This window comes from Haemophilus paracuniculus (assembly GCF_002015115.1).
Lineage (GTDB): Bacteria > Pseudomonadota > Gammaproteobacteria > Enterobacterales > Pasteurellaceae > Haemophilus_E > Haemophilus_E paracuniculus.
In genome coordinates this window covers 1-56,338 of record NZ_MUYA01000005.1, presented here as the reverse complement: position 1 = coordinate 56,338, position 56,338 = coordinate 1, and the positions used below count along the sequence as shown (strand labels likewise).

Below are 56,338 nucleotides of genomic sequence, written 5' to 3'. Positions count from 1 at the left end.
CATAAATTTGTTTCCTATACATTAAATAGTAATAGCATTTATGATTATCTTAGCATTCCAATGTTTATAAGCGTTAGTTTCGCTATTGCTGGACTTTTTCTCTATTATTTACTTTTTAAGGATCGTAAACAATTAAATGATATTACAAACGCTGAAAGTTTCTTTTCTTTATTATTTATTGCTCTTGTGTTTTTTACGCCAGCATATTTCTTTTTTGAGAAACATCGAAATAATTCGCTACCACCAGAGGAACGTTTTTATAAAAGAATCGCAATAGATATGAAGAAAAGGAATGATTTATCCGCTAAGGATATTGCGGAATTAGAGAAAATTTTTCAAGAGGGAATAACACAAACAGAAGATGGAAGAACAGAATATAGTTTAGATCCCGTTTATCTTTTTATTCTCAATAATAAGCAGAAAAAAGAGAAACCTGTCATAGAAATGAAGCCGAATAAGTATTTAATGGAAGTTAGGGATTGGCGGAAACAGAAAGAAGCGGAAGAGCAAGAGCGTATAGAGAAAGCTCGTAAAGAACTAGGGTATTCTCAACCAGAGACAGAGGTAAAAACACCGCAACCAGCCCCACCGAAATCTACATCACCTAAAAAAGTGCAGGCAAAAAATAAGGTGAAAAAGGCTGAAAATAAAAAGGCGGTGAAATCAAAGCCAGCCTCAAAACCAAAGCAAAAATCGCTACCGCGTAAAGCGGTGAATAAAACTCAAAGTAAGAGGCGGACAGGTTAAACATATAATTTACTACTAAAAGTGGAAAATATGGGAATGAAAGCTAACCTTTGTTAAGTGGAATAGGTAGCTTTTCTAAAATATTCAACAGCATCACTGATTTAAGGTTAAGTGAAAATAAATTTCTATCTAATAAGGAATTTAAAATGAAAAAACTATTGAAAATTGCATTAATCCTTTTAGGGGCCAGCATATCAATTTCGCAAGCTAGGTCTATTTCATTTGGTGAACCAGATTTAGAAACCCCTGCCTTAAAAAAAGAATTGTCTTTAAAAGTCAAAAAAATTAGGGCAGCAGAGAAGTTTTTTTATGAAAATACGGCTGCAGTTAGACGCGGGCCGACAAAATTTCTTAAACAACCTAGCGCATATTTAACAGCTAAATATCAAGAATATTTAGACTATGTAGGGAAAGTTGCTTCAGAAGCAGAAAAGGGGCGTCATAATCCAGCCCTTCTAAGGGCTCTTGAGGATGTTGGAATGAGTCTATATTATAATGCTATTCAATATCGAGAGAAGTTAGTAAACCCTATTGTTCCTGATGCACCGTATACTGCTGATGATGCTACTTATGAAGCTTATATAAAGAAAAAGCTGGCTCTTTATAGTGATTTATATAAAAGAGCTAGTGCGTTAAAACGTTTTGCTTGGGATATGCGAGAAGCTGCGAAGAGTGGATTAGAAGTATATTATGGTATTTCTAAACCACCAATAGAGCTAGCATGGTAATTAGGAACTAAGCCATAAATAAGTCTAGAGCACTAGGCTTATTTGTGATGATACTAAATTATCTTTTTTTAAATAACTCACAACAGCGGGCTTTATGCCCGCTGAAAATTTTAGATTTCACAAGAGAGCAAATCAAATTTCAGACAATTTGACTGTGTGATACCTTCCCTCATTCTATTATGCCTTATAGATAAAAATTTCCCTCAATCCCACCCCTTGCCGTTCTCGATGTTGCGTTTGTTACCCCCTTCGGCACTGCGTGCCACTTCCCCCGCAAGCGGGGGCAGATCAGATCGTTCTCACTGACGAACAAAGATCTCAAATTTCCACAGCACAAGATCTGCCCCCGCTTGCGGGGGAAGTACCGCCGTAGGCGGGGTAGGGGGGCAACAATAATTTTTTGATTCACAAAATAGAAAATAAATTTGATGCAATAAAAAGGGCGGATATAAAATTCGCCCCTACGAATGATGATTGATTTTTTGAAGAACGACAATATTTCGTAGTGGCGGACTTTATGTCCGCCAAGCGATCTTTGATGTTACAAATTTCCTAAAATCCCACCGCTTTTTGGACACAGCCACTTCCAAATCTGCTAAAATTCCCCCATTTTTCGTGGCTTAAATTATTCATTAACCAATGGCACTACTGAATTTATCCAACGCCTATTTGGGCTTTGGCGATCATCCTTTATTAGATCATACGGAATTACACATTGAAGCAGGCGAGCGAGTTTGTTTGGTCGGTCGCAACGGGGCAGGCAAATCGACCCTGATGAAAGTGTTGGCTGGCGAGGTGCAACTCGATGACGGCAAGCTGATTTTTGAAAAAGACATTGTGGTAACACGGTTAGAGCAAGATCCGCCTCGCCATATTCAAGGCTCGGTGTTTGATTATGTCGCAGAGGGGATCTCGCATCTTAGCGACTTATTGAAGCAATATCACCACATTTCGCAGCAAATGCAGACCGATTACAGCGAAACCCTAATGTCGCAACTTTCGGCGGTGCAGGCTCAACTGGAACACAATAACGGCTGGCAATTTGAGAACCGTATTCAAGATACGCTACGCCTGTTGGAACTCAATCCCGACAGCGATTTGTCGGAACTTTCGGGCGGTTGGCTACGCCGTGCGGCGTTGGCGAGGGCGTTGGTTGCCGACCCTGATATTTTGTTGCTCGATGAGCCGACCAACCACCTTGACGTTGATGCGATTGCGTGGCTGGAAAATCTGTTGCTCGACTTCAAGGGCAGTATCATTTTCATTTCGCACGACCGTGCTTTTATCCGCAAAATGGCAACCCGAATTGTCGATTTGGATCGGGGCAAATTGGTTTCCTACCCGAGCAATTACGATCTTTACCTCGAAACCAAAGCGGAAGATCTTCGGGTTGAGGCCTTGCAAAATGAGCTGTTTGATAAAAAACTCGCCCAAGAGGAAGTGTGGATTCGGCAGGGAATCAAAGCCCGCCGCACCCGTAACGAGGGGCGTGTGCGAGCCTTGAAAGCGTTGCGGGAAGAACGCAAGCAACGGCGAGAAGTGCAAGGCAGTGCAAAAATTCAGCTCGATCAGACCGCTCGCTCAGGCAAAATTGTGTTTGAAGTGGAAAACGCCAGCTACGAAGTGGGTGGCAAAACCCTGCTCAAAAATTTCAGCACCACCATTTTACGCGGCGACAAAATCGCGTTGGTGGGGGCGAACGGCTGCGGCAAAACCACCTTTATCAAATTGTTGCTAGGCGAATTACAGCCAACTTCGGGATCGATCCGTTGTGGCACTAAGTTGGAAGTTGCCTATTTCGACCAATATCGAGCCGATCTCGATCCCGAAAAAACGGTAATGGACAACGTAGCGGACGGCAAGCAAGATATTGAAGTGAACGGCGTAAAACGCCACGTTTTGGGCTATTTGCAGGATTTCCTCTTTCCACCAAAACGAGCGATGACCCCTGTTAAAGCCTTGTCGGGGGGCGAACGCAACCGCTTGTTGTTGGCGAAACTGTTGCTCAAACCGAATAATCTGCTGATTTTGGACGAACCCACCAACGACTTGGACGTGGAAACCCTCGAACTGTTGGAAGAAGTGCTGGCGGATTATCAAGGCACCCTGTTGATTGTGAGCCACGACCGCCAATTTATCGATAACACCGTGGCGGAATGTTACATTTTCGAGGGCGAGGGCGTGCTGAACAAATATATCGGCGGCTACCACGATGCCAAACAGCAACAAGCCAACTATTTTGAGGCGAAAGCCCAGCAGGAAAACGCTAACAAGCGGTCGGTTTCCGCCCAAAATATGCAAAAAAATGAAGAAATCCCACCGCTTGCTAAGCCGAAAAACGACAAAAAAATCAAACTTTCCTACAAAGAACAGCGAGAGTTAGAGGCATTGCCCGCTCAAATGGAACAGCTGGAAGCGGAAATCGACACCTTGCAAGCGGAAGTAAATGGGGCGGATTTTTTCACAAAACCTGCCGATTACACCCAAGCCCAACTGCAAAAACTCGCCGAAGCGGAAATGGCGTTAGAGCAAGCCTTTGAGCGTTGGGAAGCGTTGGAAAATATCAAGAATGGAGTAAATAAATGAGTTGTAATTTTGTAAAGAAAGCTTGGTATTGGCTTATTTCTGAAGGAAGCAAAAATAGAAAAGAAAAAACAGAAATAGAAAAATTACAGATGAGTGCAAGAGCAACGGCAAAGTGTAGATTTAATGCGGCTGCTCGGTTAAGAGGACAAAATAAATTTGCATTTTTCACTACAATTATTCTATCGCTAGGTTTGATACTCATTCCTTTAATACAAAATAGTGGGATTAAGTTATATTTCGATCCTAGAGTAATGAATATGATGTCTATATTTTTAGCTGTTGCTATACTTGTATATTCCATAGTAATTGGTACAGCACATTATGAGTTAAGAGAAGCTAATTTAAATGAGTGCGGTTACAGGCTTAAAGAATTTATTAGGGAATTGGGGCTTATTAAAGAACAATTAGATAATGGTAAAAATAATTTTGATTTATCAAGATACCATAATAAATATTCAGAAATATTGGCAAAATCACCAGAAAATCATCTAAACTGTGATTATGACTTTGCTAGATTGGATATGCATAGAGACTATATAATAACAGGGATCCCTAGATTATTACTTTGGTTGAAAGCACATATGATGAATAAAAGATCATATATATTACCTATATTTATGATGATATTAGAATTATTTTTTATATTGGATATGGTTGGTTTTACATCTATATTTACACCATATTTACAAATAAAAAGTGAAGTTATTAAATGACAAGAATTGATAATTATGAACAGCGTTTTGGGGGGATTGGACGGCTTTACCCCCCCGAGGGCTTGGCAAAATTACGCCAAGCCCACGTTTGTGTGATTGGGATTGGCGGCGTGGGATCGTGGGCGGTGGAAGCTCTTGCTCGCTCGGGGATCGGCAAATTAACCCTAATCGATATGGACGATATTTGCGTAACTAACATTAACCGCCAAATTCACGCCTACACGGGGCAGATCGGCAAGCTCAAAACCGAGGCGATGAAAGAACGGGTTGCCCTGATTAACCCTGAATGTGAGGTGCAGATTATTGATGATTTCCTCACCACCGACAACCTCGCCGACTATCTGCAACGGGGCTATGATTATGTGATCGATGCGATTGACAGCGTGCGAGTGAAAGCGGCGTTGATCGCCTATTGCAAGCGAAATAAGATCAAGCTGATCACCACAGGCGGGGCAGGCGGTCAGACCGATCCGAGCCAGATTCAGATCGCCGATCTCAGCCGCACCATTCAAGATCCGTTGGCAGCAAAAGTGCGTTCTTTGCTACGGAAAGAGTACCATTTCAGCCAAAACCCGAAACGCAAATTTGGGGTGGATTGCGTTTTTTCCACCCAACCGCTGATCTTTCCCAAAGTGGGCGAAGGCTGCGAAATTTCCGCCACAATGAACTGTGCCAACGGCTTCGGTGCCGCCACAATGATCACTGCCACATTTGGATTTTTTGCGGTCAGCCGAGTGATTGAAAAATTATTACAAAATTAAGGACCCACCCTTTGAACGAACTAATTATCTCCCTTGAACCCCAAGACAACACCCGTTTGCAATCCCTTTGTGGGGCGTTTGATGAACATCTCGCTTTGATTGAGAAAAGTTTTAACCTTGTGATTGCCCGTCAGGGGTTTAGTTTTACCATTCAATCGGCGGACGAAAATCACTATTCCGCCCATTTGATCCAAAATGCAGGCAAGCTGATTTGCCAGCTTTATAACGAAACCGCCCCGATTAAGGGCAAGATCAAAGAGTTGGATTTGGAAGATATTCATCTCGCGATTCAAGAGAGCCGAATGTTGCTACAAAGCCAATGGCAACCGAGTGGTGGCGAGATTGCGATCAAGACCAAACGTGGGGTGATCAAGCCCCGTGGCGAACATCAACAACGCTATCTTCGTAACATTTTGAGCCACGATATTAGTTTTGGGATCGGTCCTGCTGGCACGGGCAAAACCTTTTTAGCGGTGGCGGCGGCGGTGGAATCCCTCGAACGCCAAGAAATTCGGCGAATTTTGCTCACTCGCCCTGCGGTGGAAGCTGGCGAAAAACTGGGCTTTTTACCAGGGGATCTCGGGCAGAAAATCGAGCCATATTTGCGTCCCCTTTACGATGCGTTGTTTGAAATGCTGGGCTTTGAAAAGGCACAAAAATTGATGGAACGAAATGTGATTGAAATCGCACCGCTTGCCTATATGCGTGGGCGAACCCTCAACGATGCCTTTATCATTCTGGACGAAAGCCAAAACACCACCATTGAGCAGATGAAGATGTTTTTGACGCGGATTGGCTTTAATTCCAAAGCGGTGATCACGGGGGACGTTACCCAAGTCGATCTGCCTCGCCACCAAAAATCGGGGCTAAAACACGCGATTGAAGTGTTGAGCGAGGTGGAAGAATTGAGTTTTAACTACTTCGACAGCCAAGATATTGTGCGACACCCCGTGGTCGCCAAAGTGGTGCAAGCCTACGACCGTTGGGAAGCGGAAGATGAACAACGGCGAGAGCAACGCCGCCTAGAAAAAAGCCTAGAAAAAATCCAACAAAAAACGGTGGAAGCCTTAAATTTAGAACAAACCAAAATTCTGGAACAGGCGGAAAATCTTTAACAAGGGGTAGGATTCTCAAAAATTTAAAGACGATCATTTGATCGCCTTTTGCATTATTCAAATGAAATTTGTTCCGCTGTATTCGCATAAAGCACTTTTTGACGAAGTGCAGCGATTTGGATCACGGCAGGAATAGTTACTCGGTAAGCTGCCCCCGCAATATCGACCGCTGTCCAAATTCCCGTAATTGCCCAGCCAATAGGTCCTGTAAGAATACTAACGCTTCTGGTTAGTGTTGCATTTCCTGCAAGGCTTAAATCCCGTTTAAATAAAACTTGTGCAATAGCATTTACCACCATTAACGTGAGTTGATAGGATTTAAATCCCCCCATTTTAAAAATAGTGGTAAATGAACCAAGTAAAAGTTGTGCCGTAATATTCTGAGTATTCTTTAAGCCTAAACTCGTTGCCAATTCTCTAATTTCATCAGGCGACATTTTTTCCAACGCATCTTCAAGAATTTTCGAGAGTAGTGCCGTTTCAATGCGTTCTACATTGGAATTTTTATTGTAATTGACTTTCATTTTATCGCAGACATCGCACAAAACTTCTTTGTAAAGCACGCCCTTTCCACCACGCAAAATCGTGGCAAAGGTATTTGCCCCAAAACATTGCACTTCCGCCGCAATTTCTTGCCAATACATACTATGAGCAGGCGAATATCTTTTATAAGCATCAGACATCGTCAGTTCCTCGGTCAAACGAGCTGAACCGTCTTTATCGTGGGTTAAACAGTAAACGAGATCATTTAGATCTTCATCACTGCATTGTGAGAGAAAATGTAAATCAGGATCGGGACGATAAGCCATTTTGCATTCCTTATTTAAGCTATTGATGAGTAAATAAATTTGATTTTACCTCTCAATAACAATTCATTCAAGAGTAAATCTAGACAAAAATAGCTAAAAATGAGTAAGTATAGAAAAGAGTATGATTCAACTTGTCGCTGACCCGATTGATAAATTGATAGGAAAACGTATTCAGCTTAAACGCAAAGAGCTAGGCTATTCTGCTGAACGCCTTTCTGAGCATATTGGCATTTCGCAACAACAGCTCTCTCGCTATGAACGAGGGGTAAATAAAATCAACGTGTCTCACCTTGTGGCATTGGCAACTTTTATGAATACGCCGATCAATTATTTTTTTATGGATTGCCTTTCGGAAACCATTGAGCAACGCCATTCCAAATTTGATCAGCATTGGTATGAATTGTCCGATTTTCAGAAAGAAAAATTGGTGGAATTCCTCGATACCCTAAAAAAATAAACCGTTACAAGCGGTGAGATTTTCAAAAATTTAAAGGCGATCAATGATCGCCTTTTGTATTATTCAAATGAAAAAAGGACGCCAGCGTGGCATCCCTACGGTAGGGACGCGATGTTCGCGTCCCAAAAACAGGTAAAAATTACTTGGAATTATCCCGCCTTTTCAATCAACAATTTCGCCAGCGTTCTCACCCCAAGCCCCGTTGCCCCTGCTGACCAGAGGTCGTTGCCTGTTTTGCGGAAAGTAGCTGAGCAGTCGATGTGTAGCCAGTTTTGGGCGTAATCTTTGACGAAATAGGAAAGGAATGCGGTGGCAGTGCTTGCCCCTGCACCGACGGGTACTGAGCCTACGTTGGCGATGTCGGCGAAGTTGGAAGCGGTTTGATTGCGGTGAAATTCCTCAAACGGCAGTCGCCAGAAGGGTTCGTTTTCCGCTTTGGCGGCGGCGAGTAGTTCCGCAACGAGTTGCTCGTCCATTGAAAGCACCGAATGGTAGTCGTTCCCCACCGCCACTTTCGCCGCCCCCGTGAGGGTGGCACAGTCGATGAGGAACTGCGGATTTTGCTCACAGGCTTCGATTAAACCATCCGCCAGCACTAAACGCCCCTCGGCATCGGTGTTTAGCACTTCGGCACTCACGCCGTTGCGGTAGTGAATAATGTCGCCGAGCTTAAAGGCGGTGCTACTCACCATATTTTCTGCACAGCAAAGGTAGAGTTTGACCCGTTGCTTCAAGCCACGTTCGATTGCCAAGCCTAACGCCCCGACTACTAACGCCGCACCGCCCATATCCGTTCGCATTGCTTCCATAAAGTCGCTTGGTTTGAGGCTGTATCCGCCCGTGTCAAAGGTAATGCCCTTGCCGACTAAGCAAGCGAGAATAGGGGCGTTCGGGTCTTGGCTTGGGTTGAAATCGAATTGTAGTAAGGCTGGCGGATTTGCCGAACCTTTGCCGACCGTCCAAATGCCTGCATAGCCTTGTTTTTGCAACGCTTCCCCTGAAATTATTTGATAACTGACCGCTTGTTTGCCCGCTTTTTCCGTTAAAAATTCGGCGGATTTTTCCGCCAGCCGAACGGGGGTAAGGGTGTCGGACGGCTCGTTAATTAAGGCACGAGTGAAGTTGGTGCAAGCTAGGCGAGCGTTAAATTCCCCTTGCTGTTCGCCGAGATCGGGGAAGTGGATTTCCCCTTGATTTTTAACGCTGGTAAAACCTTGCTGAAACGCCCAGCATTGTTCCACGCCCCACCCCTCGCCCGTAAGGGTGGCGGTTAAAATGCCTTGATTTTTGATTTTGCGTGCCGCTTGTTGAATGGTTACAAGGGGGGTTTGATTAAGGTGGATCGTCATTCCGTCCACCGTTGCCGAAAGAATGGCTTTTTCGCCCCACGCAGCGGGGGCGGGTTGATGTGAAAGGGTAATTTGCATTTTGATTGTCCGTTGTGTGATTTACAAGCGGTACGATTCTAGCAAATTTTAGCCTTTTAGGCGAAATCTGCCGCGGCTATATCGGGTTTTCATTAGAGCTAGAATTTGTTCTTTTTCGCTACTGACTTTTTGCTGGCTCTGCTTTGCGACCGTAAGCGAGTGCTGAATCGAATGGGCGTGGGTGATCGCAATCGCGAGGGCATCGGCAGCATCGGCTTGGGGTTTGGCGGAAAGGTGCAAAATGCGTGTTACCATATCCTGCACTTGGATTTTATCCGCCGAGCCAATCCCCACCACCGTTTGCTTCACGAGGCGAGCCGCATATTCAAACACGGGCAAATCGTGATTGACCGCCGCCACAATCGCCGTACCGCGTGCCTGCCCTAATTTGAGGGCGGAATCGGCATTCTTCGCCATAAAAACCTGCTCAATCGCAAACATATCGGGCTGAAATTGAGTGATGATTTCGCTCACGCCTGCGTAAATGCGTTTGAGACGAGTGGGCAAATCTTCCACCGAGGTGCGAATCGCCCCGCTACCGAGATATTCTAGTTGTCGCCCCGTTTGGCGGATTACCCCATAGCCCGTAACCCGTGAGCCAGGGTCGATGCCTAAAATGATTGCCATTGTTTTTCCATAAAAAACAAGCGGGTAGATTAGCGAAAATTTGCGAAATCTACCCGCTTGTATAATGCGTTTAATTACTTATTGTAACGTGCGGTCGCACTTTTATTCACTTCGCAAAGTTTTGCTAAAAGTTGGTCTGATTGTTTGCCAATTTTAGCAAGATGAATTGCGGTGGTTTTTTCTGCATTTTCTAATGAGAAATCAGTATCAACATTCCAACGGTAGCCTTTTGATGCGAATGACACCACATCTGAGCTGTTTGCATCAAGCATTAAGCCGTTGATCGCTTGTTTGCCTAATTTGAGGTTTACCGCTTTTACTTGACCGTTTTCAAAAGCGTAAGTGGCGGTAACAGATTTTTTCTGTTGGCAGCTATATACCACGGTTTTGCTGGTGGTATCTAATTTGGTTGTGGTGGTTTCAACTTTACCTGCTGCGGTATCTTTTACCTTAGTTACAGTGTTAGAAACGCCATCTGCAACGCCTGTTGCTACATTTGATACACCGTTCGCCACAGAGCTTGCTGCGTTAGAAACAGCATTAGTTGCACTTGATGCAACATCAGATGCGGTTGAGCAAGCAGAAAGAGCGGTTGCTACTGCGATAGCTGAAAGAAGTTTAACGAGTTTCATTGATTACCTCCGTTGAGTGTAAATTTGTGCAACATTGCACGCTTTGATAGAAAATGTGGTGCAAATTGCACCACATTGATTGGCGTTAATTATTTAACGCTTGATTTGATCGCTTTACCTGCTTCTTTTGCAGAGTTTACTGCGTTAGTTGCAGAAGTTTTTGCGTTTGATACTTTTTGTGTGGTTTCAGCGACTTTTGAAGAAGTGCTGTTTGACGTTTCAGAACCAAGGTTCGCTACTTTTGAAATGCCGCTTTTCACGCCGTCAGTTACTGTGCCAGCTACGTTTGAAACACCGTTACCTACGGTGCTTGCTGCACTTGATACGCCGTCTTTTACTGAGCCAGCAACGTTTGAAATACCGTTACCAACGCTTGAAGCCATATCTGATGCGGTTGAACACGCTGCTAAGGTTGCTGCTACTGCTACTGCTGAGAGAAGTTTTACTAATTTCATAAAGTTTCCTTATGTGAGTTGAATTTAAGTAAAAAAACTATTGACCGAAAGTCGATTTAATCGTGCCGTAAGCCTCTTTTGCAGAGTTTACCGCACTGGTCGCTGATTGTTTCGCTTTTGAAACTTTTTCTAAGGTTTCAGCCGCTTGGGTAACGCTTTGACCATTTGTCGCAGAGCTGGTCATTGCAGAAGTTACTGAGTTGGTTACGCTCTCTTTCGCCGCAGAGATGGCACTGTTGGTCGCTTCTTTGGCAATAGTTGAAGCGGTATCGCCAGCCGTTGCACAACCTGCTAATACCGCTGCCACTGAAAGAGCTGAAAGTAATTTAACAAATTTCATTGAGTTTTCCTTACATATTAAAGAAGTGCTGCCACTTCATCGCTGATTTGACCATTGTGATAAACGTTTTGTACATCATCACAATCTTCTAACATATCGATCAGTTTTAACAATTTCGGTGCGGTTTCCGCATCCAAATCTACGGTGGTTGATGGAATCATCGTAACTTCGGCATTCTCAATTTTGAATCCTGCCGCTTCAATGCCATCACGCACCGTGCCTAAATCTTCCCACGCGGTGTAGATTTCAAAACTGCCATCTTCTTGTGGCTGAATATCATCTGCACCTGCTTCAATCGCTGCCTCGGTTAAGCTATCTTCATCAGCTTGGGCGATTAAAATTAAGCCTTTTTTGCTGAATAAATAACCTACCGAACCTTCCGTGCCTAAGTTGCCACCACATTTTGTGAAACTTGGACGCACTTGCGAAATGGTGCGGTTGGCGTTATCGCTCAAACATTCCACCATTACCGCCGTACCACCTGGACCATAACCTTCGTAGATTTTGGTTTCCATATTGGTATCATCACCGCCACCGACACCACGCTCAATCGCACGGTTGATCGTATCACGGGTCATATTGTTCGATAAGGCTTTATCGACCGCTGAACGCAAACGCGGGTTTGCACTCACATCGCCACCGCCTAATTTGGCAGCAGTAACTAATTCACGGATCAATTTGGTAAAAATTTTGCCACGTTGGGCATCTTGTGCAGCTTTGCGGTGCTTAATGTTAGCCCACTTACTATGACCTGCCATTCTCTGTTTTCCTATAATTTAAGTTGATAAAAATGACACACAAGCGGTCGCTTAGTCTCTATTTTTTACATAAAGTTCAATCGCTTGTGCATTATTCGGGGATTTAGTTAATTCAATTGCCTGTTTTTTAGGCAACCATTGAAAGGCTAAATGTTCCGTTAAGGTTGGGGTTACTTCTTCGGGTAACGCCAATAAAAACCAATGCTCGGTGCAATGGCTTATATGCGGTGCGTATTTATAGCGGAATTGCGGAAAAATCTCAAATTCCACACGATGTTTGCAATCATAAAAGGATAAATTTTGAGCAGAAATATCGATCCCCGTTTCCTCTTTCACTTCACGCACAGCGGTTTCAAACGGCGTTTCGTTCGGCTCAATCGTCCCCGTTACCGACTGCCAAAAATCGGGATCGTCCTGCCGCTGCAACATCAGCACTCGCCCTGTATTTTCAGCGTAGATCACGGTTAAAATGGAATAGGGATTTTTATAATTCATCGTTGTATTTGCTTAACATTTTCTAGTTATTCTACCGCTAATTGGCGAAATTCAGCAATATCGCACCGCTTGCAATCAAAGCTAAATCGCTACAATCGGCAAATTCTTACTTGAAATTTGCCCGATAAATGCCTATCTTAGCCACATTCTAAACGCCTTAATGTGATTTAGGGCGTTCTTTTTTTACTTTCAAAATAAGGAAAAGCTATGACTATTCAAGTAACCGATGCAACTTTTGAGCAAGAAGTGTTAAATGCCGATGTGCCTGTTTTATTAGATTTCTGGGCACCTTGGTGCGGACCTTGCCGTATGATCGCCCCAATTTTAGATGAATTAGCGGACGAGTTCGCAGGCAGAGCAAAAGTGGTAAAAGTGAATGTGGACGACAATCCAGAAACCGCCACCAAATTCGGTATCCGCAGTATCCCAACTTTGCTTGTGTTCAAAAACGGTGAAGTGGTTGCAACCCAAGTGGGCGGCGTGCCTAAATCACAATTAGCCAGCTTAATTGAGCAAGCATTATAATTCCTGAAAAGAAAGGGGCGATTTCATCGCCCTTTTGTTTTGTAAAAAATCGACAGATCCGACCGCTTGTTGCAAGAAATTTGATTTTTTACCTAGCAAAAACAGTGCCAAATCGGTACAATCGGGCGGTTTTCTTTTTGAAAAAGAAAGGAAGCAAGATCACGTTATTTTTGGAGAAAATTATGTCGTGGAACGAATCAGGCAATCAAGATCCTTGGGGCAAACCTGGGCAAAAAAAGCCTGAACAACCAGAAAATAAAGAACAACAAGGGCAAGGTTCGCCAGAGCCAAATCGCCAACAAAATAGCCAGCAGCCGCCAGATCTGGAAGAAGCATTCAGCAATTTGCTCAAAAAAATGGGCGGTGGCAATAACGGCAATCAAAACAATCAGCCAGCCCCCTCTTTGGGCAAATTCCTGCCGATTTTACTCGGTTTAGGGGCGGTGGTTTGGGCGGCTTCGGGTTTCTACACCGTGAAAGAAGCGGAACGAGGCGTGGTTACCCGTTTCGGCAAATTAACCAACGTTTCGCTACCAGGCTTGAACTGGAAGCCGACTTTTATTGATGAAGTTTACCCCGTAAACATTGAGCGTGTGTCCGAATTGAAAACGGGCGGTTCAATGCTGACCCAAGATGAAAATATGGTACAGGTGGAAATGACGGTGCAATATCGTGTGGAAGATCCTGCCAAATATCTGTTCAACGTGAAAGATCCCGATGATAGTTTGAAACAGGCGACGGACAGTGCCTTGCGTTATGTGATCGGGCATATGACGATGGACGAAATTTTAACCACAGGGCGTGCGGTGGTGCGTGAACGCACTTGGACGGCGTTGCGTGAAATCATCAAAAATTACGATATGGGCTTGCTCGTTACCGATGTGAACTTCCAATCGGCTCGTCCGCCAGAGGAAGTAAAAGCGGCGTTTGACGATGCGATTAAAGCACAGGAAGATCAGCAACGCTTAATCCGTGAGGCGGAAGCCTACGCAAGAGGGGAAGAGCCGATTGCGCGAGGTAAGGCACAGCGTATCGTGGAACAAGCGACCGCTTACAAAGAAAAAGTGGTGCTAGAAGCCAAAGGGGAAGTGGAACGTTTCCAAAAAATCCTACCTGAATATCAAGCTGCCCCTGCGGTAATGCGTGAGCGTTTGTATATTCAAACAATGGAAAAAGTGATGAAAAACACCCCGAAAGTGGTAATGGACAGCAACGGCAACAATTTAAGCGTGCTACCATTAGATAAAATTTTGACCAAACCGACCGCTAGTCCGAGCAACGTAGCTGCCCCAACCCTCAAAGCCCCAGAGCCGAGAGTGGTGCAACCAGCCAGCGTGCCAGCTCAACCTCAAATGAGCGAGCCAGCGGAAGAAAACGGCGAACGTAAAGGGAGATTTTAACAATGCGTAAATTATTATTACCCCTCGTTGCGGCGTTAGCGTTGGTGGTGGTTTCGTGCTTAACCATTGTGCCAGAAGGCTACCGTGGCATTATGTTACGCTTCAACAAGGTGCAACGTGATGACGCAGGAAAAGTGGTGGTTTATTCCCCTGGTTTGCACTTCAAAGCCCCATTCATTGACAGCTTGAAAGTGTTAGACGCTCGCATTCAAATTCTCGGCGATCAAGAAGACCGCTTCGTTACCGTTGAGAAAAAAGATTTGTTGGTGGATTCCTATGTGAAATGGCGAATCAGCGATTTCGGGCAATTCTACACCGCCACAGGTGGCGACTATCAAAAAGCGTCCGACCTATTACGCCGTAAAGTGGGCGACCGTTTGCGTTCAGAAATCGGTTCTCGCACCATTAAAGACATCGTGTCAGGCTCGCGTGGCGAGTTAATGGCAGGAGCGCAAAAAGCCCTCAACGCTGGCGAAGACGGTGCAGAAAAATTGGGGATTGAAGTGGTGGACGTACGCGTGAAGCAAATCAACCTACCGAACGAAGTGTCGTCCTCAATCTATCAGCGTATGCGTGCCGAACGTGATGCGGTGGCGCGTGAACATCGCTCACAAGGGCAAGAAAAAGCGGAAATGATCCGTGCCGAAGTGGATAAAAAAGTGGTCTTAATTGAAGCCAACGCCACCAAAACCGCCGAAGAACTACGCGGTGCAGGCGATGCGGAAGCGGCGAAAATCTATGCGGACGCATTCAGCAAAGATCCCGAATTTTACAGCTTTGTGCGTAGCTTAAAGGCTTACGAGGCAAGTTTCAGCCAAGATCAAAACAATATGATGTTATTGAAGCCAGACAGCGAATTTTTCCGCTTTATGAAAGCACCGACAAAATAGTTGTATCCAAAGACCCGAGTTTTCGGGTCTTTTTACGTTAAAAAATAGTGAAAAAGGTTTTTTATCTTTAACCGAGTTACGATAATTCCTCCCCCCGCTTGCGGGGGGAGGTTAGGTGGGGGGGAAATCATAATCCCCCCTCCCTAGCCCTCCCCCGCAAGCGGGGGAGGGAATGTCAATTTTCATTATTTTCGTTAAACAAGCGGTAGGATTTGCAAAAATTTCCGCCAATCCGACCGCTTACCAAGTTAATTAACCAACCGAGAGGCATTGAATTATGGGAAAAAGTGTAGCAATCTTAGGCGCACAATGGGGCGATGAGGGCAAGGGTAAAATTGTCGATCTCTTGACCGACCGTGTGAAATATGTGGTGCGTTATCAAGGCGGACACAACGCAGGGCATACGCTCATCATCAACGGAGAAAAAACCATTTTACGCCTGATTCCATCGGGCATTTTGCGTGAGAATGTTACCTGCTTAATCGGCAACGGCGTGGTGCTTTCGCCTGCGGCGTTATTGCAAGAAATGGGCGAGTTGGAAGCTCGTGGCATTAACGTACGTGAACGCCTCAAAATTTCGGAAGCCTGTCCGTTGATTTTGCCTTACCACGTGGCAATGGATCAGGCTCGTGAAGCGGCACTCGGCAAAAACAAAATCGGCACCACAGGGCGTGGCATCGGTCCAGCCTACGAAGATAAAGTGGCTCGCCGTGGCTTGCGTGTGAGCGACCTTTTCAATCGTGAAGCCTTTGCCGAAAAGCTCAAAACCATTTTGGAATACTACAACTTCCAACTGGTGCATTACTACAAAGTTGAACCCGTTAATTACCAAAAAACCTTAGACGAAGTGTTTGCTGTGGCGGATATTTTGACAGGAATGGTTGCCGACATCACTACCTTGCTACACGAAGCGAGAGCGAACGGCGACAATATCCTGTTTGAAGGCGCACAAGGCACAATGCTCGACATCGACCACGGCACTTATCCGTTCGTCACCAGCTCAAACACCACCGCTGGCGGCGTGGCGACTGGCTCTGGCTTCGGGCCTCGCAACCTAGACTATGTGTTAGGTATCATCAAAGCCTATTGCACCCGAGTGGGAAGCGGCCCGTTTACCACCGAATTATTCGATGAAGTGGGGGCGGAAATCGCTCGCAAAGGGAACGAATTCGGCTCGGTAACAGGACGTGCGAGACGTTGCGGTTGGTTCGATGCGGTGGCGGTTCGCCGTGCGGTGCAAATCAACTCAATTTCGGGCTTCTGTATGACCAAATTGGACGTGCTTGACGGCTTTGATGAACTCAAAATCTGCGTTGGCTACAAAATGCCAAATGGCAAAATCGTGGAATACGCCCCAATGGCAGCCGCCGACTGGGAAGGCGTTGAGCCGATTTACGAAACCTTACCAGGTTGGTCGGAAAACACTTTCCGCGTAACCAAATGGGAAGATCTACCACAAAATGCGATCAACTACATCAAACGCATTGAAGAAGTGGTCGGCGTGCCTGTGGATATTCTCTCGACAGGCCCAGATCGTGTGGAAACAATGATCTTGCGTGATCCGTTCGCGGCTTAAATTTCCGTAGCCCCCTTCGGTTTCGCTTCGCTCAACCACTTCCCCCGCAAGCGGGGGCAGATCTCGTTTTGTGTGGTATTAAGATCTTCCCCCGTTTACGGGGGAAGTACCGCCGTTAGGCGGGGTAGGGGGAAATTCAAGCGGTATGATTGTTGAAAATACCGCAAAAAACAAACCGCTTGCAGGGCAACCTACAAGCGGTCTTTTTATCGAAAATATCGGGGCTATTTCAACTGTTCCTCAATTACCCCACCACCAAGGCAGATTTCACCTTGATAGAACACCGCTGACTGCCCAGGGGTAACGGCGATTTGTGGTTCGTCAAAGATCACTCGAATCGTATCTTCATCAATAGGTTGGATTTCGCAGGCGATATCCGTTTGACGATAGCGAGTTTTGACGGTGCAACGCAGATTTTGCGTAATCGGCTGGCGATCCACCCAGTGCAACTGTTTAGCGATCAAGCCTGTTGAAAGCAGGGCGGAATTGTCGTGGCCTTGTGCCACAATCAGTACGTTGTTGATCAGATCTTTTTCCACCACATAGAACGGATCTTCGCTCAACCCTTTCACGCCACCGATACCCAGCCCTTTACGCTGCCCGAGGGTGTGGTACATCAAGCCATCGTGGCGACCGACCACTTGCCCCTCAGTCGTGATAATATCCCCTGGTTGAGCAGGCAGATAGCGAGCGAGGAAATCTTTAAATTTGCGTTCACCGATAAAACAGATCCCCGTCGAATCCTTTTTCTTGGCAGTGGCAAGACCGAGATCGTCAGCAATCTGGCGGACAATCGGTTTTTCAATATCGCCGACAGGGAACAGGCTTTGTGCCACTTGATCCTTGCTCAATGTGTAGAGGAAGTAGCTTTGATCCTTGTTGCTGTCCAAGCCACGTAGCAGTTGCGATTGACCGCCCACATCACGGCGGCGAACATAATGCCCCGTGGCGATATAATCCGCCCCCAAATCTTCGGCGGCATATTCCAAAAAGGCTTTGAACTTGATCTCTTTGTTGCACAAAATATCGGGGTTTGGGGTGCGACCTGCTTTATATTCGCTCAAAAAATGCTCGAATACGTTGTCCCAGTATTCCGCCGCAAAGTTGATTTTGTGCAGTTTGATCCCGAGTTTGTCGCACACCGCTTGGGCGTCCGCCAAATCGGCGGCGGCGGTGCAGTAATCGGTGTCGTCATCTTCTTCCCAATTCTTCATAAACAAGCCCTCAACTTGGTAGCCTTGTTGTTGAAGAATAAAGGCGGAAACGGACGAATCCACCCCGCCCGACATTCCGCAAATCACTTTTTTCTTGCCGTTTTCAGCAAGCTGTTCTGCGGTGAGTTTCGGAAAATGATTTTCGTAAGTGATTGATTTCATTATTTTACTTCGTAGAATTGAGGTTCTTTGTTAAAACGTGCCATTTCCGCTTTCGCCTGCTCATCGCCCTGTGCCACTTTCTCTTTGAGATTGTCGCACGGCTCTTCGCAATCGCACATTTTCTTCATTCCCAGTGCAGTAATCCCACCGCAACTGCCTTTAATGGTTTTGCCTTTGATGATAAACCCGATAGACATCGCGAAAATCACCGCAATAAAAAAGCCGAAAGTTAATAAAATGGTTTCCATTGTTGATCCTGTTTTGGTTGGTAAAAATTAGAGGGAATCTGACCGCTTGTACCGCCTAGCACAGCAAGCCGTACTAGGTTATAAATTTTCAGGGTCGTTGTCCCTGTTATCCCCGCTATTTTGAGTTAAGCGGTTTCTTAAACTTCTCGCGGAAAGGACGCCAGCGTGGCGTCCCTACGTAGGGTCGCGATGCTCGCGACCCAAACAGACTATTTATTTTCCAACAGCTTCTCAAACTCACTCGACATTTTGGTCTCAAAACCCTTATCAGTTTTGATGATGAGGAACACAGCGAGTTTTTCGCGTTCAGCCACTTCGAGGGCTTTTTCTGTGCCGAGGACGAATAAGCCCGTGGATAAGCCGTCAGCGGTCATCGTGGTTGGGGCGAGAACCGTGATCGAGGCGAGGTTGTGGCTAATTGGGCGGCGTTGTTTTGGGTCGATAATGTGGGAAAGGCGGTTGCCTTGTTCGTCCTCAAAATAGTTGCGGTAGTTGCCCGAAGTCGCCATTGCGAGGTTGTTGAGGGTAACGGTTACTTGGCTACCCTGTCCCTGTGCCATTTCAGGTTTTTCGATCCCGATTTGCCAGCCTTTGCCCGCAAGGTTTTTGCCTTTACCACGCAATTCGCCACCGATTTCCACGAGGTAGTTTTCTAAGCCTAAACTTTCCAACTGTTCCGCCAATTTATCCACCCCGAAGCCTTTGGCGATTGCCGAGAGGTCGAGGTAAAGTTCTGGGGCGGTTTTGGCGAGGGTGGAAGCGGTTTGATCTAGCACTAATTTATCAATCCCCACCGATTGCGAACGCTCGGCGATTTGCTCTTCGCTCGGCACTTTGTTGAGGCGTTTATCAGGGCCGAATCCCCATAAATTGACTAATTGACCAACGGTAACGTCCAACGCCCCCTCGGTTACACCGTTCAAACGGATCGCTTCCGCCACCACTTTGGCGAAATCTGGGGCGATTTGCACCGCTTTGTTCGCCTCTTTCATTTGATTGAATTGGGAAATTTGCGAATCTTTTTGGTAGGTGGACATCTGGTTGTTCACTTCTTTGAGTAAGGTTTCCAACTGGGCTTTCACTTCCTCGGGCTTCGGCAGGTTCGCCACTTTGCCATCGTCAATATATTTAACGTGGTAGGTTGTTCCCATTGTTTTGCCGTCAAACGCAACTTGTTGAGGCTCTTTTTGGCAGGCACTTAAAAACAGTGCCGTGGCAAGCAACGCAAGGGTTTTCGCCCCCAAAGCTAGGGATTTGATTAAGGATTTTCTTTGCACAAGCAACTCCGTCAATAAAAATAAAAAACTCCGAATTTTAGCTTAAATTGGGGATTTTTTCTAGTAAGGCAGGACGAGGATAAAAAACAAGCGGTCAGATTCTGCAAAATTTTGCGAAATCTGACCGCTTGGTTGGGTTAGCTGAAATTAGCCACCGAAGTCATCGAGTAAGATGTTTTCATCTTCAACGCCGAGGCTCTTCAACATCGCGATAACCGATTTGTTCATAATCGGTGGGCCGCACATATAGTATTCACAATCCTCTGGGGCTTCGTGGTTTTTGAGGTAGTTCTCGTAAAGCACGTTGTGAATAAAGCCACGATAGTAATCTTCGTTATCGCCTGGTAGTGGATCAGAGAGTGCCACATACCATTTGAAGTTGTCGTTTTCCGCTTGTAAGCCGTTGAAATCTTCTACGTAGAACATTTCACGTTCTGAACGAGCACCGTACCAGAAAGTCATTTTACGTTTTGATTTCAAGCGTTTAAGCTGGTCGAAGATGTGTGAACGCATTGGTGCCATACCTGCACCACCACCGATAAACACCATTTCCGCATCGGTATCTTTGGCGAAGAATTCACCAAATGGACCAGAAATCGTTACTTTGTCGCCCGCTTTTAATGACCAAATGTAAGATGACATTTGTCCCGGTGGGGCATCTGGGTTATTTGGTGGCGGGGTGGCAATACGCACATTAAGCATAATGATGCCTTTCTCTTCTGGGTATGAAGCCATTGAGTAAGCACGAATGATATGCTCGTCCACTTTTGACACATAACGCCAGAGGTCGAATTTGTTCCAGTCCTCGTGGTATTCTTCTGGAATATCGAAATCTTTGTAATTAACCGTATGCGGTTCTGCTTCGATTTGGATATAACCACCTGCACGGAATGGCACTTCTTCGCCTTCTGGAATCGCCAATTTAAGCTCTTTGATGAAGGTCGCTTTGTTATCGTTAGAGATAACGGTACATTGCCATTTTTTCACGCCGAAAATTTCTTCTGGCAATTCGATGTCCATTGAGCTTTTCACGTTCACTTGGCAAGAGAGACGGTAGCCCTCTTTCGCTTCACGTTTGGTGATGTGTGAAAGTTCGGTTGGTAGAATTTCGCCACCACCGCTTTTCACTTTCACGATACATTGACCACAAGAGCCGCCACCACCGCACGCCGATGAAACGAAGATCCCTTTGCTCGCTAATGCACCAAGTAATTTTCCGCCTGCTGGCAAGGTGATCGCTTTTTCTGGATCATCGTTGATTGAGATTGTGATGTCGCCTGAATCGACTAATTTTGACTTAGCGAACAGGATCAACACCGCAAGCACTAATACAAGGGCGGTAAATGCCACAATACCGAAAATAAAATTATCCATTCGATACGCTCCTTATAATTGAATGCCTGAGAATGACATAAAGCCGAGTGCCATTAAGCCCACGGTGATGAAGGTGATCCCTAAACCACGCAAGCCTGCTGGTACGTCAGAGTATTTCATTTTCTCGGTTAAGCCTGCGAGGGCAACGATCGCTAACATCCAACCAGTACCTGCACCGATACCGTAAACCACCGATTCGGCGAAGTTGTATTCGCGTTGTACCATAAAGGATACGCCACCGAAGATCGCACAGTTTACCGTGATAAGCGGTAGGAAGATCCCTAATGCACTGTAAAGGGCTGGGAAGAATTTATCGAGGATCATTTCTAACACTTGAACGAGTGCTGCGATCACGCCGATAAAGGTGATGAAGTTAAGGAAGGTCAGATCCACGCCCTCAACTAATGCACCCTCTTTTAATACATAGGTAAACACGAGCTGGTTTACCGGTACAGCGATACCGAGTACCACGATCACGGCGATCCCTAAACCGAATGCCGTTGAAACTTTCTTAGACACCGCAAGGAATGTACACATACCAAGGAAGAAAGAAAGTGCCATATTTTCAATAAATACGGACTTAACAAATAGACTAAGATAATGTTCCATCTTATTTCTCCACTTGCTCTGGTTTCCAAGTTCTTAATCCCCAGATGAGGAATCCGATGATGAAGAACGCACTTGGTGCTAATAGGAAAAGACCGTTTGCTTGATACCAGCCACCGTTTTGAATGGTTTCAAACACGGTTACGCCAAACACTTTGCCTGAACCGATAAGCTCACGCAAGAACGCCACGATCACAAGAATTGCACCGTAACCTAAGCCGTTTCCTAAGCCGTCCACAAAACTTTCAGCAGGGGCTGATTTCATTGCAAAGGCTTCCGCACGCCCCATTACGATACAGTTCGTGATGATCAAGCCTACGAATACCGAGAGCTGTTTGGATAAGTCGTAAGCGTAGGCACGCAATACTTGGTCCACAAGGATTACAAGCGATGCGATGATTGCCATTTGCACGATAATACGAATGCTGTTTGGAATGTAGTTGCGAATGCAAGAGATAAAGAAACTTGAAAACGCAGTAACCAAACTTACCGCTACCGCCATTACCACAGCGGTTTTGAGCTGTGTTGTTACCGCAAGAGCAGAACAGATACCTAAGATCTGCAATGCAATCGGGTTGTTATCTACCACAGGCGATAACAACAATTTTTTGAGGTTGTTACTAGCCATTAGTTATTCCCCGCTTTGAATTTGGTTAAGAATGGTTCAAAACCATTTTTACCGAACCAGTATTTGAACGAGCCATCAACACCGTTTGAGGTGAGGGTTGCACCTGAAAGACCATCAATGCCGTGATCTTTATTGGCAGAAGCCCCTTTTCCTACGGTTAAAGCCACGTTGCCTTGGGCGTCATATAATTTCTTACCGACAAAGTTTTTCTGCCAGTTTGGATTGGCAATTTCGCCACCCAAACCTGCGGTTTCGCCTTGTTCATAGTAAGTAATGCCGTTGAGGGTATCACCGTCTGGTTGTACTGAAACGAAACCGTACATTACAGACCACAAACCGTTACCATACATTGGCAACACCACTTGGGTGGTTTTTCCCTCAGCATTTTTTACTAGATATACTTCCGCATATTTAGCACGCACTTTGATGTTGGCTTTGTCGTCAGCTGGGTTGATCGCAATGCTTTGTGCTGGATCTTTTGCTGCTGCTTTCGCATCAAAGTTTGTTACGCCTTCAACATAATCACCAGTGGCTAAATCCACGATACGCGGTTCGATGAATTTTGCATAGGTTTCACGAATATTAGTATTTTCGTTTAATAACCCTGCCACGCTTAAAATGTTTTTCTGTTTATCAAGGACTTTCTGTTCGTCTTGGGTTGGTTTAAGCATTACCGCCGCACCTGCCACGATTAACGAGCAGATTAAACTTAATAACACAACGACAGTTAATGTGCCGCCAACGCTATCTTTATTAAATTTAGCCATTGCGTGCCTTCCTACGTTTGATGTTAGCTTGAACCACGAGGTAGTCGAAGATCGGTGCAAACAAGTTAGCAAAAAGGATCGCTAACATCATACCCTCTGGGTATGCTGGGTTTGCTACACGGATAATCACACACATCGCACCGATTAACGCACCGTACCACCATTTACCTGTGTTGGTAAAGGCTGCCGATACTGGGTCGGTTGCCATAAAGAACATACCTAATGCAAAACCACCTAACACTAAGTGCCAGTGCCACGGCATATTGAACATTGGGTTGGTGTCTGAACCGATAAGGTTGAACAAGGTTGCCGTTGCCGCCATACCGATCATTACACCCGCAATGATTCGCCAAGAAGCGATACGGGCAAACACGATAATCACCGCACCGATTGCCAACATTAAGGTTGAAACTTCACCGATAGAGCCTGGAATGTTCCCTAAGAACGCATCCATCCAAGTGATCTCTTGACCCGTTGCAACGTGTTTTAATGCCGCTTGACCACCTGCTGACCATTGTGAAAGTGCCGTTGCACCTGAGAAACCGTCAGCCGCTGTCCAAACAAGGTCGCCTGAGATTTGAGCTGGGTAAGCGAAGAACAAGAATGCACGACCCGCCAACGCAGGGTTCATAAAGTTTTTACCTACGCCACCAAACACTTCTTTTGCGACAACCACACCGAAAGTTGTTGCAAGTGCTGCTTGCCACAATGGTAAGGTTGGCGGAACGATTAACGCCAAAAGAATTGAGGTAACGAAGAAACCTTCATTGATTTCGTGCTTACGCACCATTGCAAATACCACTTCCCAGAAACCACCGACCGCAAAAATCGTCAAGTAAATTGGTAGGAAGAAAATTGCACCGATCCCCATTTTGCTGAATACGCCCGCATCTTGGGAAAGGAAACCGAACGCATTAGCAAGGGCAAAATGCCAGTTATTTGCCACGTTGGTTTGAACGTTTTGAGCAAAATCACCCACGCCCAACGCTAATAAAGATTGAGCCCCCACGTTGTACATACCGTAGAACATTGCTGGGAACAATGCCAACCACACGATCAACATCATACGTTTAGAATCTAACGCATCACGCACGTGGGCATCTTTACGGGTTACTGTACCTGGTGAATAGAAAATGGTGTAAGCCGCTTCAAACAGCGTGTACCATTTTTCATATTTTCCACCTTGGTGGAAATGGGGTTCCATTTTTTCAAAAAGATTTTTTAAACCCATTTTTAACCTTCCTTCTCGATCTTCTCTAAGGCTGCACGCAGCATCGGACCGTAGTTGTTTTTACCTGGGCAAACAAAGGTACAAAGTGCTAAATCTTCTTCATCTAGCTCTAAGCAGCCTAATGCTTGTGCCGAATCGGTATCGCCTACGGCTAAATCACGCAACAATAAGGTTGGGATAATATCCAACGGCATTACACGCTCATAAGCACCGATTGGCACCATTGCACGCTCACTGCCGTGCACCGCTGTGGTGAAGTTAAATAATTTCTTCGCAAAGTGTCCAAGGGTGGTACGCGTAATCGAATATTTATCCGAATAAGGTGCGATCATACCGAAGAACACTTTCTCACGACCTTCCGCCAACACAGAAACTTGCAACGCATAGCGACCTAAATAATCCACAGGACCTACTGCCGTTGCACCGCTTAACACCGAACCCGAAATCACACGGTTTTCGCCGTCTTTCAATTCGTTCGCGGTTAATTGAGAAAGGTTCGCCCCTAAACGGGTACGCACTAAGCGAGGATTTTTCACTTGCGGACCTGCAAGCGAAACCACACGATCGGTGAATAATTCGCCCGTGGTAAATAATTTACCAATCGCGATCACATCTTGATAGTTGATATACCAAACGGATTTGGTCGCACTCACAGGATCGATAAAGTGGATATGGGTGCCACTTAATCCTGCTGGGTGAACACCGCTGAAAGATTTGATTTCCAATGAAGGAATGTTGGCACTTGAAGGCACTTGACCGTCTGCTTCACGGCAGAGGTAAACAGGTTTCTTACCTTCAAATAAACGGGTAATCACGGTTAAACCATTGGTAAAGTCCGCTTCAAACTCTTTTAAAACTACTTGTGGATCAGCCGCTAACGGGTTGGTATCCATTGCGTTCACAAAGATTGATGACGGATTGCCATCTAACGCAGGCACTTTACTAAACGGACGGGTACGGAATGCAGTCCATAAGCCTGATTCCACCAAGTTTTGTTTCACTTGCTCTGCCGTCAATGACGCAAGATTTGACGCTTCATAGCGAGTAAAGGTAATTTGCTCACCACTTTCTTGCTCATTATCCTCAACTTTGATCACGACAGATTGAAGAACACGTTTTTCGCCACGATTGATTGCCACAATCGTACCGCTTGCAGGTGCAGTGAAAAGCACGCCAGGGTTCTTTTTATCTTCAAAAAGCACCTGACCTTTTTTCACTTGATCGCCCTCACGCACTTTCATCGAAGGACGCATACCCACATATTCTTCGCCAAGCATAGCAACTTCATTCACAACGTTACCGTTGTGGATTACTTGCTCAGGTTTTCCTGCAATCGGAAGATCTAAGCCTTGTTTAATTGTAATCATATTGTTTACTACTTTGTTGGGTTAAAAAATATGATTGCGGAAACCGCAACCGCTTTATTGAGCCGCAGCAAAATGAAAAGTAAAGAGTTCCCCCACCTACTTAACACCGCCACATTAAGTTCTCAAATCGGATTTCGCCTATTCCTTTAATAGACAAAATAAAACACCGTATTCTACCTAAAAAAGCCCCCTCAATTCCACAAAAAAACGCCTGATTGTTGCAAAAGTGTTGCTAAATTTGAAGTAAATCAAGAAAAAATCGCCAAAACCCACCCCTTGCAAGGGGTAGGATTTTTGAAAATTTCGAGATATTGTTTAACATTTATGCAAACTGATTTGGCACTAGCCAAACGGCGAGAGTAGGCGTAGAATAGCGACAATTTTTGATCTAAATCTAATTTTCGGACTTTTATGGAACAACCAATCAACATCTCCATTTCAGACGCAGCACAAGCCCATTTCCGCAAATTGCTCGAACAGCAAGAAGCAGGCACCAATATCCGCATTTTCGTGGTAAACCCCGGTACACCAAGTGCCGAATGTGGCGTTTCCTACTGCCCACCCAACGCTGTGGAAGCGAGCGACACCGAATTTAAATTCAACCAATTTTCCGCTTTCGTGGACGATTTAAGTTTACCGTTTTTGGACGAAGCCGAAATCGACTACGTTACCGAACAAATGGGCTCACAGCTTACCCTTAAAGCCCCGAACGCCAAAATGCGAAAAGTGGCGGACGACGCCCCTTTCATCGAACGCTTAGATTATGTAATCCAAACCCAAATCAACCCACAACTGGCAGGGCACGGCGGACGTGTAATCCTCATCGAAGTAACGGAAGACAAATACGCCATTCTACAATTCGGCGGCGGCTGCAACGGCTGTTCAATGGTGGACGTAACCCTCAAAGAGGGCATCGAAAAACAACTCTTATTACAATTCCCAGACGAATTAGTCGGCGTGAAAGATGTTACCGAACACCAACACGGCGAACATTCTTACTACTAATTTTGCCTAACAAAAAACCTCAACAAGTGTTGAGGTTTTTTGTTTTTATTGTTATGTATAAAAAGTAGCTAAAAGATATGATACTTCTGATAATTTCTATTACTGAAATTTTCCTTACTAAAAAGCCCATTTAAAAACATTCCCTAGAACCTTTTTAAATGGGCTTTCGCCTCGGTCGTAACCCCCTTTGCGGTGTTTGGCGTTGCGTTGGTAACTGCCTTTTCCTTTGCGGTTGCGTTCTACCCGTTGGCGGAACAGTGGGTCGTGGACGAGGGCTTTGATCGCACTCTGTTGAATTTCGCCACGCTGGTGGGCGTAGGCTATCTGATTGTTTTTCTTCATTTTTTTCCTCTTTGGATCATTAAGCCGAAATTGGCGAGGGGCATTTTGCCAAAAATATATAAGATTGGCAAAATTTTATGTATAATTCCGACCATTTACCGCCTACAAGCGGTCAGATTTTCGATAATTTTTGCAGAGAGGTTTTTTATGAAAAAAGAAGAAGTTGGACACAATTTCTTGGCGCGTCTAGGCAAAACACGCTTACGCCCAGGCGGTAAATTAGCGACTGATTGGCTGCTTGCCAATGGCGATTTTCATAAAAGCAAAAAGGTGCTGGAAGTTGCCTGCAATATGGGGACGACCTCCATTCAAATCGCCAAGCAATATGGCTGTCAGGTGGTGGGGATTGATCTTGATGAAGACGCCCTCGAAAAAGCCCGCAAAAATATCGCCGAAAACGGCGTGAGCGAATTGGTGCAGGTGCAACGAGCCAACGCCACCAAATTGCCGTTTGAGGACAACAGTTTTGACATTGTGATCAACGAAGCAATGCTCACAATGTTGCCGCAAGAGGCGAAAGAGAAAGCGATCCGTGAGTATTTTCGCGTGCTGAAACCGAACGGCTTTTTGCTCACCCACGATGTAATGCTCAACACCGAAGACGCCCAACGCGTGATTGATGAATTGCGTGAAGCGATCCATTTAACCGTCAGCCCCCTCTCAAAAGCGGATTGGAAAGAGACGTTCCAACGTTGCGGCTTCCGCAATGTGGATACCTATTCGGGCGAGATGACCTTACTTTCGCCGAAAGGCTTGCTCTACGATGAAGGCGTTCTCGGCACGATGAAAATCGTTAGCAACGCCCTCAAAGCAGAAAATCGCCAAACGGCGAAAAAAATGTTCCAAACCTTCAACGGGGCGGAAGACAAAATGGGCTTTATTGCGGTGTGCAGTCAAAAATAAGCGAGGACGCAATGTTAGAGATGATCCAAAACTGGTACAGACAGAAATTTAACGATCCCCAAACAGTGGCATTGTTGGGGATTTTGTTGATCGGCTTTGGGATCATCTATTTTTTCAGCGATCTGCTAATGCCGTTGCTGGTGGCGATTGTGTTCGCTTACCTGCTGGAAGTGCCGATCCGCTTGCTCACTCAACATCTGAAACTGCCTCGTACATTGAGCCTCGTGCTAGTGCTGGGCGGTTTTATTTCGGTGCTTGCCTTTTTGTTTGTGGTGCTGTTGCCGAATTTGTGGAATCAAACCCTCACTTTTATTCGTGATCTGCCCTCAATGTTCAACCTGCTTAATGCGTGGCTACAAGCCCTGCCCGAGCATTACCCCGAGCTGGTCGATTACGCAATGCTCGACAGTATGATGACCACCGTCCGCAGTAAAATTTTGGGCTACGGCGAGTCACTGTTGGCGATTTCGATTAACTCGATCATCAGCCTTGTGGGCTTGGGGATTTATGCCTTCCTCGTGCCGTTAATGGTGTTTTTCTTGCTCAAAGATAAAACCCTGTTTATCAATTCGTTGAGCCGTTTTCTGCCCGAAAATCGCCGTTTAGCCACCAAAGTATGGTCGGAAATGCAGCAACAGATCGCCAACTACATTCGCGGAAAATTCCTCGAAATTTTGATCGTGGGCGTGGTTACTTACATTATTTTTATCTTCTTCGGCTTGCGTTATCCGTTGCTGTTGTCGGTGGCGGTGGGCTTGTCGGTGCTTGTGCCTTATATCGGGGCGGTGTTGGTAACGATCCCTGTGGCGTTGATTGCCCTGTTCCAATTCGGTTTATCCCCTGATTTTTACTATCTGCTACTGGCGTTTGTGATCTCACAACTGCTAGACGGCAACCTTGTCGTGCCGTTTCTGTTTTCCGAAGCGGTGAACTTGCACCCACTTACGATTATTGTCGCCGTGATTATTTTTGGCGGATTATGGGGCTTCTGGGGCGTGTTTTTTGCGATCCCCCTCGCCACCCTCGTCAAAGCGGTGATTAACGCTCTGCCAAATGGTTCAGCCAATAGTTCAACTACGGCATAACAAGCGGTCAGATTTTCCCAAATTTTTACCAGATGAATAAGTCGATCCCAACCCCTCGCCACCCAAATTTACAGCAGCTCAATCAAGTTGTTGCCCTCGGTGGTGGGCACGGTCTGGGGCGGTTGCTCTCGTCCCTCGCCTTTTTGAAAGAGCGTTTAACGGGGATTGTCGCTACCACCGACAACGGCGGTTCAACGGGGCGAATCCGCTCGCAGCACGGTGGCATTGCGTGGGGCGATCTGCGAAATTGCCTCAACCAAATCATCACTAAACCGACCGTGGCGTCCGCCCTGTTTGAATATCGTTTTGGCGGCTCGGGCGAGTTGAGCGGACACAATCTCGGCAATTTGATTTTGAAAGCGTTAGAAAATATGCAAATCCGACCGCTTGAAGGGATCAACCTTGTGCGAGAACTGTTGCACGTTCGCGCCAGCTTGATTCCGATGTCGGAATCCCCCGTCCATTTGGCGGCGGTGTTGCCGTCCGACAAAATGGTGGTGGGCGAGGTGTCGGTCGATGCCCTCGATAAATTGCCGACCGATCTGCTGTTGATCCCCCAAGTTTCCGCCACGCCCGAAGCGGTGGACGCACTACGCCACGCCGATTTGATTTTGCTCGGGCCTGGCAGCTTCTTCACTAGCATTATGCCGAATTTGTTGCTCTCGCAACTGAGTTCAGCGATTACCGAAAGCCGTGCCAAGGTGATTTTTATCGATAATATCGGCAAGGAACACGGCGTGGCTGGTTCGCTTTCGCTGGCGGATCGGGTGGCTTGGATCGAAAAATTTATCGGATCGCACCGCTTGAATGGCATAATTACCACCCCAGCCGAAACCGCCGATCTTCCCCCTCACATCAAGGTCGTTCGCCAAGCTCTCTCGGCGGACGATGTTTATTATCGCCACGACCGCTTGAAACTCAGTCAAGCGATTGACCATATTTTAACTCTCTGATTTTTAAGGAAAAATTTTGTTAGTTTCCGATTTTCATTTTGATTTACCCGATGAATTGATCGCTCGTTACCCGACCGCCCAACGCACCGCCAGCCGATTGCTTTACCTCAACGGCGAAACGGGCGAATTTGCCGATCAACAGTTTCCCGACTTGCTCTCGCACATCAACGAGGGCGATTTGCTGATTTTCAACAACACCCGCGTAATTCCTGCTCGCCTTTACGGTCGCAAAGCCAGTGGCGGCAAGCTCGAAGTGCTGGTGGAACGGGTGCTAGACGAAAAACGCTGTTTGGCTCACGTTCGAGCCTCAAAAGCCCCAAAAGAGGGGGCAGAATTGATTTTGGGCGAGGACAAACTCGGCGAGGGCAACGGCTTGAAAGCAATAATGGTAGCTCGCCACGAAGCCTTATTTGAACTGCATTTTGAAGCCGACAAATCGCTATTTGAACTGTTGCAACAGGCAGGGCATATGCCGTTACCACCTTACATCGACCGCCCCGATGAAGATGCCGACCAAGAACGCTATCAAACCGTGTATAGCAAGGTGTTAGGGGCAGTTGCCGCCCCGACCGCAGGGCTTCATTTTGACAAGGATATGCTACAAAAATTGGCGGATAAAGGCGTGCAAACCGCTTTTGTAACCCTACATGTTGGGGCAGGGACTTTCCAACCTGTAAGGGTCGAAACCATTGAAGATCACAAAATGCACGCCGAATATGCGGAAGTCAGTCAAGAAGTGGTGGACAAAATCCTCGCCACCAAAGCCAACGGCAAACGCGTGATCTGCGTTGGCACAACCTCGGTGCGTTCGATTGAAAGTGCCGCCCAAGCCGCCGAAAAATCAGGCAAACTCATCGCCCCATTCTGCTCAGACACCGCCATTTTCCTCTACCCTGGCAAAACCTTCCGCATCGTGGACGCCCTCGTTACCAACTTCCACCTGCCCGAATCCACCCTGATTATGCTCGTGTCCGCCTTCGCAGGCTACCGCCACTGTATGCAAGCCTACGCTCACGCCGTCGAGCAAAAATACCGCTTTTTCAGCTACGGCGATGCGATGTTTATCACCAAAAACTCGCAAGCGTTGAAAGATCTGCCGTAATTGCAAGCGGTGGGATTTTGTGGAATTTTACAAAATCCTACCACTTGTTTATACCATTTGGTGAAGGGACTGCCTAGTATTCATCAAATAAATAACTATCGTTAAACAGATTTTCTAAGAAGAACTCGATTTCTTTCCGCCCATTTTTTCCGAAACCGAAGACAGATAATCCGCTCATTGAGGGGGATTGTCTGACTCGGACAATCGCATTAGGATATTCTTGTTTCAGCTTTTCTTCGACAATCGCGATTGCTTTGAGAAATTGTGGTTCTTTGATGCTTTGTGGTTTGAGTAAAGCGAGATCGATACTTTGTTGCATAATGTTTACCTCATTGGATACTGGAATTAAAAACAGTATCCAATAAAGCAAAGAAACTGTCAATAAAAATAGTGTATTTTTATCTAGTTATTTTGTGCTGAGGCGGTAAACATTCTGATCAAACCATTGCTCGCCGATTTGTTCCGCTTGGGGTAAACATTGCTCAAACTGGAAACCGCATCGTTGGGCGACTTGGTTGCTTTTGAGATTATGCACCGCACATTTGAGTAGGTAGTGGTCAAAGTGCAATTTGGTCGCTTGAATCAAGATGGCAATCGCTTGGCTGACGATGCCTTTGCCTTGGGCTTCGGGTGATAGCCAGTAGCCGAAGCAGGCGGTGCGGTTTTGCCAATCAATTGGGGCGTTGAAGGAAATCGTGCCGACCGCTTGTTGTTGGTAGAAAATCGTCCAGACGAAGGCTTTGCCCTCGGCGATGCCTTGTTCGCAGCGTTGCAAAAAATCTTCCGTGTCTTTTGGGCTTTGGGTAAAGCGAGACCATTGCACATAGTGGTTGAGATAATCTCGGTGGCGGTCGATTTGAGTAAAGAGGGCAGGGGCGTGCTGAATGGCGACTTTTTCGAGGGTGATTTCAGGGGAAATGGTTAAGGTGTGGGGTAGGGTTTGCATAATGGTTTCCTCAGCTTAGAATTTGAACAGAGAGTAGAGGATTATTTTCCACAATGCAAGGGGGCAATATAAAAGGACGCCAGCGTGGCGTCCCTACGGTAGGGACGCGATGCTCGCGTCCCAAGCCAAGACAAGCGGTTAGGAAAAAAGCGTACAAGCGTTTCATTTGGTTTAGGGACACGATGTTCGTGTCCCTAAACAAGCGGTAAGATTTCCCAAAATTTCGGGAAACTAACCCGCCCGTTTCGCTTCGATCACATCATCTAATTGAGCCAAGCGCGCCAGTAGTTTGTTGAGCATTTCTACGTTGTTTAGCTCGATTTCCATTTCAATGGTGGCGAGTCCGCGTTTGGTGTCGGTGCGGCTGGAAACGGCGAGGACGTTCACTTTTTCGTTCGCCATTATGCCGCTCACATCTCGCAGTAAGCCGTTGCGGTCGTTGGCGATTACACGAATAGCGAGGCTGAATCCGCTTGCATAGCGGTTGCCCCATTGAGCCAGCACCACCCGTTCAGGGTTGATACTTTGCAATTCAAACAGTTGCTCGCAATCGGCTTTGTGAATGGAAATGCCACGTCCTTGCGTAATGTAGCCCACGATTTCATCGCCAGGGATCGGCTGGCAGCAACGGGCGATAGAGTGCATTAAATTCCCCACCCCCTCAATCACGATATGCCCATTTTTACTGCTTTTTGGCGGTTGGTTATTTTTGTTGGCGATCTGTTTGAGTACCGCCTCATCTTCTTGCTCGGCGGTCGGTTTAATCAGTTTGCTTTGCAAGAAATGGCTGAGTTGGTGCAGGCGAATATCGCCGCTGCCGATTGCCGCGTAGAGATCATCAAACTGTTTGAGATTGTAGCGAGGCAAGGCATATTGCTCGATCTGTTTGAGGGTTAGCCCCAAGCGGTTGATTTCCGCCTCTAACGCCTCTTTGCCGAGCGGGATATTTTTCTCACGGTCGAGCTTTTTGAACCACGCCACAATTTTGGCACGGGCTTTCGGGGTGTTTACGAACCCCTGATTTGGATTGAGCCAATCTCGGCTTGGGTTGGGCGTTTTTTGGGTGATGATTTCCACCTGATCGCCCATTTGTAGCTGATAGGTAAACGGCACGATTTTGCCCGCCACTTTTGCCCCAATGCAACGATGCCCGATTTCGCTATGGATCGCATAGGCAAAATCCAGAGGGGTAGCGTTTTTGGCGAGATCCACCACTTCCCCTTTCGGGGTAAAGACGTAAACACGGTCGTCAAACACCTGCGAACGCATTTCTGCCACCACCTCGCCAGAATCGGCAAGGTCGTTTTGCCACGCCAAAAGTTTGCGTAACCAGACGATTTTTTCTTCATAGCCCGAACGCCCAGCTCCTGCCCCCTCTTTGTATTTCCAGTGGGCGGCAACGCCGAGTTCCGCATCGTTGTGCATTTGGCGGGTGCGAATTTGCACCTCAATTGCTTTATCCTGTTTGCCTAGTACCACCGTGTGGATCGATTGATAGCCGTTCGGTTTCGGGTTGGCGATGTAGTCGTCAAAATGTTCGGGCAGATGTTTGTAGTGGGTATGCACAATGCCAAGGGCGGTGTAGCAATCCGCCAAATTTGGCACGATGATCCGCACCGCTCGAATATCGAACAGTTGCTCAAAACGCAGATTTTTCTTCTGCATTTTTTTCCAAATGCTGTAAATATGTTTTGGGCGACCGTAAACCTCAACATCTTCAATTTCTTCACTCAAACAAGCGGTCAGATCCGCCACAAAATCGGCGATGTATTTTTCCCGATCTAAACGGCGTTCGCCGAGATCATATTTGGCGATTTGGCGGTAGGTTTGCGGGTGCAAGGCTCGGAAGCAGTAATCTTCCAGTTCCCATTTCAGTTGCCCGATGCCCAAACGATTGGCGAGTGGGGCGTAAATTTGCGAACACTCTTTGGCGGCAAGCACCAAATCTTCTTCGCTGTGGCGATCTTTTTCTCGCAGGTAGGTGATCCGCTCGGCGAGTTTGATCACCACGCAACGGAAATCGTCCACCATCGCCAGCAACATTCGGCGGATATTGTCGATTTGCAGATCGGAAGCGTTATTGGCACTCAGTTGGCGGATGTTGTCCATTTCCAACACGCCTTTGACGAGGTTTTTGACTTGATTGCTGAAATCTTCTTTGACTTGGGCGAGGTCGATGATCTGATGTTTGACGAGGGGAAACAGCAACGCTGCCACGAGGGAATCATCGTCCATATTGAGACTATGCAGAATCTCGACCATTTCGATGCCGTCCCACATTAGGTGGTAGCTGTCGGTGTCGAGCTTTTCGTGGGCATAACGCCACGCAACTTGCAACTGCTCAAAGGTTTTTGGCGACATCTGCAAACTCGTACTCCAACTGGCTAATTCAAAATTACTTGGATCGAGTTCGTGCGAATGGCGAATGGCTACCATAAAACCTCCTAAAAATATGGAAAATCAGACCGCTTGCAGGGCGAAATTGTAAGCAAAATTGGGCGGTTAAACAATCTCGCTCGGCACAAAAAAGTAGGCGATTTCTCGCTCGGCGGATTGCGGGGAATCCGAGCCGTGTACCGAATTTTCTCGGTAGCTTAACGCAAATTGATCCCGTAATGTGCCAGCCTTGCGAACGGTAGGATCTGTTGCCCCCATTAGCTCGCGGTAATTGGTTACGGCATTTTCGCCCTCTAACACAGCAACCACAATCGGGGCGGAAATCATAAAATCGACTAAGGACTCGAAAAATGGCTTGCCTTGATGTTCCGCGTAAAATCCTTCCGCTTGTTCGCGGCTTAAATGCAGTTTTTTCAAGGCTTTGATCGTTAAACCTGCCGCCTCAATTTCGGCTAAAATTTTGCCGATTAACTGGCGTTTGGTGGCATCGGGTTTGATAATGGCGAGGGTTTGTTGAAGCATTTTTCCTCTTAGATGATTTGTTCAAAAAATTCGGCAAATTCTAGCATAACTGACCGCTTGTTATAAGCAAGGCAACACTTTATTTCAGCATTTAGGCGAAAAAAAAGTGAGGCATTTGCCTCACTTTGAAATTATTTGACCTGCATTCCTGCCTGCACGCCCTCATCGGCGTTGAGTAGGAACAGATCCGCACCGCCAGAGCCTGCCGAGAGGATCATTCCTTCCGATAGCCCGAACGACATTTTACGCGGGGCGAGGTTGGCGATCACCACCACAAAACGCCCGACCAGTTCCTCTGGGTTTGGGTAGGCGGCTTTGATGCCCGAGAACACTTGACGTTGATGATCGCCTAGATCGAGCTGGAATTTGAGCATTTTGTCTGATTTCGGCACGGCTTCGCAGCTGATCACTTTGGCTACACGCAAATCTAATTTGGCGAAATCGTCAATCGTGATTTCAGGGGCGATTGGCTCGATTTTACGCTCATTTTCCGCCTTGCAAGCGGTCGGATTTTCGCTATTTTTTGCTTTGGGTTCAGCAGCTTGACTTTGGGCGAATAAGGCTTTGGTTTCCTCAATCACGGCGGTGATCTGTTTTTCCTCTAAGCGAGCAAATAACGCCTTGAATGGGGCAATGGTATGCCCGAGTAGTGGGGTAGCGATGTTATCCCACCGCAATTCGGTCTGTAAAAAGGCTTCGGCTCGTTCGGCGAGTTTTGGTAACACAGGTTTGAGGTAGCTCATCAACACACGGAACAGCTCAATTCCCATTGAACAGACCGCTTGTAATTCCGCCTCTTTGCCTTCCTCTTTGGCGATCACCCACGGGGCTTTGTCGTCAATGTATTTGTTCGCTTTGTCGGCGAGTTGCATAATTTCACGGATCGCTTTGTTAAATTCACGGTTTTCGTAATAAGTGGCGATCTGTTCTGATTGTGCAACAAATTCGTCAAACAGGGCTTGATCTTCCAATTTTTCGGCGAGTTTGCCCTCAAAACGTTTTTGGATAAAACCTGCATTGCGAGAGGCGAGATTGACGAATTTGTTCACAATATCGCTGTTCACTCGTTGCACAAAATCGCTCAGGCTCAAATCCAAATCTTCAATGCGGTCGTTTAATTTTGCTGCGTAGTAGTAACGCAAACATTCTGGATCGAGGTGTTTGAGATAGGTGCTGGCTTGAATGAATGTGCCACGCGATTTCGACATTTTCACGCCGTCCACCGTTACATAGCCGTGGGCGAACACGTTGGTCGGTTTGCGAAGTCCGCAGCCGTCTAGCATCGCTGGCCAGAATAGACTATGGAAGTAAACAATATCCTTGCCGATAAAATGGTAGAGTTCGGCGGCGGAATCTTTTTGCCAAAATTCATCAAAATTCAAGCCCGTGCGGTCGCACAAGTTTTTGAAAGAAGCCATATAGCCGATTGGGGCATCGAGCCACACATAGAAGAATTTATTTTCCGCATCGGGAATTTCAAAGCCAAAATAAGGGGCGTCGCGGCTAATATCCCACTGTTGCAAACCGCTCTCAAACCACTCTTGCATTTTGTTGGCGATTTCTGGTTGCAACGAGCCAGAACGGGTCCATTCTTGCAACATCGCTTCAAAACTTGGCAAATCAAAGAAGAAATGTTCCGATTCTTTCACAATCGGCGTTGCCCCCGACACCGCCGAGCGAGGATTGATCAAATCCATCGGGCTGTAAGTGGATGCACACACCTCGCAGTTATCGCCATACTGATCTTCCGCTTTACATTTCGGGCAAGAGCCTTTCACAAAACGGTCGGGCAGGAACATTCCCTTTTCAGGGTCGTAAAGCTGCGAAATCACTTTGCTCTTGATAAAGCCGTTCGCTTTGAGTTTTTGATACATTTCCGCCGTGAGCTGACGGTTTTCCTCGCTATGGGTGGAATGATAATTATCGAAACTGATGTTAAAGCCCGCAAAATCAGCGGTGTGATCCGCCTTGGCTTTTTCAATTAACTGCTCAGGCGTAATGCCGAGCTTATCGGCGTTGAGCATAATCGGCGTGCCGTGGGCATCGTCCGCACACACAAAATGCACCTTATGCCCACGCATCCGCTGGAAACGCACCCAAATATCCGCTTGAATATGTTCAAGCATATGCCCCAAATGGATCGCCCCATTCGCATAAGGCAAGGCACAAGTTACCAACATTTTTCGATTCTGATTTGACATTGACTTTCTCTCTCTAAACTAAGCAAAAATTGCCCCGAATTGTAACGGAAAAGGGGGTTTTTGTGAAATGAGGATTTATATCATTGCAACTATGCTATTTTTTCTAATAGTAAAAAATTTGATCTAAGCCACAATTTTCACTTCTCTAAATTGCTAAAATGGCCCACTTTTTCTTGTCATTGAACATTATGAAACCCATTTTCATCGCTACGCTGTTTTTATCCGCTACAACATTTGCCCTCGATCCCGCCCGCACAATGCCGAAAAATGGGATTGATAAGCCGTTAATGGGGCAGATTTTATTTTTCGACAAAACCCTCTCAATGCACGGCAATCAGAATTGTGCCAGTTGCCACAGCCCCGACACAGCGTTTGTCGATTTACGGGAAAATAGTGCGGAAAAAATGGTGTCGCAGGGCGATGATCCGAATAAATTCGGCAACCGCAACGCCCCGACAATGCTTTACGCCAAATATATTCCCGATTTTCATTTCGATCCTAAAACGCAGGAATATGTGGGCGGTCAATTTTGGGACGGGCGAGCCAATAATCTCGCCGAGCAAGCAGGAATGCCACCCCTTGACCCAAATGAAATGGGCTTACCCGACAAGCGAACCCTCGCCGAACGCCTTTATTTCAACCCGATGTACCGCCAGCTTTTCAGCCAATTTTACGGCGAGCAGGTGTGGCAGAGTGTCGATAGCGTCTATGCGGCAATGGAAGACGCCCTTGCCGTGTTTCAGCGAGAGAAAAAATTGCTCGCCCCGTTCGATTCCAACTACGACAAATTTTTGCAAGGAAACTACCGCTTGACAGAGGCAGAAGAACGAGGACGAGCCTTGTTTTTTGATAAAAATCGCACAAATTGTAGCCAGTGCCACCAGTCGCAAGGGGAAAATTCCCGCGAAGAAACGTTCAGCGATTACCGCTACTACAATCTCGGCGTGCCAAGCAACCGCAAGTTGATCGCACATAATAAATTGGCGGACGATTTTGTCGATTACGGCTTATTCCAAAACCCTGCGGTCAAGAGCGATAAACAGCAAAAGGGCAAATTCCGCACCCCAACCTTACGCAACGTTGCCGTAACCGCCCCTTATTTCCACAACGGCGTATTCAAAGAATTGCGAACGGTATTGCTATTTTTGGACAGCTACAACAACCCAAAACGTACCCTCAACCCTGAAACCAACAAGCGGTGGGATCAGGCGGAATTTTCCCCCACCATAGCCCACCCCAAACTCAAAGCTAAACCCCTCACCGATCAAGAAATTGATGATTTAGAGGCGTTTTTAAAAACCTTGACAGATGAAAGGTATTTGCCGTTGTTACAGAAATAAAAGTTCTGCAATTTCTGTGAATGTTAAGGTGTAGGGTTCTAATAAATCCTACCGCTTGCCTAACCCTTAACGGTTCAGTAAAATGAACCGTTTTTTATTTATAAGAGGAAATCCAAATGTTCGGAAAAGGCGGTTTGGGCGGTTTAATGAAACAAGCCCAACAAATGCAAGAACGTATGCAAAAAATGCAAGAAGAGATCGCACAGCTTGAAGTTACAGGCGAATCAGGTGCAGGTTTAGTCAAAATCACGATTAACGGGGCTCACAACTGCCGCCGTATTGAAATCGATCCGTCTCTAATGGAAGATGATAAAGAGATGTTGGAAGACTTAATCGCCGCCGCATTTAACGATGCCGTCCGCCGTGCCGAAGAAATGCAAAAAGAGAAAATGGCAAGCGTAACCGCAGGCTTAAATCTTCCTGCTGGAATGAAATTCCCATTCTAATTTCAATTTTATCCCACTTAAAGCCCCAACTAATAGGGGCTTTTATTAGTCTCTAAGATTTTTTCAGCTTAATCCTAAACCTTAACACAAGCCACCAAATGCTCACTATCCCCCACTAGCGGTGGTTTTTGTTCAGCACATTGCGAATCGGCGAGGGGGCAACGGGTGCGGAATACGCAGCCTGAGGGTGGGTTGATGGGCGAGGGGAGGTCGCCTTCTAACAGTTGAATGGTTTTGTTGCGTTCCAGATTCGGGTCAGGGATTGGCACGGCGGACATCAACGCTTTGGTGTAAGGGTGTTTGGTGTGGTTGTAAACTTGCTCGTCCGAGCCGAGTTCCACTGCATTGCCGAGATACATCACGAGTACGCGGTCAGAAATATGTTTTACCACCGCTAAATCGTGGGCGATAAAAATCAGCGACAAGCCCATCTCTTTTTGCAGGGATTTGAGCAAATTGACCACTTGGGCTTGGATCGACACGTCCAACGCCGACACGGGTTCATCGCAGATAATCATCTTCGGCTCAACAATCAACGCCCTCGCAATCCCGATCCGCTGGCATTGTCCGCCCGAAAATTCGTGGGGATAGCGGTTAATCAAGTTCGGCAACAAGCCCACTTTCATCATCATCGCTTGCACTTTTTCTTTCACTTTATGATCGGAAAGCTGCGGTTGGTAAATGCGTAACGGCTCGGCGATAATTTCGCCGATCGTCATTCGTGGGTTGAGCGAGGCAAGCGGATCTTGGAAGATCATTTGAATCTCTTTGCGAGTCGCTTTCCATTCCGCATTGGATTGACGGCTCAAATCCTTACCCAGCCACACAATCTGACCGCTTGACGATTTGACTAAGCCGATAATCGCACGGGCGAGGGTCGATTTTCCACAGCCCGATTCGCCCACCACGCCCAGCGTTTCGCCCTCGTAGAGCTTGAACGAAACATCATTCACCGCTTTTAGGCTTTGCGGTTTGGCGAAAAACAGGGCTTTTTTGTCTTTGATTTTGAAATTGACGTGCAGATTGCTCACTTCGAGCAGTAATTTTTTTTCACTCATAGGGCGAACCTCTCAGCAGGAATCCAGCAGTTGCGTAGGCGATTATCCGCCAATTTGGTGAGACTTGGGGCGGTTTGGCATTGCTCGCTCGCATATTGGCAACGAGGCGAGAACGGGCAACCAGACGGCAGTTGCAGTAAATTCGGCGGATTGCCCGCAATCGTAACCAACTCGTCCGCTTCGCTGTCAAGGCGAGGGATTGCGTCCATTAAGCCAATCGAATAAGGGTGGGTTGGCTGGTAGAAAATCTGATCCGCCGTGCCGTATTCCATTGTTCGCCCTGCGTACATTACCAACACCTTGTCGCAAATGCCAGCCACCACGCCGAGATCGTGGGTGATCATAATAATCGCCGTGTTAAATTCCCGTTTCAACTCGTTAAGCAGGGTCATAATTTGGGCTTGCACCGTTACGTCAAGGGCGGTGGTTGGCTCGTCCGCAATCAGCAATTTCGGACGACACAACAACGCCATTGCAATCATCACACGTTGCCGCATACCGCCCGAAAATTCGTGGGGATACATTCCCATTCGCTTGGTCGCTTCGGGCATTTTGGCCGCGTCCAACATTTTAACCGATTCATTGAAAGCGGTCTGTTTGTCGTAGCCTTTATGCAACATCAGCACTTCCATTAACTGCTCGCCCACTTTCATATAAGGGTTGAGCGAAGTCATCGGATCTTGGAAAATCATTGCAATTTCATTGGCACGGATTTTATTCAATTCACGGATCGGCAAATTGACTAGCTCTTTGCCGTTAAATTTTGCCGAGCCTGATAATTCGCCGTTCGGGGCGAGCAAGCCCATTAACGCAAACGCCGTTTGCGACTTGCCCGATCCCGATTCGCCCACAATCCCCAAGGTTTCGCCCGCATTCAAGCTAAAATTAAGATCATTAACGGCGGTAACGATACCGTCTGGGGTTTTAAAATTGACGCGTAAATGTTGCACGTCAAGTAAGGTTGTTTCACTCATCACTCTTTCCCTTTTAAAATTTTTTGAAATCTGACCGCTTGTTTGTATCGTTTTTAACGATCTTTTGGATCTAACGCATCACGCAAACCATCGCCGATAAAGTTAAAGCAAAAGAGGGTTAGGCAGAGGAAAAACGCGGGGAAGAACAGCAACCACGGCGAGACTTCCATTTGAGTCGCCCCATCGCTTAACAACGCCCCCCAACTGCTCATCGGCTCTTGTGTGCCTAAGCCTAAAAAGCTGAGGAAAGATTCAAACAAAATCAAAGACGGCACTTCAAGCGAGGCGTAAACCACCACAATCCCCATTACGTTTGGGATAATGTGGCGTAGGATAATTTGGTGGCGTGGCACGCCGCATACAATCGCCGCCTCAATAAACTCTTTGTTTTTGAGGCTGAGGGTTTGCCCTCGCACAATCCGTGCCAAGCTGAGCCACGCAATCATTCCAATTGCCACGAAAATCAGCAAAATGTTCTGCCCGAAAAAGGTAACGAGCAAAATCACGAAGAACATAAAGGGAAACGAAGCGAGAATTTCGATAATCCGCATCATTACGCTATCGACTTTACCGCCGAGATAGCCAGCCACCGCCCCGTAAATTGTGCCAATAATCACTGCAATCAATGCCCCTGCGATGCCGACCAGCAGGGAAACCCGTCCGCCGATAGCGACACGCACCATCAGATCTCGCCCCGAAGAATCGGTGCCGAAATAGTGCATTGATTCAAAATCGGGTGGCATACTCATCATATTCCAGTCGGTATCTTCATAGCTAAACGGCATTAGCATCGGCACAAAAGTGATAAACAGGATAATCAAGCCGAGCGTGATTAAACTTGCCACCGCCGCTTTGTTCTGCCAGAAACGGCGGCGAGCGTCCTGCCAGAGGCTACGCCCTTGCAGGGCGAGATTTTCATCTGCCATTTTTTCGGCAAATTGTTGATTTTTTTGATTCAGCATTTTGCCCCCCTAGCTGTAACGAATTTTCGGATCGATCACGGCGTAGAGAATGTCCGCAATCATATTAAACAGAATGGTGAGCGTGCCGACCAAAATCGTGAGGCTCAACACCAACGAATAATCACGGTTTAACGCCCCATTCACAAACAGTTGCCCGATCCCTGGTAAGCCAAATACGCTTTCGATCACCAGCGATCCCGTGATAATTCCCACAAAGGCGTTGGCGAGGTAGCTTACCACGGGCAACAAAGCAGGGCGAAGGGCGTGTTTGAGCAGAATACGAGAAGTCGGCAAGCCTTTGGCTTTGGCGGTGCGGATATAGTTGGAATGTAGCACCTCAATCATTGAGCCACGGGTAATCCGTGCAATGCCCGCCACATAGCCAATCGTCAGCGACAGCACGGGCAACACCATATAGTAAAGCTGTCCGCCGTTCCAACCGCCTGCGGGCAACCATTGCAGATGAATGGCGAAAAATAGCACCAACAACGGGGCAAATACGAAACTCGGCATAATAATCCCTGTCATCGCAAAGCTCATCAGCAGATAATCCAGCCAGCTATTTTGCCGAAGTGCCGCAATCGTACCGACCGATAATCCAATCAACACAGCCGCCACAAATGCCGCCACGCCCAATTTCACGGAAACAGGAAAGGCACTCGCCAGCAGATCATTCACCGTTTGATCCTTATATTTGAACGAAGGACCAAAATCCCCTTGGGCGAGGTTTTTCAGATAAATCAAATACTGCTCGCCCACAGGTTTATCAAGGTTATATTTCGCCTCAATGTTCGCCATTACCTCAGGCGGATAGGCTTTTTCCGAAGTAAACGGACTCCCAGGGGCAAGCCGCATTAAGAAAAAGGAAAAGGTAATCAACACAAACAGGGTTGGGATTGCCTCTAAAATACGTTTAAGAATAAATTTGAGCATATTACTTACGATGATTATTTTTTAACCTAAAATTCTCGCAAATCTAAATTCTTGCTCGAACAAATTTCCCCGTCATTTTGCGTTGAGCGGTTTCGTCAATTTCAAGGGCGATTTGTACTGTTTGAGCTTGCGTAGCAAGCGAGTTTACAAATCGACCGTAGAAATTAGAAACAAGCGAAACAAAGCAAAATGCTCGGGGTCGCCTTTCTTTTGCTACTTTTCTTTGGCGAAGCAAAGAAAAGTAGATCAAACAAGCGGTAGGATTTGTGAAAATTTCCTCAAATCCCACCGCTTGCCAAGCCTTACTGCTTAATCAAATAAAGATTTCTCAACAAGATGTTATCCTGCGGATCTTTGCCCTCGTAGCCTTTCACATAAGGTTTCACCAAACGGGTGTTTACATAGAAGTAAACAGGCACAATCGGGGCATCTTGGGCGAGGATCGCTTCCGCTTTGGCGTAGGCTTTCGCTCTGCCCTCGGCATCGGTGGCGGCGTAAGATTCCGCTACTGCTTCATCATAGGCTTTGCTTTGGTAGAAAGCGGTGTTGTTGCTTGAATTTGAGAGGAAGTAGTTCACATAGGTGGTGGCTTGGTTGTAATCTGCCGCCCAACCTGCACGAGCCACTTCCGATTTACCCTCACGGCGGGTGTTCAAGTAGGTTTTCCACTCTTGGTTTTCCAGTTTCACATCGACTAAGCCGTCCGTGTTCGCTTTCCACAAGGAAGAAGCCGCCAAAGCAATTTTCTTGTGGTTTTCGTTGGTGTTATAGAGCAGGGTAAATTTGAGCGGATTGGTTTTGCTAAACCCTGCTTCTTCCAGCAATTTTTTCGCTTTCACTTTACGCTCTGCCATTGGCTCGCTGGCGTAAGCTGGGTTGGCAATTAAATTCCCTTCGGTAATGTAAGGTGGGGTAAACACATAGGCTGGGGTTTGACCTTGCCCTAACACTTTGTCGGTGATCACATTGCGGTCAAGGGCGAGGTTTAACGCTTGACGCACACGCACATCATTGAATGGGGCTTTTTTGTTGTTGAGTTCGTAAATGTAGGTGGAAAGTGTTTTGACGGTAAACACTTCATTTGGGATCTCTTTTTTGAGTTTTTGGTAAATTTCTGGCGGTAAACCGTAATTGGTCATATCTTCATCGCCGGCACGGTAGCGAGCCACATCGGTGTTTAAGCTCTCAATCGCAAGGAAAGTTGCTTTATTGATCACCGTTTCTTTGTCGTTCCAGTAATTTGGATTTCGCTCAAATACAATTTTCTCATTGATCACGTGATCGACTAATTTATAAGCACCATTGCCGACAAAATTCTCTTTTTTGACCCACGCATCGCCAAATTTTTCCACCACATTTTTATTCACTGGGAAGAGCGAAGTGTGCGTGGTTAAGCCAATCGCATACGGCACGGGGGCGGAAAGTTTGACCTCAAAGGTGTAATCATCAACGGCTTTCACGCCTAATTCCGCAGGTTGTTTTTTGCCGTCAATGATGTCTTGGGCGTTTTCCACTTGTAGATAAGTTAAGAAACTCGCATAAGGGGCGGCGGTTTTCGGATTGACTAAACGTTGCCAAGAATAAACGAAATCGTGGGCGGTAACAGGATCGCCGTTCGACCATTTCGCATCTTTACGCAGTTTGAACGTCCACGTTTTGTAATCGGGCGAGCTTTGCCACGATTCCGCTACCCCAGGTTGATCTTTGCCGTCGCTATCGACTGTAACCAACCCTTCAAAAAGTTGATAGGCGATTTGGCTCTCAGGCACGCCCTCGGTTTTGTGCGGATCGAAACTTGACGGCTCCGCCCCGTTGTTGATCACGATTTCTTGCTTCTCGGCAAGCACCGTGCCTTCTGGCACTTTCGCTGCAAACGCCGTTGCCGACACGCCAAACGCCACCAAAGAGGCAAGTAAAGTACGAGTAAAGGTTTTCATCACAATTCTCCTAAGTTTTTTATGGAAAGACTAACCATAGATACCCGAAAACCTACCCTTTGTAAAGCATTTTCAATTTTGTAAGTGCAAATTTTGTTAAAAATGTTAAATTTAGGTTAATTCAAACGGCACTTTTCGCTGTTCCGTTGCCGAATTGCCTGCGAATTGTTGCAATAATAATTCCACCGCCCATCGCCCTGCTTGCGGATAGCCAAAATCTAGGGTCAACAAATCAGGGGCGAACGATTGCAATAAACTGTTCTGCCCAATGCAAGCAAGGGGTAGGATTTTTTGATTTTTTTGCAGATATTTCAACGCCCCCACCGCAAGACTACTACTGGCACACACAATCGCCGAAGTGGGCTTTTCCAGCAACAGTGGGCAAAGCTGATAACCGCTCTCAAAGCTCAAATCGCCCTGCACATAATTGGGCGTTAAAGCGTGCCGTTGGCAGAATTGCAGATAGCTTTCCGTGCGTTGTCGCCCCGTGGTTTCATCTTGATCTTGCACGCCCAGATAGCCAATTTGGCGGTGTCCCTGTTGATAAAGTCGATCAAGCAACGCTGTGATCGCATTGTGATCATCATAATAAACGCAAGAAAGATCGGGATATTGACGAGCCACCAGCACCAAATGTCCTTGCCATTGTTGAATAATATTCAAGGGCAGTTGCGAAAAGCCGAATAAAATCACGCCGTTAATTTGGCGTTGGCGGAACAGTTCGAGCTGATGTTGCACCGTTTCAGGCTGAAACTGACTTTCCACAATCAACGGCGTGATTTGATGGGAGTAAAGCTCGCTCAAAATCGCACTCAATGTCTGCGATTCCGCTGTTGAATTGAGGCGAGTTACAATCACGCCCACCACAGGCTCAACGGAACCTCGCATCGCCCTTGCACTGCGATTGGGCTGAAAGCCGAGTTCCGCAATCATCGCCTGCACCTTTTCACGGGTGGCGGGGCTGACTTTGGGATCGTTATTCAACACCCTCGATACGGTGGATTTCCCCACCTGACAACGCTCAGCAATATCTTTAATCGTTAATTTCATCGCTCAATTTGACCTAAATAAAATGGGCGAAATTTTAGCATAAAATACCGCTTGCAAGATTTTGATTGACAACGCTTTTTAATTGTACAAAATAACGTACAACTTAATTTCAGGAAAAACCCAATGGAAACCATTACCTATTCAGAAGCTCGCCAAAATTTGGCTCAAACAATGCTTCGCACTACGCAAAACCAAGAGCCGATTATGATTACTCGCCAAAACGGGCAAAATTGCGTGCTGATTTCCCTTGAACATTACCGTTCTTTGGAAGAAACCGCCTATTTGCTACGGTCGCCGAAAAATGCTCAACGCCTGATTGAATCAATCCGCCAGCTCAATGCCAATCAAGGACAAACAAGGGAATTGATCGAATGAACATTACCTTTTCTGACCACGCTTGGGATGATTATCTCTATTGGCAGCAAACGGATAAAAAAATGCTGAAAAGGATCAATGAGTTGATTAAAGCGATTACTAGCTCACCCTTTGAGGGAATTGGCAAGCCTGAACCGCTGAAACATAATTTAGCGGGATTTTGGTCTCGCCGAATCAATGAAGAACATCGGCTTGTTTACACGATCAAAGATCAAGCGATTTTGATTGCCGCTTGCCGTTATCATTACGAATAAAAAACCCCACATCACTGTGGGGTTTGGATTATTTAAGGTAAACGAATTACGCTTGACCTTTCACTTCTTTTAAACCGTTGAATGGTGCTTTATCGCCCAAAGCTTCTTCGATACGGATAAGTTGGTTGTATTTCGCCACACGGTCTGAACGGCTCATTGAACCCGTTTTGATTTGACCTGCTGCTGTACCAACTGCTAAATCCGCAATGGTCGCATCTTCGGTTTCGCCTGAACGGTGAGAAATAACCGCGGTGTAACCTGCATCTTTCGCCATCTTAATCGCCGCTAAGGTTTCAGTTAATGAACCGATTTGGTTGAATTTGATTAAGATTGAGTTGGCGATACCGTTTTCGATACCACGGCTTAAAATTTTGGTGTTGGTCACGAATAAATCGTCGCCCACTAATTGCACTTTGTCGCCCAATACTTTGGTTTGGTATGCGAAACCTTCCCAGTCAGATTCATCTTGACCATCTTCGATAGACACGATTGGGTACTCTTTGCATAAACCTTCAAGGTAGTGAGTGAACTCTTGTGAAGTAAAGGTTTTGCCTTCGCCTTTTAACTCGTAGTTGCCGGTTTCTTTGTTGTAGAACTCAGAAGAAGCACAGTCCATCGCCAAGGTAACATCTTTACCTAACACATAACCTGCTTTTTCCACCGCTTCTTTGATACAAGCTAATGCATCTGCGTTAGAAGCTAAGTTTGGTGCGAAACCACCTTCATCGCCCACTGCGGTGTTCAAGCCTTTTGATTTCAATACTTTCGCAAGATTGTGGAACACTTCCGCACCGATACGAAGTGCTTCTTTTAAGGTTTTCGCACCAACAGGTTGAATCATAAATTCTTGAATGTCCACGTTGTTGTCTGCGTGCTCACCACCGTTGATGATGTTCATCATTGGAAGTGGCATAGAGTAAACGCCTGGGGTGCCGTTTAATTCAGCGATGTGCGCGTAAAGTGGTAAACCTTTTGACGCCGCCGCTGCTTTCGCGTTCGCTAATGAAACCGCTAAGATCGCGTTCGCACCGAATTTTGATTTGTTTTCAGTGCCGTCCAAGTCGATCATAATTTGGTCGATTTCAGCTTGGTTGCAAGCATCTTTACCTAAAATCGCGTTCGCAATTTCGTTGTTTACCGCAGAAACTGCTTTGAGAACGCCTTTACCTAAGAAACGCGCTTTGTCGCCATCACGCAACTCTAACGCTTCACGCGAACCCGTTGATGCACCAGACGGGGCTGCTGCAAGACCTACGAAGCCACCTTCTAAGTGTACTTCTGCTTCAACGGTTGGGTTACCACGAGAGTCGATGATTTCACGACCAATTACTTTAACAATTTTAGCCATTGTTGATGTTCCTCTATTGAGATTTAATGAAAAAAGATGGGCGATATAGTAAAGGGATTTTGCGATTTTGTCTTGTAAAAAGTGATGTAGTTCACATTTTTTTGGCAAAATCTTGATCTACTTCGGGCAAGCGGCAAAACAAGGGGTAGGATTATCGAAAATTTCGACAATCTTACCCCTTGTTTAGTGTTAATTAACCTTGAATTTCGCCTCTTTTCAATCGCTCGAAGTAGCTTTTGGTTTCTTCGATCACGATATGGCGTAAGCTGACGAGGGCGATCAGGTTTGGGAATGCCATTAAGCCGTTGACGATGTCGGCGATCGTCCAAATGGTGCAGAGTTTGATGAACGGGGCGACCGCAATCAGTAGGATAAAGGTGAAGCGGTAGAATTTGATCCCTTTGGTGCGTCCACCTGTGAGATAGACGAAGCAACGTTCGCCATAGTAGCACCAGCCGAGAATGGTGGTGAACGCAAAGAAGACTAAGCCTACGGTTACGATCACCGCCCCGATTGAGCTGGTGAGACCTTGCGAAAACGCCAAGTTAGTGAGTGCCGCCCCTTCCGCTGGACCTTTCCACACGCCCGTGAGGACGATCACTAAGCCTGTCATTGTGCAGACGATGATGGTGTCTAAGAATGTGCCGGTCATTGAGATCAAGCCTTGACGCACAGGTTCTTTGGTTTGAGCCGCCGCCGCTGCGATTGGGGCTGAACCTAAGCCCGATTCATTTGAGAAAATACCGCGTGCCACGCCCGATTGGATCGCTTGCATTACGGTAAAGCCAACCACGCCGCCGATTGCCGATTGCGGATTGAACGCACATTCCACGATAAAGGCGATAGTGGCAGGTAGTTTATCCACGTTGAGGGCTAAAATCAGCACGGACGTTCCCACATAGGCGACCGCCATAAACGGCACGACCACGCTGGCAATTTTGGAAATGCGTTTCACCCCACCTAAAATAATCATTGCGACCACCAACGTTAGCACCGCACCACTCGCAAACACTGGCACGTTAAAGGTGTCGTGCAATGAAGATGTGATCCCGTTGATTTGTGGGAATGTGCCGATCCCGAATAGGGCGACCATTACCCCAAAAATCGCAAACAGTTTCGCCAACCATTTCCATTTTTTGCCCATACCGAGTTCGATATAGTACATCGGGCCGCCCGCCACGAAGCCGTCTCGATCACGCCCACGGAATTTCAACGCAAGCAAACATTCGGCATATTTGGTCGCCATTCCGAATAGAGCGATCAGCCACATCCAAAATAACGCCCCTGGCCCCCCTGCGTGAATTGCCGTAGCCACCCCCACAATATTACCCGTGCCGATAGTCGCCGCTAATGCGGTCGAAAGGGCGGCAAAGGCGGAAATATCCCCCGTCTGCCCTGCCCCTTTTTCGGGCTTGAACATATAAACGAAAGCACGTGGCAACTGGAAAAGTTGCACTAATTTGAGTTTAAAAGTGAAATAAACGCCCACGCCCGAAAGCAACGCCAACAACGGCACGCCCCAAACGAGACTATTGATTGTGTTAAGAATGGTGTCGATAGACATTTGATAATTCCTCGTAAAAACTGCTTACAAGGAAAGAAAAAGAACAGACAAGCGGTCGGATTTGCAAAAATTTTGCGAAATTGCACCGCTTGCGAAACCTTTTCTCCCCTGTCCTTTTGCCTGAGCGTTTCACGCAGATAAGGCTATCTGCATTTTCGCCTTCGGCGTCCATTTTCTGCGATTTAGCAAATTTACGCAGAGTGGATCTCTCCAAGGGTTCGTCCAGTAACTGTCCTCACAAACTACGTTTGCACCTGAAAGATTTTACCTCGTCGGTATGGGTTGCCCCATTCTCCAGCTACCTTCGTCCGAACGTCCCAAATGGGACGAGTGCTATTCTAGCAAAATTTTTAGAGATGTTAAGAATAAATTTAATAAATGAAATGAAAAAATCCGCCGTTCATTACTGTTCGGCGGATTTTTTATTCTAGGTTCAAGCAGTTATTTTTCCATTTTCTCGTGTGGTAACACTAAGTTCAACACCAACGCCAGCACCGAGCCGACGGTGATGCCTGAGCCGAACACTTCTTTGAAGAAAGAAGGTAATTTGTCGAGCAGTTCTGGGCGGGTGGTTACGGCTAAGCCGCAGCCGATTGAGATCGCGATGATTAAGCCGTTGCGTTTGCTGCGTTCGACTTTGTCGAGCATTTGAATCCCTGCGGCGATGATCATTGCAAACATCATTAAGCCTGCACCGCCAAGCACTGGGCTTGGGATTGAGACGATTAACGCCCCGAACACAGGGAATACGCCCGCCAACACCAATAACACGCCCATTAGGGTTACCACATAACGGCTTGCTACGCCCGTGAGGGAAATCACGCCGATATTTTGTGAGAAAGATGAGAATGGGGTGGTGGACATAATCGCCGCTAACGCCGAACCTAAGCCGTCGCACAACACACCGCCACGCAAGTGTTTGCCCGTGATTTCCGTTTGGGTGGCGTTGCCGAGGGCGAGGAAGTTACCGCTTGATTCCACAATGGTTACGAGGTAGGCGATGCTCATTCCGATAATGCCTGAAATTGGGAACGAAAGCCCGAAGTAAAGGGGGTGTGGCAAGGCGAATAATTCGGCGTTTTTCACGCTGTCGAAGTTGATCCAACCTAAGCAGAGAGCGACCACATAGCCGACCATCATTCCGATCACAATCGCCGCTGCTGAGAAGATCCCTTTGCCCCATTGCACGAGGATCACCACGAGGATCAACACGAAAGTTGCCATTGCGAGGTTGGCAGGATCAGCATATTGCGGATCGCCTTTTTGACCGCCTGCGAACCAGTCCACCGCCACGGGGATCAAGCTCAAACCGATCATCATCACGACCACGCCTGTTACGACTGGCGGGAACAATTTACGCACATAAGGCATAAAGAAGCTGCCGATAATCATCACGAGCGAGCCAACGAGGGAAGCCCCCAAAATGCCCGACACGCCGTATTCGCTAAACCCAATCGCAAGGGCGGCGGCAACAAAAGTAAAGCTCGTCCCCATTACGCTCGGCAAACGCAAGCCGATTGGTCCGATACCTTGACATTGAATAATGGTAACAATCCCCGATACGAGTAACGCCGCATTCACCAGCACGATAGTATCAGCGGTGGGCAATTTCAGCACGTTACCGATCACTAATGGCACAGCAATGATCCCACCGAGGGCGGCGAGTAAATGCTGTGCGGCGAGAAGAAGGCTTAATCCAAACGGTGGTTTGGAATCAACAGGATAAAGCAATTTTTGCATAGTAAGACCCGAAAAGTTGAGAGATAAAAAATGGCGTGCATTATACGGATTTTTTACGATTCCGCAAACGGTTGCGTAGCAGAAATTTTGTAAGAAAAACCCGCTTGCAAGCGGGTAGATTGTGGAAAATTTTACACTTCCGGCGGTAAATGCCAGTTGATTGGCTCAATGCCTTTCGATTGCAAAAAATCGTTGGTCTTAGAAAAATGGCGGCAGCCGAAAAAGCCACGGTGTGCCGACAACGGCGAGGGGTGTGGTGCGGTTAAAACACAATGGCGTTGGCGATCAATAAATTGCCCTTTGCGTTGGGCGTGGCTTCCCCAAAGCAGGAAAACCAGATTTTCACGGTGCTGATTGAGTTGAGCCACCACTTTATCGGTAAAGGTTTCCCAACCAAAATTGGCGTGGGAATGGGCTTTGCCGTGTTCCACCGTCAAAACTGTGTTGAGTAGCAGCACGCCTTGCTTTGCCCAATCGATCAAATAGCCGTGGCGAGGAATTTGAAAACCCGCAATATCTTGGCTCAACTCTTTGTAAATGTTGATGAGCGAGGGCGGCGGTGCAATGCTTGGTTTCACCGAAAACGCCAAGCCGTGAGCTTGATTGAATCCGTGATAGGGATCTTGCCCTAAAATTACCACTTTTACCTGATCAAATTCGGTTAAGGCAAAGGCACTAAACACTTCATTGGCGGGGGGATAAACGGTTTTGCCTGCCATTCGTTCCGCCTGAACTCGCTGTAAAATTTGTTGGAAATAGGGTTTGGATTTTTCTTCGCCGATGGCGTCTGTCCAGCTTTTCATTTGGTTTTCCTTATTTAAATTCAAAAAATTTTATAAATTAGTCTATTTTTTATGCAACAAACGGTCTTTTTTGTAAAAATTTTTGAAAATAGTCGCTTTTTTCTACATCTCTGCTAAAATGCGTTTCAAATTTTGTTGAAAAATTAAAATTTTTTTATAGTTTTCCCTTTTTACTTCTTTTTATGAGGAATTTATTATGATCAAAGGCGTTCAAATTACTGAATCAACCAACCGTAACCTACTTAACTCTTTCTGGTTGCTTGATGAAAGCACCAACCAAGCTCGCTGCTTAGTGGCAAAAGGCGACTATCAAGAAGACCAAGTGGTTGCATTAAGCGAATTAGGCGAAATTGCATACCGTGAAGTGCCAGTAAACGTTGCCCCAACCATTAAAGTGGAAGGTGGTCAGCACTTAAACGTAAACGTGTTACGCCGTGAAACCTTAGAAGATGCGGTTAAAAACCCAGAGAAATATCCGCAATTAACCATTCGTGTTTCAGGCTATGCGGTGCGTTTCAACTCACTCACCCCAGAGCAACAACGTGATGTAATTACTCGTACATTCACTGAAAGCCTCTAATTCTAGGCATTCTAACTGGTTTTCACAAACCCTTTTGGGATCTTCCCGAAAGGGTTTTTTAATGGGCGATCCGAAATTACTGTAAAAATATCCAAAAAAGATCGCAAACAGTATTGACCACTGTATTTTTTATCACTAGAATAACCTGTATTAAAACACAGTTATTTAGAGGATCTTGCAATGGCTACCTTATTTCGTGATACCCGTGAATTACCACGCCAATTTGTGCCAACTTACCGTGATTATAATGCAAATGTGGCGATCAAGTTAGATCTTAATTCCCTTTGCATTAGACGACCGAAAGAAACCTTTTTTATCCAAGTGAAAAACGCCCATCTGATTGCGTGGGGGATCGATCAAAATGATGTTGTAGTAGTGGAAAAAGGCGAAGATTATTTAGTTAATGATCTGCTCGTGCTTGAAAAAAATGGCGAGTATCGTTTTTACCAATTCTTCAACGAAATTGAAAATGCCCAAGGCGAAAAAGAGAAAGTGCTGTTTTCTCTTGATGTACGTGAGCCAAATTTGAAAATTCGTGAATGGAATGAAGTGAAAATCGCAGGGATTATTACCAATGTGGTGCATCAAATGCGAGACCGCACACCGTTTTTAGAAAAACGCTATGCGGCTTAATGCTTCATTACATCACGCGGCGAGATTGAGTGTAGTTTTTCGACCAGTAACGATTTGACAGTGAGCTGGTGGTTACGCCCGTACTTGAACCCGAGTGAACAAACTTGCCGTTGCCGACATAAACCCCAACGTGTTTATTATTGCGGAAAAAGACTAAATCGCCTGCTTTGAGGGAAGATTTTGGAATGGCTTTGCCTACGGTTTTTTGCCCGACCGTTGCACGCGGTAAATTTTTATTCAAGGCTTTATTCATTACCACTTGCACAAAAGCGGAACAGTCAATCCCCGATTTACTCGTTCCCCCTAAACGATAGCGAGTGCCAGCCCAGTTGCGGTAAACATTGTTAATTTTTTGGCTTACCGATGCAGTGCTTTTTTCGGCTTTGGCAGATTGAGCTTGAATTTGAGAGCGAGTCGCAGCTTGACTGCTGAGGCTTGCGTAACTTGCGTGGGAAAATAAGGCGACCATCACGCCTACGAGTAAGGTTTTTACAGGTTTGAAAGAAAATGTTTTCATAATGATTGTTTCGCCAGAACGAATGAAGCGGTCTGTTCCTATTAAAAAATGAATGATAAAAATAAGCTATCGAAACGATAGCTTACTCAATGCGACAATGTCAAATCAATTTAGTTCCAAAGATCGCAAAAATTTTATTTCATCTGCCCAAATTTCAGGCGAAATGGTCTCTAAAATCAGCGGAATGTTGTCAAATTGAGGCTGGTTCATAATAAATTGAAACACTTCCGTGCCGATTGTGCCTTCTCGCAAAGTATGGTGGCGATCTACTCGGCTTGCCAACGCTGTTTTTGATCCGTTGAGGTGCATACCTCGCAAATAACTATTCCCCACCACTTGATCAAATTCGGCAAACACTTTTTCGCTACTTTGGTAAGAACTGATATCGTAGCCCGCCGAAAAAAGGTGGCAGGTATCCAAACAAACGCCCACCCGTTGTTTATTTTCCACTTGCTCAATAATTTTGGCTAAATGCTCAAACCGCCAGCCCAAATTTGAGCCTTGCCCTGCGGTGTTTTCGATCACAGCAACCACATTTGGCACTTTTTCCACCGCAAGGTTGATCGATTCCGCAATACGAGCCAAACAATCTTTCTCGCTGATTTTATTCAAATGGCTACCAGGGTGGAAATTAAGCAATTTCAAACCGAGCTGATTGGCTCGATCCATTTCATCAATGAAGGCTTCGCGGGATTTCGCCAGCCCCTCGCTATCAGGGCTACCCAAATTAATTAAATAACTATCGTGAGGCAGGATATGATCGGGCGAAAACTGATGCACCTGACAAAAACGCTTAAATTTCTCAATCGTATCCGCCTTTAACGCTGGGGCTTTCCACTGCCGTTGATTTTTTGTGAATAACGCAAAGGCATTCGCCCCAATTTCCACCGAACGCAACACCGCATTTTCCACCCCACCCGAGGCACTGACGTGAGCACCAATATATTTCATCTTACAATCCTCTCGTTTATAATCGCCATTTTTCAGCTTATTTGATTACAATGAATACAACCATTAACGATTTTTCACTACTCTGCCGTTTATTCGGCAACTTTTTTTACCGCTCTCCAACCGACCCGATTCTCGCTGGCACTTTTGCGTGGCTCTCCCAAGGGCAACTTCGCCAACAATGGGCATTAGCCACCGACAGCCAAAGCGAGCAAGCTCTAACTTGCCTTGAAAAAAATGCTAACCCTACGGAATTAGCCCCTTTTTATCAAGCACTTTTTGCGGAAAATGGCTCAGTTTCCACCACTATTTCTGCTTACGGCGGCTCGGTGGCGGATTTTGTCGCCTTCCGCCAAGCCCGAGCAATGCCCGAATTGCCCGCCCCCGATCACATCGGCTTGCTACTCTTAACCGCCTCGTGGATTGAAGACAACCTCGATTCCACCCAAGCCCAGCAAGACTTTTTTGAACAATTTGTGCTACCGATAATGGGGAAATTCTTAGGACAAGTCGAAGCCTTTGACCAAGGTTTCTACAAAGCCCTCGCCCAACTCACCCGTGATGCCCTCGGTGCAATGGCGGACGAGTTGGAAGAAAGTGAACAAAGCGAAAGCTAACAAGCGGACTGATTTCCCTTTTCGGCTGTGAATTTCTGCTCGTCCAAGCCTTACGCAACCTCTGCTTACTCACCCTTACTCACCATACCCCCGCACGCAAATGGCTCGCCCTCCAAGCGTTAGGGTGGTAGCCGAACTAATGTAATGCGGATTTCAAATTTTCGGCTGATCCCTTAATGTAGGTTGGCGGATCAGCGAAAAGCAAATTTTGAGGGGAATTTTTTGAAAAAAGCCGTTTGAGTGATGATTTTTTAGACGAAGTTGATCATTTTTTATTTTACAAGGGGTGAGATTTTTTAAAATTTCATCGATTTTTGAATAAATCCCCGTAGGGACGCGAGGCTCGCGTCCCTAAATTTTTATTCAGAAATCTGAGGGAATTTATGGGGACGCCAGCGTGGCGTCCCTACGGGGTAGGGGAAAATGCAAAATCGAGAACGGCAAGAGGTGGGATTTTGGGAAATTTGTGAAATCAAAGATCGCTTGTCGGACATAAAGTCCGCCGCTACGAAACATTATCGATCTTCAAAAAATTAATTACCATTCGTAGGGGCGGATTTTATATCCGCCCTTTGTATTAGATTTAATTTCATTTTTGTAAATCTAAGATCGCTGTTGCCCCCTTGTATATTAAAACCCTGCTAAACTTCCCTACATAATGCAGGATTTAGTTATCCACAGCTTGTAGCCCCCTAGGGAAGAACCCCGTTCCGTAGCGAAGGCGTGGATAACCTTTCATCAGCAAAACCGAACAGTTGATTTAGTCTTTTAGTCTTCACATTGAAAAACTCGCATACAAGGCAGGTTATTGATGAACACCCCGATTTATTGCGGCATTGATGTCGCCAAACGTAGCTTGGTGGTTGGCTTGTCCAATCAGAAGAAAAC

At 46.4% G+C, this 56,338-nt stretch carries 58 protein-coding genes and 1 riboswitch (1 of these 59 cut by a window edge); of the genes, 23 read left to right on the top strand and 35 right to left on the bottom strand.

Annotation, left to right across the window (positions count from 1 at the left end):
• The 6 genes from B0187_RS04655 to B0187_RS04630 form a co-directional block, all read left to right on the top strand.
• Positions 1–747, top strand: the 3' portion of a protein-coding gene (locus B0187_RS04655; RefSeq protein ID WP_078236702.1) for a hypothetical protein. It extends 18 nt beyond the left edge of the window; the window shows 747 of its 765 coding nt (coding positions 19–765); its start codon lies beyond the left edge, outside the window; its stop codon occupies positions 745–747.
• Positions 748–893: 146 nt separating this feature from the next.
• Entirely contained in the window at positions 894–1,475 is a 582-nt protein-coding gene (locus B0187_RS04650; RefSeq protein ID WP_078236701.1) for a hypothetical protein, read from the top strand.
• A gap of 639 nt (positions 1,476–2,114) precedes the next feature.
• Positions 2,115–4,061, top strand: a complete 1,947-nt coding sequence (locus B0187_RS04645; RefSeq protein ID WP_078236700.1) for an ABC transporter ATP-binding protein — start codon at positions 2,115–2,117, stop codon at positions 4,059–4,061.
• On the top strand, positions 4,058–4,774 hold the full coding sequence (locus B0187_RS04640) for an SLATT domain-containing protein (protein WP_078236699.1): 717 nt from the start codon (positions 4,058–4,060) through the stop codon (positions 4,772–4,774). Before B0187_RS04645 ends, B0187_RS04640 begins: the two co-directional genes overlap by 4 nt.
• Positions 4,771–5,535: a tRNA cyclic N6-threonylcarbamoyladenosine(37) synthase TcdA gene (gene tcdA, locus B0187_RS04635; protein ID WP_078236698.1), complete on the top strand. Its 765-nt coding sequence runs from the start codon at positions 4,771–4,773 to the stop codon at positions 5,533–5,535. Before B0187_RS04640 ends, tcdA begins: the two co-directional genes overlap by 4 nt.
• Before the next feature lie 11 nt (positions 5,536–5,546).
• Positions 5,547–6,650, top strand: a complete 1,104-nt coding sequence (locus B0187_RS04630; protein ID WP_078236697.1) for a PhoH family protein — start codon at positions 5,547–5,549, stop codon at positions 6,648–6,650.
• A 53-nt stretch (positions 6,651–6,703) separates the two neighbouring features.
• On the opposite strand, the gene B0187_RS04625 is transcribed toward B0187_RS04630, so the two are convergent.
• Positions 6,704–7,459, bottom strand: a complete 756-nt coding sequence (locus tag B0187_RS04625; RefSeq protein ID WP_078236696.1) for a YaaW family protein — start codon at positions 7,457–7,459, stop codon at positions 6,704–6,706.
• 121 nt (positions 7,460–7,580) lie between these two features.
• On the opposite strand from B0187_RS04625, the gene B0187_RS04620 reads away from it, so the two are divergent.
• The gene (locus B0187_RS04620; protein ID WP_078236695.1) at positions 7,581–7,916 is read left to right on the top strand and encodes a helix-turn-helix domain-containing protein; all 336 of its coding nucleotides are present in this window, start codon (positions 7,581–7,583) and stop codon (positions 7,914–7,916) included.
• Between the two features lie 149 nt (positions 7,917–8,065).
• Here the strand turns inward: B0187_RS04620 and pepB are convergent, their stop codons facing one another.
• The 7 genes from pepB to nudB all read right to left on the bottom strand — a co-directional run bounded on the left by pepB (position 8,066) and on the right by nudB (position 12,650).
• The gene (gene pepB, locus B0187_RS04615; RefSeq protein WP_078236694.1) at positions 8,066–9,343 is read right to left on the bottom strand and encodes an aminopeptidase PepB; all 1,278 of its coding nucleotides are present in this window, start codon (positions 9,341–9,343) and stop codon (positions 8,066–8,068) included.
• Positions 9,344–9,391: 48 nt separating this feature from the next.
• Positions 9,392–9,970 carry a crossover junction endodeoxyribonuclease RuvC gene (gene ruvC / locus B0187_RS04610; protein WP_078236693.1) on the bottom strand — a complete coding sequence of 193 codons (579 nt, stop codon included), beginning with the start codon at positions 9,968–9,970 and terminating at the stop codon, positions 9,392–9,394.
• A gap of 74 nt (positions 9,971–10,044) precedes the next feature.
• Positions 10,045–10,602 carry an ACP-like domain-containing protein gene (locus B0187_RS04605; protein WP_078236692.1) on the bottom strand — a complete coding sequence of 186 codons (558 nt, stop codon included), beginning with the start codon at positions 10,600–10,602 and terminating at the stop codon, positions 10,045–10,047.
• An 89-nt stretch (positions 10,603–10,691) separates the two neighbouring features.
• On the bottom strand, positions 10,692–11,057 hold the full coding sequence (locus B0187_RS10365; protein ID WP_078236691.1) for a hypothetical protein: 366 nt from the start codon (positions 11,055–11,057) through the stop codon (positions 10,692–10,694).
• Between the two features lie 37 nt (positions 11,058–11,094).
• Positions 11,095–11,397, bottom strand: coding sequence for a hypothetical protein (locus tag B0187_RS04595; protein WP_078236690.1), 303 nt, complete (start codon positions 11,395–11,397; stop codon positions 11,095–11,097).
• 17 nt (positions 11,398–11,414) lie between these two features.
• A complete protein-coding gene (locus B0187_RS04590; protein ID WP_078236689.1) occupies positions 11,415–12,155 on the bottom strand; it encodes a YebC/PmpR family DNA-binding transcriptional regulator in 741 nt (246 codons plus the stop codon).
• Between the two features lie 51 nt (positions 12,156–12,206).
• Positions 12,207–12,650 carry a dihydroneopterin triphosphate diphosphatase gene (gene nudB, locus B0187_RS04585; RefSeq protein WP_078236688.1) on the bottom strand — a complete coding sequence of 148 codons (444 nt, stop codon included), beginning with the start codon at positions 12,648–12,650 and terminating at the stop codon, positions 12,207–12,209.
• Positions 12,651–12,857: 207 nt separating this feature from the next.
• On the opposite strand from nudB, the gene trxA reads away from it, so the two are divergent.
• The 4 genes from trxA (at position 12,858) to B0187_RS04565 (ending at position 17,041) form a co-directional block, all read left to right on the top strand.
• The gene (gene trxA / locus B0187_RS04580) at positions 12,858–13,175 is read left to right on the top strand and encodes a thioredoxin TrxA (RefSeq protein WP_078236687.1); all 318 of its coding nucleotides are present in this window, start codon (positions 12,858–12,860) and stop codon (positions 13,173–13,175) included.
• Positions 13,176–13,357: 182 nt separating this feature from the next.
• Positions 13,358–14,575, top strand: coding sequence for an FtsH protease activity modulator HflK (gene hflK / locus B0187_RS04575; RefSeq protein WP_078236686.1), 1,218 nt, complete (start codon positions 13,358–13,360; stop codon positions 14,573–14,575).
• Positions 14,576–14,577: 2 nt separating this feature from the next.
• Positions 14,578–15,465, top strand: a complete 888-nt coding sequence (gene hflC / locus B0187_RS04570) for a protease modulator HflC (RefSeq protein ID WP_078236685.1) — start codon at positions 14,578–14,580, stop codon at positions 15,463–15,465.
• 277 nt (positions 15,466–15,742) lie between these two features.
• On the top strand, positions 15,743–17,041 hold the full coding sequence (locus B0187_RS04565) for an adenylosuccinate synthase (RefSeq protein ID WP_078236684.1): 1,299 nt from the start codon (positions 15,743–15,745) through the stop codon (positions 17,039–17,041).
• A gap of 224 nt (positions 17,042–17,265) precedes the next feature.
• Here B0187_RS04565 and mnmA read toward each other — a convergent pair whose 3' ends face one another.
• The 9 genes from mnmA to B0187_RS04520 form a co-directional block, all read right to left on the bottom strand.
• Positions 17,266–18,417 carry a tRNA 2-thiouridine(34) synthase MnmA gene (gene mnmA / locus B0187_RS04560; protein WP_078236683.1) on the bottom strand — a complete coding sequence of 384 codons (1,152 nt, stop codon included), beginning with the start codon at positions 18,415–18,417 and terminating at the stop codon, positions 17,266–17,268.
• Positions 18,417–18,665 carry a (Na+)-NQR maturation NqrM gene (gene nqrM, locus B0187_RS04555; RefSeq protein WP_078236682.1) on the bottom strand — a complete coding sequence of 83 codons (249 nt, stop codon included), beginning with the start codon at positions 18,663–18,665 and terminating at the stop codon, positions 18,417–18,419. The genes mnmA and nqrM overlap by 1 nt, the downstream gene beginning before the upstream one ends.
• A 209-nt stretch (positions 18,666–18,874) precedes the next feature.
• Positions 18,875–19,909, bottom strand: coding sequence for an FAD:protein FMN transferase (locus B0187_RS04550; protein WP_143413759.1), 1,035 nt, complete (start codon positions 19,907–19,909; stop codon positions 18,875–18,877).
• A gap of 180 nt (positions 19,910–20,089) precedes the next feature.
• Complete coding sequence (gene nqrF, locus B0187_RS04545) at positions 20,090–21,316, bottom strand: NADH:ubiquinone reductase (Na(+)-transporting) subunit F (RefSeq protein WP_078236681.1); 1,227 nt, start codon at positions 21,314–21,316, stop codon at positions 20,090–20,092.
• Between the two features lie 12 nt (positions 21,317–21,328).
• Entirely contained in the window at positions 21,329–21,925 is a 597-nt protein-coding gene (gene nqrE, locus B0187_RS04540; protein WP_078236680.1) for an NADH:ubiquinone reductase (Na(+)-transporting) subunit E, read from the bottom strand.
• Between the two features lies 1 nt (position 21,926).
• Complete coding sequence (locus B0187_RS04535; RefSeq protein WP_078236679.1) at positions 21,927–22,550, bottom strand: NADH:ubiquinone reductase (Na(+)-transporting) subunit D; 624 nt, start codon at positions 22,548–22,550, stop codon at positions 21,927–21,929.
• Entirely contained in the window at positions 22,550–23,317 is a 768-nt protein-coding gene (locus tag B0187_RS04530; RefSeq protein WP_078236678.1) for a Na(+)-translocating NADH-quinone reductase subunit C, read from the bottom strand. The genes B0187_RS04535 and B0187_RS04530 overlap by 1 nt, the downstream gene beginning before the upstream one ends.
• The gene (locus tag B0187_RS04525; protein WP_078236677.1) at positions 23,310–24,548 is read right to left on the bottom strand and encodes an NADH:ubiquinone reductase (Na(+)-transporting) subunit B; all 1,239 of its coding nucleotides are present in this window, start codon (positions 24,546–24,548) and stop codon (positions 23,310–23,312) included. Before B0187_RS04525 ends, B0187_RS04530 begins: the two co-directional genes overlap by 8 nt.
• A gap of 2 nt (positions 24,549–24,550) precedes the next feature.
• Positions 24,551–25,915 carry a Na(+)-translocating NADH-quinone reductase subunit A gene (locus tag B0187_RS04520; protein ID WP_078236676.1) on the bottom strand — a complete coding sequence of 455 codons (1,365 nt, stop codon included), beginning with the start codon at positions 25,913–25,915 and terminating at the stop codon, positions 24,551–24,553.
• A 411-nt stretch (positions 25,916–26,326) separates the two neighbouring features.
• On the opposite strand from B0187_RS04520, the gene nfuA reads away from it, so the two are divergent.
• Positions 26,327–26,920: a Fe-S biogenesis protein NfuA gene (nfuA, locus tag B0187_RS04515; protein ID WP_078236675.1), complete on the top strand. Its 594-nt coding sequence runs from the start codon at positions 26,327–26,329 to the stop codon at positions 26,918–26,920.
• A gap of 117 nt (positions 26,921–27,037) precedes the next feature.
• Here nfuA and B0187_RS04510 read toward each other — a convergent pair whose 3' ends face one another.
• Positions 27,038–27,262 (bottom strand): alternative ribosome-rescue factor A, encoded by a 225-nt coding sequence (locus B0187_RS04510; RefSeq protein ID WP_078236674.1) that lies wholly within the window; start codon positions 27,260–27,262, stop codon positions 27,038–27,040.
• A gap of 147 nt (positions 27,263–27,409) precedes the next feature.
• Between B0187_RS04510 and B0187_RS04505 the strand changes: the two genes are divergently transcribed.
• From B0187_RS04505 to queA, 4 genes are read left to right on the top strand one after another with little or no spacing between them, the layout of a single operon-like run.
• A complete protein-coding gene (locus tag B0187_RS04505; protein ID WP_078236673.1) occupies positions 27,410–28,165 on the top strand; it encodes a class I SAM-dependent methyltransferase in 756 nt (251 codons plus the stop codon).
• A gap of 11 nt (positions 28,166–28,176) precedes the next feature.
• Positions 28,177–29,250 (top strand): AI-2E family transporter, encoded by a 1,074-nt coding sequence (locus B0187_RS04500; protein ID WP_078236672.1) that lies wholly within the window; start codon positions 28,177–28,179, stop codon positions 29,248–29,250.
• Positions 29,251–29,282: 32 nt separating this feature from the next.
• Positions 29,283–30,203, top strand: a complete 921-nt coding sequence (locus tag B0187_RS04495) for a gluconeogenesis factor YvcK family protein (protein WP_078236671.1) — start codon at positions 29,283–29,285, stop codon at positions 30,201–30,203.
• A gap of 16 nt (positions 30,204–30,219) precedes the next feature.
• Positions 30,220–31,305, top strand: a complete 1,086-nt coding sequence (gene queA, locus B0187_RS04490; protein ID WP_078236670.1) for a tRNA preQ1(34) S-adenosylmethionine ribosyltransferase-isomerase QueA — start codon at positions 30,220–30,222, stop codon at positions 31,303–31,305.
• A 73-nt stretch (positions 31,306–31,378) separates the two neighbouring features.
• Here queA and B0187_RS04485 read toward each other — a convergent pair whose 3' ends face one another.
• The 5 genes from B0187_RS04485 to metG form a co-directional block, all read right to left on the bottom strand.
• On the bottom strand, positions 31,379–31,624 hold the full coding sequence (locus B0187_RS04485; protein WP_078236669.1) for a DinI-like family protein: 246 nt from the start codon (positions 31,622–31,624) through the stop codon (positions 31,379–31,381).
• 87 nt (positions 31,625–31,711) lie between these two features.
• Positions 31,712–32,251, bottom strand: a complete 540-nt coding sequence (locus B0187_RS04480) for a GNAT family N-acetyltransferase (RefSeq protein ID WP_078236668.1) — start codon at positions 32,249–32,251, stop codon at positions 31,712–31,714.
• Between the two features lie 231 nt (positions 32,252–32,482).
• On the bottom strand, positions 32,483–34,687 hold the full coding sequence (gene relA, locus B0187_RS04475; protein WP_078236667.1) for a GTP diphosphokinase: 2,205 nt from the start codon (positions 34,685–34,687) through the stop codon (positions 32,483–32,485).
• Positions 34,688–34,753: 66 nt separating this feature from the next.
• The gene (gene ndk / locus B0187_RS04470) at positions 34,754–35,170 is read right to left on the bottom strand and encodes a nucleoside-diphosphate kinase (RefSeq protein ID WP_078236666.1); all 417 of its coding nucleotides are present in this window, start codon (positions 35,168–35,170) and stop codon (positions 34,754–34,756) included.
• Between the two features lie 131 nt (positions 35,171–35,301).
• A complete protein-coding gene (gene metG, locus B0187_RS04465; protein WP_425432437.1) occupies positions 35,302–37,350 on the bottom strand; it encodes a methionine--tRNA ligase in 2,049 nt (682 codons plus the stop codon).
• 209 nt (positions 37,351–37,559) lie between these two features.
• Between metG and B0187_RS04460 the strand changes: the two genes are divergently transcribed.
• Complete coding sequence (locus B0187_RS04460; protein ID WP_078236664.1) at positions 37,560–38,711, top strand: cytochrome-c peroxidase; 1,152 nt, start codon at positions 37,560–37,562, stop codon at positions 38,709–38,711.
• A 116-nt stretch (positions 38,712–38,827) separates the two neighbouring features.
• Entirely contained in the window at positions 38,828–39,157 is a 330-nt protein-coding gene (locus B0187_RS04455) for a YbaB/EbfC family nucleoid-associated protein (RefSeq protein WP_078236663.1), read from the top strand.
• A 74-nt stretch (positions 39,158–39,231) separates the two neighbouring features.
• Here B0187_RS04455 and oppF read toward each other — a convergent pair whose 3' ends face one another.
• The 6 genes from oppF to B0187_RS04425 all read right to left on the bottom strand — a co-directional run bounded on the left by oppF (position 39,232) and on the right by B0187_RS04425 (position 46,071).
• Positions 39,232–40,215: a murein tripeptide/oligopeptide ABC transporter ATP binding protein OppF gene (oppF, locus tag B0187_RS04450; RefSeq protein ID WP_078236662.1), complete on the bottom strand. Its 984-nt coding sequence runs from the start codon at positions 40,213–40,215 to the stop codon at positions 39,232–39,234.
• Complete coding sequence (locus tag B0187_RS04445) at positions 40,212–41,189, bottom strand: ABC transporter ATP-binding protein (protein ID WP_078236661.1); 978 nt, start codon at positions 41,187–41,189, stop codon at positions 40,212–40,214. Before B0187_RS04445 ends, oppF begins: the two co-directional genes overlap by 4 nt.
• Before the next feature lie 53 nt (positions 41,190–41,242).
• Entirely contained in the window at positions 41,243–42,151 is a 909-nt protein-coding gene (gene oppC / locus B0187_RS04440; RefSeq protein WP_078236660.1) for an oligopeptide ABC transporter permease OppC, read from the bottom strand.
• A gap of 9 nt (positions 42,152–42,160) precedes the next feature.
• The gene (gene oppB, locus B0187_RS04435) at positions 42,161–43,084 is read right to left on the bottom strand and encodes an oligopeptide ABC transporter permease OppB (RefSeq protein WP_078236659.1); all 924 of its coding nucleotides are present in this window, start codon (positions 43,082–43,084) and stop codon (positions 42,161–42,163) included.
• 302 nt (positions 43,085–43,386) lie between these two features.
• Positions 43,387–45,021, bottom strand: a complete 1,635-nt coding sequence (locus tag B0187_RS04430; RefSeq protein WP_078236658.1) for an ABC transporter substrate-binding protein — start codon at positions 45,019–45,021, stop codon at positions 43,387–43,389.
• Between the two features lie 111 nt (positions 45,022–45,132).
• The gene (locus B0187_RS04425) at positions 45,133–46,071 is read right to left on the bottom strand and encodes a LacI family DNA-binding transcriptional regulator (RefSeq protein ID WP_078236657.1); all 939 of its coding nucleotides are present in this window, start codon (positions 46,069–46,071) and stop codon (positions 45,133–45,135) included.
• A 123-nt stretch (positions 46,072–46,194) separates the two neighbouring features.
• On the opposite strand from B0187_RS04425, the gene yefM reads away from it, so the two are divergent.
• A complete protein-coding gene (yefM, locus tag B0187_RS04420) occupies positions 46,195–46,446 on the top strand; it encodes a YoeB-YefM toxin-antitoxin system antitoxin YefM (protein ID WP_078236656.1) in 252 nt (83 codons plus the stop codon).
• The gene (locus tag B0187_RS04415) at positions 46,443–46,700 is read left to right on the top strand and encodes a Txe/YoeB family addiction module toxin (protein WP_078236655.1); all 258 of its coding nucleotides are present in this window, start codon (positions 46,443–46,445) and stop codon (positions 46,698–46,700) included. Before yefM ends, B0187_RS04415 begins: the two co-directional genes overlap by 4 nt.
• Before the next feature lie 46 nt (positions 46,701–46,746).
• On the opposite strand, the gene eno is transcribed toward B0187_RS04415, so the two are convergent.
• From eno to ung, 4 genes are all read right to left on the bottom strand, one after another.
• Entirely contained in the window at positions 46,747–48,048 is a 1,302-nt protein-coding gene (gene eno, locus B0187_RS04410; RefSeq protein WP_078236654.1) for a phosphopyruvate hydratase, read from the bottom strand.
• A gap of 193 nt (positions 48,049–48,241) precedes the next feature.
• Positions 48,242–49,612 (bottom strand): alanine/glycine:cation symporter family protein, encoded by a 1,371-nt coding sequence (locus B0187_RS04405; protein WP_078236653.1) that lies wholly within the window; start codon positions 49,610–49,612, stop codon positions 48,242–48,244.
• Positions 49,613–49,710: 98 nt separating this feature from the next.
• Positions 49,711–49,836: riboswitch (glycine riboswitch) on the bottom strand.
• A gap of 217 nt (positions 49,837–50,053) precedes the next feature.
• Positions 50,054–51,352, bottom strand: coding sequence for a nucleobase:cation symporter-2 family protein (locus tag B0187_RS04400; protein ID WP_078236652.1), 1,299 nt, complete (start codon positions 51,350–51,352; stop codon positions 50,054–50,056).
• Positions 51,353–51,483: 131 nt separating this feature from the next.
• Positions 51,484–52,155 (bottom strand): uracil-DNA glycosylase, encoded by a 672-nt coding sequence (gene ung, locus B0187_RS04395; RefSeq protein ID WP_078236651.1) that lies wholly within the window; start codon positions 52,153–52,155, stop codon positions 51,484–51,486.
• Between the two features lie 196 nt (positions 52,156–52,351).
• Between ung and grcA the strand changes: the two genes are divergently transcribed.
• Together grcA and B0187_RS04385 are read left to right on the top strand one after the other, a co-directional pair.
• Positions 52,352–52,735, top strand: a complete 384-nt coding sequence (gene grcA / locus B0187_RS04390; RefSeq protein WP_078236650.1) for an autonomous glycyl radical cofactor GrcA — start codon at positions 52,352–52,354, stop codon at positions 52,733–52,735.
• Positions 52,736–52,915: 180 nt separating this feature from the next.
• On the top strand, positions 52,916–53,368 hold the full coding sequence (locus B0187_RS04385; RefSeq protein ID WP_078236649.1) for a LexA family protein: 453 nt from the start codon (positions 52,916–52,918) through the stop codon (positions 53,366–53,368).
• Between the two features lie 7 nt (positions 53,369–53,375).
• Here the strand turns inward: B0187_RS04385 and B0187_RS04380 are convergent, their stop codons facing one another.
• Both B0187_RS04380 and nfo read right to left on the bottom strand, forming a co-directional pair.
• Positions 53,376–53,888 (bottom strand): C40 family peptidase, encoded by a 513-nt coding sequence (locus tag B0187_RS04380; protein ID WP_425432436.1) that lies wholly within the window; start codon positions 53,886–53,888, stop codon positions 53,376–53,378.
• A 102-nt stretch (positions 53,889–53,990) separates the two neighbouring features.
• A complete protein-coding gene (nfo, locus tag B0187_RS04375) occupies positions 53,991–54,836 on the bottom strand; it encodes a deoxyribonuclease IV (RefSeq protein WP_078236647.1) in 846 nt (281 codons plus the stop codon).
• 50 nt (positions 54,837–54,886) lie between these two features.
• Between nfo and B0187_RS04370 the strand changes: the two genes are divergently transcribed.
• Complete coding sequence (locus tag B0187_RS04370; protein ID WP_078236646.1) at positions 54,887–55,450, top strand: TorD/DmsD family molecular chaperone; 564 nt, start codon at positions 54,887–54,889, stop codon at positions 55,448–55,450.
• The last annotated feature ends 888 nt before the right edge of the window (positions 55,451–56,338 follow it).

Bases quoted from the DNA above. Each gene is read 5' to 3' on its own strand.
- B0187_RS04650 (WP_078236701.1), top strand. From the start codon at position 894: ATGAAAAAACTATTGAAAATTGCATTAATCCTTTTAGGGGCCAGCATA.
- B0187_RS04645 (WP_078236700.1), top strand. From the start codon at position 2,115: ATGGCACTACTGAATTTATCCAACGCCTATTTGGGCTTTGGCGATCAT.
- B0187_RS04640 (WP_078236699.1), top strand. From the start codon at position 4,058: ATGAGTTGTAATTTTGTAAAGAAAGCTTGGTATTGGCTTATTTCTGAA.
- tcdA (WP_078236698.1), top strand. From the start codon at position 4,771: ATGACAAGAATTGATAATTATGAACAGCGTTTTGGGGGGATTGGACGG.
- B0187_RS04625 (WP_078236696.1), bottom strand. From the start codon at position 7,459: ATGGCTTATCGTCCCGATCCTGATTTACATTTTCTCTCACAATGCAGT.
- B0187_RS04620 (WP_078236695.1), top strand. From the start codon at position 7,581: ATGATTCAACTTGTCGCTGACCCGATTGATAAATTGATAGGAAAACGT.
- pepB (WP_078236694.1), bottom strand. From the start codon at position 9,343: ATGCAAATTACCCTTTCACATCAACCCGCCCCCGCTGCGTGGGGCGAA.
- ruvC (WP_078236693.1), bottom strand. From the start codon at position 9,970: ATGGCAATCATTTTAGGCATCGACCCTGGCTCACGGGTTACGGGCTAT.
- B0187_RS04605 (WP_078236692.1), bottom strand. From the start codon at position 10,602: ATGAAACTCGTTAAACTTCTTTCAGCTATCGCAGTAGCAACCGCTCTT.
- B0187_RS10365 (WP_078236691.1), bottom strand. From the start codon at position 11,057: ATGAAATTAGTAAAACTTCTCTCAGCAGTAGCAGTAGCAGCAACCTTA.
- B0187_RS04595 (WP_078236690.1), bottom strand. From the start codon at position 11,397: ATGAAATTTGTTAAATTACTTTCAGCTCTTTCAGTGGCAGCGGTATTA.
- B0187_RS04590 (WP_078236689.1), bottom strand. From the start codon at position 12,155: ATGGCAGGTCATAGTAAGTGGGCTAACATTAAGCACCGCAAAGCTGCA.
- nudB (WP_078236688.1), bottom strand. From the start codon at position 12,650: ATGAATTATAAAAATCCCTATTCCATTTTAACCGTGATCTACGCTGAA.
- trxA (WP_078236687.1), top strand. From the start codon at position 12,858: ATGACTATTCAAGTAACCGATGCAACTTTTGAGCAAGAAGTGTTAAAT.
- hflK (WP_078236686.1), top strand. From the start codon at position 13,358: ATGTCGTGGAACGAATCAGGCAATCAAGATCCTTGGGGCAAACCTGGG.
- hflC (WP_078236685.1), top strand. From the start codon at position 14,578: ATGCGTAAATTATTATTACCCCTCGTTGCGGCGTTAGCGTTGGTGGTG.
- B0187_RS04565 (WP_078236684.1), top strand. From the start codon at position 15,743: ATGGGAAAAAGTGTAGCAATCTTAGGCGCACAATGGGGCGATGAGGGC.
- mnmA (WP_078236683.1), bottom strand. From the start codon at position 18,417: ATGAAATCAATCACTTACGAAAATCATTTTCCGAAACTCACCGCAGAA.
- nqrM (WP_078236682.1), bottom strand. From the start codon at position 18,665: ATGGAAACCATTTTATTAACTTTCGGCTTTTTTATTGCGGTGATTTTC.
- nqrF (WP_078236681.1), bottom strand. From the start codon at position 21,316: ATGGATAATTTTATTTTCGGTATTGTGGCATTTACCGCCCTTGTATTA.
- nqrE (WP_078236680.1), bottom strand. From the start codon at position 21,925: ATGGAACATTATCTTAGTCTATTTGTTAAGTCCGTATTTATTGAAAAT.
- B0187_RS04535 (WP_078236679.1), bottom strand. From the start codon at position 22,550: ATGGCTAGTAACAACCTCAAAAAATTGTTGTTATCGCCTGTGGTAGAT.
- B0187_RS04530 (WP_078236678.1), bottom strand. From the start codon at position 23,317: ATGGCTAAATTTAATAAAGATAGCGTTGGCGGCACATTAACTGTCGTT.
- B0187_RS04525 (WP_078236677.1), bottom strand. From the start codon at position 24,548: ATGGGTTTAAAAAATCTTTTTGAAAAAATGGAACCCCATTTCCACCAA.
- B0187_RS04520 (WP_078236676.1), bottom strand. From the start codon at position 25,915: ATGATTACAATTAAACAAGGCTTAGATCTTCCGATTGCAGGAAAACCT.
- nfuA (WP_078236675.1), top strand. From the start codon at position 26,327: ATGGAACAACCAATCAACATCTCCATTTCAGACGCAGCACAAGCCCAT.
- B0187_RS04510 (WP_078236674.1), bottom strand. From the start codon at position 27,262: ATGAAGAAAAACAATCAGATAGCCTACGCCCACCAGCGTGGCGAAATT.
- B0187_RS04505 (WP_078236673.1), top strand. From the start codon at position 27,410: ATGAAAAAAGAAGAAGTTGGACACAATTTCTTGGCGCGTCTAGGCAAA.
- B0187_RS04500 (WP_078236672.1), top strand. From the start codon at position 28,177: ATGTTAGAGATGATCCAAAACTGGTACAGACAGAAATTTAACGATCCC.
- B0187_RS04495 (WP_078236671.1), top strand. From the start codon at position 29,283: ATGAATAAGTCGATCCCAACCCCTCGCCACCCAAATTTACAGCAGCTC.
- B0187_RS04485 (WP_078236669.1), bottom strand. From the start codon at position 31,624: ATGCAACAAAGTATCGATCTCGCTTTACTCAAACCACAAAGCATCAAA.
- B0187_RS04480 (WP_078236668.1), bottom strand. From the start codon at position 32,251: ATGCAAACCCTACCCCACACCTTAACCATTTCCCCTGAAATCACCCTC.
- relA (WP_078236667.1), bottom strand. From the start codon at position 34,687: ATGGTAGCCATTCGCCATTCGCACGAACTCGATCCAAGTAATTTTGAA.
- ndk (WP_078236666.1), bottom strand. From the start codon at position 35,170: ATGCTTCAACAAACCCTCGCCATTATCAAACCCGATGCCACCAAACGC.
- metG (WP_425432437.1), bottom strand. From the start codon at position 37,350: ATGTTGGTAACTTGTGCCTTGCCTTATGCGAATGGGGCGATCCATTTG.
- B0187_RS04460 (WP_078236664.1), top strand. From the start codon at position 37,560: ATGAAACCCATTTTCATCGCTACGCTGTTTTTATCCGCTACAACATTT.
- B0187_RS04455 (WP_078236663.1), top strand. From the start codon at position 38,828: ATGTTCGGAAAAGGCGGTTTGGGCGGTTTAATGAAACAAGCCCAACAA.
- oppF (WP_078236662.1), bottom strand. From the start codon at position 40,215: ATGAGTGAAAAAAAATTACTGCTCGAAGTGAGCAATCTGCACGTCAAT.
- B0187_RS04445 (WP_078236661.1), bottom strand. From the start codon at position 41,189: ATGAGTGAAACAACCTTACTTGACGTGCAACATTTACGCGTCAATTTT.
- oppC (WP_078236660.1), bottom strand. From the start codon at position 42,151: ATGCTGAATCAAAAAAATCAACAATTTGCCGAAAAAATGGCAGATGAA.
- oppB (WP_078236659.1), bottom strand. From the start codon at position 43,084: ATGCTCAAATTTATTCTTAAACGTATTTTAGAGGCAATCCCAACCCTG.
- B0187_RS04430 (WP_078236658.1), bottom strand. From the start codon at position 45,021: ATGAAAACCTTTACTCGTACTTTACTTGCCTCTTTGGTGGCGTTTGGC.
- B0187_RS04425 (WP_078236657.1), bottom strand. From the start codon at position 46,071: ATGAAATTAACGATTAAAGATATTGCTGAGCGTTGTCAGGTGGGGAAA.
- yefM (WP_078236656.1), top strand. From the start codon at position 46,195: ATGGAAACCATTACCTATTCAGAAGCTCGCCAAAATTTGGCTCAAACA.
- B0187_RS04415 (WP_078236655.1), top strand. From the start codon at position 46,443: ATGAACATTACCTTTTCTGACCACGCTTGGGATGATTATCTCTATTGG.
- eno (WP_078236654.1), bottom strand. From the start codon at position 48,048: ATGGCTAAAATTGTTAAAGTAATTGGTCGTGAAATCATCGACTCTCGT.
- B0187_RS04405 (WP_078236653.1), bottom strand. From the start codon at position 49,612: ATGTCTATCGACACCATTCTTAACACAATCAATAGTCTCGTTTGGGGC.
- B0187_RS04400 (WP_078236652.1), bottom strand. From the start codon at position 51,352: ATGCAAAAATTGCTTTATCCTGTTGATTCCAAACCACCGTTTGGATTA.
- ung (WP_078236651.1), bottom strand. From the start codon at position 52,155: ATGAAAAGCTGGACAGACGCCATCGGCGAAGAAAAATCCAAACCCTAT.
- grcA (WP_078236650.1), top strand. From the start codon at position 52,352: ATGATCAAAGGCGTTCAAATTACTGAATCAACCAACCGTAACCTACTT.
- B0187_RS04385 (WP_078236649.1), top strand. From the start codon at position 52,916: ATGGCTACCTTATTTCGTGATACCCGTGAATTACCACGCCAATTTGTG.
- nfo (WP_078236647.1), bottom strand. From the start codon at position 54,836: ATGAAATATATTGGTGCTCACGTCAGTGCCTCGGGTGGGGTGGAAAAT.
- B0187_RS04370 (WP_078236646.1), top strand. From the start codon at position 54,887: ATGAATACAACCATTAACGATTTTTCACTACTCTGCCGTTTATTCGGC.